The sequence below is a fragment of the Microbacterium sp. Root166 genome, from assembly GCF_001427145.1.
GTDB lineage: Bacteria > Actinomycetota > Actinomycetes > Actinomycetales > Microbacteriaceae > Microbacterium.
Window position 1 is genome coordinate 1,690,545 of record NZ_LMGL01000001.1, and the last position, 57,671, is coordinate 1,748,215.

Here is a 57,671-nt window from a genome sequence, read left to right on the forward strand (position 1 = left end):
GCGTCGAGACGGAGGCCGGCGCCGCTGAGGCCGGCACCGCGGCGGAGGAGGCGGCATCCGTCTCCATCTCGCTGTCCTCGTACGGGGGACTCGGCGCACCGGCTCCGCGACCGGCAGCGCCCCCCGTGGCGAAGCCGGCGATCCCCGCGCCCGTTCCGCGCACCTCGGTCGACGCCGCGACCCGCACGGCGCCGCCGCAGACGGAGACCGTGCCCGGACTGCGCGACAACGTGCTGGTGCGCGCTGCCCTGGCCAACGTCGGCGAGAGCGCCCCGCCTCAGGCACTCCTCGACGTCGCCCGGCAGATGCTGCAGGGTCACCTGTTCCTGCGCGTGAAGGGGGATGCGCGCACGCTGCTCGCCGAGGGCAAGGATCTTCCGCTCGGGATGGTGACGCTGGGGGAGCGGCGCTTCACCGTCGCGTACTCCAGCGGCGCTGCACTGCAGGCCGCGATCCGAGCGGACGGCGATGTCGAGACGTCGGCGATGGGCCAGCCCGTCCTGAGCGTCATCCGCCACGTGCTGGGCGGAGGCTTCGACGGGCTGATCATCGACCAGTCCTCGGCGCCCGCTCGTGCGGTGCTTCCCGCCGAGCTCCTCAAGCGCATGGTCGACAAGATCGACGAGCAGCTGACCATCAAGACGCTTCTGGCCGGCGAGCGCACGGCCGAGACGGCGCCCGCGGTGGTCAAGGCTCTGGCTACGGCGCCGCTGTGGATCGCGGTGGGCAAGCTCGCCGACGGGCGTCCCGGCATCGCCGAAGGCCGGTCGAAGGAGGGCGAGCGCTTCCTCGAGGTGTTCTCGCACCCGCTCGAGGTGGCCGTCCTTGGCCGTCCTGACCAGGCCGCGCCGTTGACCGCCGCCCAGCTCGCCGGCGCCATCGCCTCCGACGAGGGTCTGTCCGGCATCGTCATCGACCCGGCCGGGCCCTGGATCCGCCTCTCGCGCGAAGACCTCGCACCGCTGCTCTCCGCGACTTCCTGATCGGGGTCTTGACGGGAAGCGGCATCCGCTCTACCGTTGTTATCAACATAAAGGTTGATAAAGGAGAAGGTTGATGAGCGACGCCGATGCGGCACTGGACAGGGCCTTCGCAGCGCTCGCGGATCCGGTCAGGCGGGCGATCGTGGCGCGCCTGAGTCGGGGCTCCGCGACGCTGGGAGAGCTGGCCGAGCCGTTCTCGATCTCGCTCCAGGCCGTGTCGAAGCACATCACCGTCCTCGAGGAGGCCGGTCTCGTCTGGCGCACGCGCGAGGCGCAGCGCAAGCCCGTGCACCTCGACCCTGCCGCGCTCGAGCGACTGACCGCCTGGATAGACCGCTACCGGCTCGATGCCGAACGGTCGTTCCGCCGGCTCGACGCCGTCCTCGCCGCTGCACCCCCACAGACCCCTCGCAAGAACACCACCACACCCCGTTCGAAGGAGAAGGAATCATGAGCAACCCGCTGGTCATCGACGCCGTGCCCGGCACCTCGTACGCCGACATCACGCGCGAGTTCGAGGCGCCCGTCGAGGCGCTGTTCCGCGCCCACGCCGATCCGGAGCTATTCGCGCAGTGGATCGGACCCGACAAGGAGCGCAGCACCACCACCGAGTGGGACTTCCGCAGCGGCGGGGGCTACCGCTTCGTGCAGAAGGATGCCGAGGGCGAGTACGCCTTCCGCGGCGTCTTCCACACGATCCGCGAGAACGAGCTGATCATCCAGACCTTCGAGTTCGAGGGCTGGCCCGACGAGGTCAGCATGGACACGATCCGCTTCGAGTCCCTTCCCGGCGGCCGTTCGCGCCTGGTCGATCACAGCGTGTTCGGCAGCGCCGAGGTGCTCGAGAACATGATCGCCTCGGGCATGGAGCGCGGCATGCGCGAAGGCTACGAGAAGCTCGACCGGATGCTCGCCTCGGAGGTGTGACGTGGGCAAGGTCATCTGCTCCGCGTCCATGTCGCTCGACGGGTTCGTCGCTCACGACGACAACGATCCCGGTCGCCTGTTCGACTGGTACCAGGCGGGCGACGTCGAGATCGCCAATGCGGGCGACCTGCCTCCGTTCCACCTCGCTCCCGCCAGCGCCGAGTACTGGCGGGGATGGGTCGGCGACCTCGGCTGCCTCGTCGTCGGCCGCGTGCTCTTCGACATCACGGACGGCTGGAGCGGACAGCATCCGCTCGACGTACCGTTCGTCGTGCTCACCCATGAGGCGCCGACGAACTGGGCGCACGCCCACACCGGCAACGCCCACTTCGTGACGGGGGGCATCGAGCAAGCCGTCGCGCGGGCGCAGGAGATCGCCGGCGACCGGAACGTCGGCGTCGCCGCCGGCACCATCGCCGGTCAGGCGTTGGCCGCGGGCCTCGTGGACGAGGTCGCCGTCGACCTGGTCCCGGTCGTGCTCGGCTCGGGCCACCGGTACTTCGCCGACATCGACCCCGCGGCCGTGCGCCTGGGCGACCCGACCGTGGTCATCCCGAGCACGCGCGTCACGCACATGCTGTTCCCCGTCGAGCGCTGAGGCTCTGCGCCCGGCCCCGGCTCATCTGTGCGAGATCGACCTCCGGCGCCCCGTCGAAGGTCGATTCCGCGCAGATGGAGCGCGACACCGAGGGGATGCGCGATGTCGGGCCGCCGCCCTAGGGTCGAGGCATGGCGTCGGAGCGCATCACGTTGACCATTCCCGGACCGGACGGCGACCGCGAGGTCGGGCTCTCCAGCCCGAATCGCGTGCTGTGGCCCGAGCTCGGCATCACCAAGCACGAGCTCGCCGAGTACATGCTCGCCGTGGCCGAGCCCTTCATCGCCGCCAACGGCGACAGGCCCGTCTCGCTCGAGCGCTTCCCCGAGGGCGTCGGCGGCGAGAGGTTCTACTCGAAGAACCCGCCCAAGGGAGCGCCCGGCTTCGTCGAGGCCCAGACCGTGACCTACAACAGCGGGCGGCGGCATCCGCAGCTCATCCTCACCGAGATCGCGACGGCCGTGTGGGCCGTTCAGATGAACACGATCGTGTTCCACCCCTGGGCGTCGCTGACGGCGAACGTCGACAACCCCGTCGAGCTGCGCATCGACCTCGACCCGCAGCCCGGAACGGACTTCGCGGATGCCGCGGCCGTCGCGCCGGCGCTGCGCGAGGTGCTCGCCGAGGCGGGGCTGACGGCGTTCCTCAAGACCAGCGGCAATCGTGGCATCCACGTCTTCTGCCCCATCGAGCCGACGCACGAGTTCCTCGACGTGAGGCACGCGGTGATCGCCGCCGGGCGCGAGCTCGAGCGGCGCCTGCCCGACAAGGTGACGATGAACTGGTGGAAGGAGGAGCGCGGCGAGCGCATCTTCATCGACTTCAATCAGGCCAATCGCGACCGCACGATGGCCGGCGCCTACAGCCCCCGCGCCCTCCCCGGAGCAACGGTGTCCACTCCGCTGGAGTGGGAAGAGCTGGCGGATGCCGATCCCGCCGCATTCACGATCCGCACGGTGCCGCAGCGTCTGGCCGACACCGGCGACCCCTGGAGCGACCTGCTCGCGAAGCCGGGCCGCATCGACACGCTGCTCGAGTGGTGGCAGCGCGACCTCGACGCCGGCCTCGGCGAGCTGCCGTTCCCGCCCGACTTCCCGAAGATGCCGGGCGAGCCGCCGCGCGTGCAGCCCAGCCGCAAGAACGCCGAGAACTGGGACTGAGGACGGCGAGGCCCGATGACCGATCGTCCCGGTCTGCTCGACCGAGTGACCGCGCGACTGCTGCGGGTGCGGTGGCTGATGCGGATGCCGATCCCGCTGTATCGCGCGAGCCTGGGCTGGCTGTTCGGCAGCCGTCTGATCATGATCGAGCATCGCGGCCGCAAGACCGGAGAGCGCCGATTCGTCGTCGTCGAGGTCATCGGGTTCGAGCGCAACGCCGTGCGTGTGGCGAGCGGCTTCGGTCGCGGATCGCAGTGGTACCGCAACATCGAGGCCAACGGCGTCGCCTTCATCAGCGTGGGGCGTTTCCGCCGGGTGCGCGCGCGGGCACGCCTGCTCGATGCAGGGGAGTCCGCCGTGGCGCTCGCCGAGTACGCGCGGCGGCACCCGTCGGCATGGCGGCACCTGCACGCGGCGATGGATGTCGCCCAGGGCGGCGAGGCCGACATCCCGGTCATCGAGTTCGGCCCGCCGCACGTCCAGCCCAGCCTCATCGATTCCGAGGACTGGGGCTGAGCCGCGCGTCGGCGTTCGTCTCCATGCGATCGCTCAGAGGGATCAAGACCGTGAACCGGTCGTTGAGCGAGGGAGCGGAGCGACCGAGACGAAACGCCCCCCTGGACTGAGCCGCGCTCAGTCCAGGACGTCGCCGAGGTCGTAGGCCGAGACGGTCTCGAGCTGGTCGTACGTGCACGACCGGGGGTCGCGGTCGGGCCGCCAGCGCTCGAACTGCACAGTGTGGCGGAACCGCCAGCCCTCGAGCTGGTCGTAGCGCACCTCGAGCACCCGCTCCGGGCGGAGGTGCACGAAGGACGAGTCGCGGTCGGGAGCCGAAAAGCGCGACTTCTCGCCCTCGCTCTTCATCGCCGCGCCCGCGTCGTCGCGCTCGACCAGCGGAGCGACCTCGTCGATGAGCTCGAGCCTGCGGGCGTTGCTCCACGCGGCGACACCGCCGACCGGGTACAGCGTGCCGTCGTCGTTGTACAGGCCGACCAGGAGCGAACCGACGCCCTGGCCCGACTTGTGGATCCGGTAGCCCATCGCGACCACGTCGGCGGTGCGGGCGTGCTTGATCTTGAACATCGCGCGCTTGTTCGGCGCGTACGGCTGGGCGAGCGGCTTGGCGATGACGCCGTCGAGCCCTGCCCCCTCGAACTCGGCGAGCCAGCGCGTCGCGCGTTCGGGGTCGTCCGTGGTGCGGGTGACGTGCACCGGATGCGGCACGCCGCCCAGCAGGTCGACGAGCTCGGCCCGGCGGACCTCGAACGGCTCGGGCTGCAGATCGCGCTCGCCGCGGGCGAGCAGGTCGAAGGCGATGAGCATCGCCGGCGTCGTCTCGGAGAGCATCTTCACGCGCGAGGCCGCCGGATGGATGCGCTGCGAGAGTGACTCCCAGTCGAGCCGCTGCGCCCCGGGCTCGCCCTTGGGCACGACGATCTCGCCGTCGATGAGACACGGCTCGGGCAGGATCCGCGCGAACGCCTCGACCAGCTCGGGGAAGTATCGCGTCAGCGGCTTGGCGCCGCGGCTGCCGATCTCGACGTTCTCGCCGTCCCACGACACCAGCGCCCGGAAGCCGTCCCACTTCGGCTCGAAGCTCAGCCCGCCGGGCGTCTTCGCGGGGTCCGGCACCTGGGGGACGGACTTCGCGAGCATCGGTGCCGGGATCTCATAGGCCATGCGCACCATCCTGCCCTGGACCGCCGACGCCGGACAGCGGCATCCGCTCGCCTTTGGGGCGCCGAAGGTCCGAGACACGCCGGAACCGTCGGCGCGTCGTGTCGTGAAGACGCCCCGAACCCGTGAGGTCCGGCGGTCAGGCTTCGATGGGATGCTTCGGCCGGGCCCAGCGGGCGGGGAGGTCGGGCCCGTCCCACACCAGGATGACGCCCCAGGCGGCCGCGGCGATCGGCACGGCGAGCACCGCGCCGACGATGCCGCCGAGCACCGTGCCGACGGTCAGGGCGACGAGGATCACGAAGGCGTGCAGCTTCATCGACCGGCCCATCAGCACCGGCTGGAGGAAGTTGCCCTCGAGCTGGTTGACGAGCACGACCACGCCGACGACGAGCAGCGCGTTGAAGGGGCCGTTCGCGACGAGCGCGACGAGTGCCGCGATGATGCCGGCGACCGTCGCACCGACGATCGGGATGAAGGCGAGCAGGAACACGAGCACGGAGAGGGGCAGCGCGAGCGGCACCTGCAGGATGAGCAGACCGATGAGGATGCCGACGGCGTCCACGAATGCGACGGTTGCCGTTCCGCGCACGTACGACCCCAGCACGACGGTGGTCTTGTCGCCGATCCGGCGCGCGCGGAGGTAGCTCTCGCCGCGGAAAGGACGCAGCAGGAACTCCCACATCTGCGGCCCGTCCTTCAGGAAGAAGAACAGGATCGTGACCATCAGGATGAGGCCGGTGACGAAGTTCGCCACCGCTCCCACACCGGCCAGAGCGCCGGTGCCGAACTGGGAGCTCGTGACGAAGTCGGTGAGCGACGCGATCCACTCGTCGACCTGGTCCGGCTGGAGGAACTCGAACGGCAGCGTCTGCGACCACGCAACGAGGTCCTGGAAGCCGTCCTCGGCCTGCGCGTACAGGTCGTCCCACTGGTCGCGCACCGCCCACACGATGAGCCAGCTCAACAGGCCCAGGATCACGGTGATCGCGAGCAGCGTGATCAGCGTGGCGAGGATCGACGGAATGCCGCGCCGTCGCATCCAGCTCATGACCGGGTGGAACGCGCACGCCAGGATCAGCGCGATCACGAGGGGGATCGTGACGAGCGTGAGCTGCCGGATCGTGTAGATGATCCCGCCGACGACCGCGACGACGACGATGATCTGGATCGATCGGATGCCGAGCCGGCCGAACCCGTCGGCCCACAGGCTCCAGGGGGCCCGGGTCGCCTTCAGCTCGACATCCTGCGACTCGAGGCGCACGTTCTGCGGGTCGTTCCGGAACAGTCCCATGCGATGAGGCTAACGGCCGCCTTCCCGCATTCCGGGCGGCTTGCCGAGGTCGTCGGGCGACTGCTAGGCGAAGGCGCTCATCCCCGTGATGTCGCGCCCGATGAGAAGGGCCTGGACGCTCTCGGTGCCCTCGTAGGTGTGGATGGCCTCGATGTCGGCCATGTGCTGCATCACGCCGTTCTCGAGGAGGATGCCGTTGCCCCCCAGCAGGTCCCGCGCGATCGCGGCGATCCGGCGGGCGGCGCGGGTGTTGTGGTACTTCGCGAGTGATGCCTGGGTCGGGCGGAGTCCGCCGGACGCCTCGAGGTCGGCGAGGTGACGGCAGTACAGCTGCATCGCGGTGAGCTCCTCGAGCATCTGGGCGAGGCGCTCCTGCACCATCTGGAACTTCGCGAGCGGCTTGCCGAACTGGGTCCGCTGCCGCGCGTACGACAGGGCGGCTTCGTAACAGGCGGTCGCGTGGCCGAGTGCCGACCAGGCGACTCCGGAGCGGGTCGAGTACAGGACGGTGGAGGCATCCTTGAAGGTCTTCGTCCCCGGCAGGACGGCGTCCAGCGGCACGCGCACGCCGTCGAGGGTGATGAGCGCCTGATGGATGCCGCGCAGCGACGCCTTGCCGCCGATCACCGTGCCGGTGTACCCGGCGGTCTCCTGGGGAACGAGGAAGCAGCGCACCGCGCCGTGCTCGGGCGCATCGGCGTCGTCGACGCGGGCCCATACGAAGGTGATGCCTCCGGATGCGCCGTTGCCGATCCACTTCTTCGCGCCGTCGAGCACCCATTCGCCGCCGTCGCGGCGAGCCGTGGTCTCGAGCGACACCGAGTCCGAGCCGTGGTCGGGTTCGGTGAGAGCGAAGGCGGCGGGCACCGTGCCGCGGGCGACGGGCTTGAGCCACTGCGCCTGCTGCTCGGGGCTGCCGAAGAGAGCCAGGGTGCGAAGGGCGAGCCCGCCCTGGACTGCGATGACCGTGCCGAGGGACCCGTCGCCGCGCGAGACCTCCATGTTGACCAGCCCGGCGGCCAGCGGTGAGAACCGGGTGAGCTCGGGGTGGTCGATGCCATCGTTGAAGAGGTCGAGCTCGCCCATGCGCATGGCCAGTTCGAGAGGGTAGGCCGCGGCATCCCACGCGTCCTGCATCTGTGTGCCGACCTCGTCGACGTACGACTGCGCGCGCTCCCAGACGGCGCGGTCCTCCGCGGAGATGTCGGCGAACACCTGGTAGTAGTCGGTGCCGAGCCGGTCGGTGAGGTCGTAGCCCTCGGTGGCCTGACCGGGGCGGGGCTGGAAGTCCGGCATGATGCTCCTCTGACGCGCGGAGCCACCAGTCTATTGGAACTCGATGTCACGAACACTAAGACTCAGTGTCAGGTGAGCGGTATCATCCGAAAAAGACCGACTCACCGGGAGAAAAGTTGGTTGACGATTAGCGATAATGTTGGATTCCCGCGACTCTGACTGCAGAGCCAAGCTCCCCGGGATACCCCAGACCCGGGTCACAGGATGCCCCGGACAATCCCCAGCCGGGGCATCCTTCTTTGTCCGGCGTCTCAGCGACGCGGCGTCCACCCGAGCGGCGCCGGTCCATTGCCCGCAGCGCGTTCGGCGTCTGCGCGGGCCGACCACCCCTGAGCGGCCTTCTCGGTGTCGAAACCACCACGGGCGACGCGGAGGCCGACGTCCTCGTGGTGCATCCGTGGTGCGCCGCCGCGTCGCGTCGAGGCACGCACGCTCCACGCATCATCGGCGTAGCCTCCGCCGCGGAACACGCGATACGCGTCGTACCTGGCCGGGTCGAGCAGATCCCAGCACCACTCCCACACGTTGCCGAGGGTGTCGAAGAGACCGTGGAGATTCGGCAGCTTGCCGCCGACGTTCTGCGGCGCCGTCACCCCGTCGGCGCTGGTCCAGGCGACATCGGCGAGGAGACCGTAGTGCGGGCCGGTCGACCCGGCGCGGCAGGCGTACTCCCACTCGGCTTCAGTGGGCAGGCGGTATCCGTCCGAGTCGACGTGCCACGTGATCTCTTCGCCGTCGAAGGTGTAGGCGGGGTCGAGGCCCTCCCACTCCGACGCCGCATTGCAGAACCGGACCGCGCGAAGCCAGCTGACGTCGGTGGCCGGCCGGCGGGGGTGTCGCGCCGCGATGCCGAGGATCTCGGCGAGCTGCTCCTGCGTCACGGCGTACACGCCGATCCCGAACGCCTCGAGTTCGACGCTCCACCGCACCTTCCGGCGCGCGTCGTGCAGTGCGACGGCGCCCGCGGGAATGCGGGCGAGCTCGATGTCTGTCACGGGTCGCCTACGCGGGGACGCGCGCGATCTCCTGCATCAGCTCGGCCAGCCCCGCGAAGATCGTCACCGCGATGATCGTGGCCACGACGAGCGAGAGCGCGATGCTCGCGACCGCCGCCCACATCGGCGCCGAGCCGTGACCGGTGCGGCGCTTGACGACGACGGAGCGCCCGATCGGGTACACGGGGTTGAGGAAGGCCCAGGCCCAGTGGAACGTCTTCGGGATGGCGCGCGCCTTGAGCTCCTTCTGGTCGAGGTACGCGAAGAACACGCAGAGTCCGTAAACGGCGTAGCTGACGAGCTGGGACAGCCACAGCAGGGGAGAGGTGTACAGGCCCATCTGCGACCGCATGATCTCGGTCGGGTCGGTCTCGTACGGATCGAAGGCGAACATCGAGCCCCACGGGATGAACAAGGTCAGCAGGAGGGGAAGGAGCGGCAGCAGCACGACGAGCCAGATCCAGGGGGTGTTCCAGGCGGTCCCCGGCGGGGCTGTCAGCGGGGCCGCGAACGGCGATACCGCAGCCTGCTGATGCGAGGTCCAGGCGTAGCCGTCCCAATAGCGCAGGGTGGACGGTACGAGGGGATCGGGGTACCAGCCGGCGGGTGCTGAGGTCACGCCTTCGAGCCTAAGTCGTCGGCACGAGGCGAATCCAGGTCAGGAGTCGAGCCGCGCCTGCACGCGCCGGGCCACTTCGGCCGTCGGCATGGTGCGCGGGAAGACCGCCACCACCACGTCATCGGGCGCGGGAGAGTCGCCCTCGTCGAGGACGCCGAAGCGGCGCAGCGCATCGTCGAGCGCGCGGCGCAGCACCGAGGCGGGGACCTTCTTGGGTCCGCGCAGCAGCTGGCGCAGCACGTGGTTGTGGATCGCCGTCACCAGCGCCGAGAAGCCCACCGCGTCGAGCGGATCCAGGCCCGGCAGCGACGCGCGGAGGTACTCGTCGAACAGGCGCTCGTAGCGGAACACCGTCACGATCTCGCGCTCGCGCAGCGCGGGCACCTGGCGCACCACGGAATAGCGCCGGCGGGCGAGCTCGGGGTCGGCTGCGAAGTGCGAGTAGACCAGGAGAGAGGCGTCGCACACCGCGCGCCACGGGTCGGGGTGGGGCTGTGCGAGGAACTCGCGGAGACGGTCGAGGAGCAGCTCGTGGTCGGCGAAGACGACGTCGTCCTTGCCGCCGAACTGGCGGAAGAACGTGGATCTCGAGACGCCGGCCGCCTGGGCGATCTGCTCCACCGAGGTCTGGTCGAAGCCACGCTCGGCGAACAGCTCGAGGGCGGCCGCGACGACCATCGCCCGGGGTTCGGCGGAGGGTGCGGCGGCGGTGTCGATCATCTCGCTGGAAGCCTATCGGCTCGTGCATCTTGACAATCGCTGCGATCAGTGGAAACGTTTCCACCGCAGCAACGCGGCTGCCTGGATCTCGAGGAGCGAATGTGGCGCGGGTCACCATCATCGATGTCGCCAAGCGAGCCGGAGTGTCGGTCGCGTCGGCATCCCGCGCCCTCAACGGCCTGGTCGCAAGCGCCGAGACGGTCCAGAAGGTGCGTGCTGCGGCCGCGGAACTCGGGTACGCCGCCGACGCCACGGCGCGGTCGCTCAAGCTCGGGCGCACGCAGCAGCTGGCCTACGCCGTGGCCGATATCGGCAACCCGGTCTACGTCGAGATGATGGGGGCGATCGAGCGGGTGGTCGCGGCATCCGATTACCGTCTCGTCATCTCGAGCACCGGTGATGCCGACGCCACGGTCGAGCTGGTCCGCAGCCTCGGGCGCGGCTTCGTCGACGGAATGGTGCTCTCGCCGCTGCGCGTCACCGACGAGCTCGTCGCCGCGATCGCCGACTCACCGGTACCGGTCGTCGTGCTCGGCCGCATGCCCGACGACGCCGCCGCCGACACGGTGCGCGCGGACTCCGCACGCGGCATGGAGCTCGTCGTGGACCACCTGGTGCGCGAGGGCCGACGGCGTCTGGCGTTCATCAACGGTCCCGTCGACACCACCCCGGGCCGATTCCGGCGCGACGGGTTCCGCAAGGCCGTCTCCAGCGATCCGAGCGTCTCGAGTGTCGAGGTCGTCGTCGACGACTTCACCATCGCCGAGGGCTACCGCGCCGCCATCCGCCTGCTCGAAGGCTCCGCGGGCGACCTCGACGCGCTGGTCGCCGCGAACGACCTGATCGGCATCGGCGCGCTGCATGCCGCCGACGACCTCGGACTGCGCGTCCCCGAAGACATCGCCGTCACCGGCGTCGACGACACCGAGCTCGCGCAGGTCTCCCGTCCGGGCCTCACGAGCGTCGACCTGGGAGCCGCCGAGCGCGGCCGCGTCGCCGCCGAGCTCCTGCTCGCCCGGCTCGCCGAGCCGGACCGCCCCGCGCACACCGTGACCGTCGCCCCCGCGCTGCGGGTGCGCGGATCGTCGATTGCCCGCGCCGTCCCGCATCCGGCCACGTCCGCCGCGCCCGAGGAGGCTTCCGCATGAGCGCCACCGAACGCACCGTGCCCGAGCAGAGTGCCGAGAAGCGTCGTGGCACGCGCCCGGTGAAGCCCGTGCAGCGGCTGGGAGTGAGGGCGCGCGCCGAGCGCAAGGAGGCCATCGCGCTCGTGCTGCCGGCGCTGCTGCCGATCATCGTCTTCTCGGTCATCCCCCTCGTCAGCGGCGTCGCGCTCGGGTTCACCGACGCCACGCTCGCCCGCAACGACGAGATCAACTTCAACGGCATCGACAACTTCATCGAGCTCGCCGGCGACCGCCGGTTCTGGGACTCCTTCGGCATCGGCCTGATCTGGGCGGTCTCCGTGGCACTGCTCACGCTGATCTCGTCGATGGGCCTCGCCCTGCTGCTGAACGCGAATCTGCGGCTCAAGGGATTCACGATCGTCCTGGCGCTCATCCCGTGGGCGATGCCCCCGGTCGTCGTCGCCATCGTCTGGCGCATGATCTACAGCACGACCTCCGGCCCCATCAACGCGGTCATCGAGGCCATGGGCGGAACGCCCGTCAACTGGCTCGGCGATTTCCGCACGGCGCTGCCCGCCGTGATCGTCGTGGGTGTGTGGGCGGGGATGCCGCAGACCACCGTCCTGCTCCTCGCCGGAATGCAGTCGATCGCGCCGGAGCTGCACGAGGCGGCCGCCGTCGACGGCGCCGGAGCCCTCCGCCGCTTCTGGCACGTCACCCTGCCGGCCCTGCGCCCGGTGATCATCGCCATCACGACCCTCGACTTCATCTGGCAGTTCAACTCGTTCGGCCTCGTATACGTCCTCACCGAGGGCGGTCCGGGTGGCCGCACGATGATCCCGCCGCTGTTCACGTACCTCGAGGCGTTCCGCAACCGCGAGATCGGCTACGCGTCCGCCATGGGCGACGTGCTCGTGATCGCGATCATGCTGATCCTCTCCATCTACCTGGTACATCAGTTCCGCCAGCAGAAGGAGGCGAACCGATGAGCGGGCAGACGACCTCCAACATGCTCGTGGGCGGCGATGACACCCGCACCATCGTCACTGGCAGTCCGACGCCCGCGCGCCGTCGCCGCGGACCCTCGGTCGGACGGGTCTTCCAGTACCTGGCGCTGTCTGTCTATCTCTTCGTGCTCGGGTTCCCGCTCGTCTGGCTGATGTCGGCATCCTTCAAGTCCTCGCGCGAACTCAACTCTTTGGATGCGAACCTCATCCCGCGCGAGTGGGTCTGGGACAACTACGTCAACGCCCTCGAGCGTCAGAACCTCATCAACTCGATCGGCAACTCGCTGATCGTCGCCATCGCGACGGTGATCCTGACGATGCTGCTGTCGCTGCCGATGGCCTACGCCCTGGCGCGCCTGAAGGGGAAGCTGCGCGCGGCCGGAACGGTGTGGATCCTGGCGAGCCAGGTGTTCCCGGCGATCCTCATCATCATCCCGCTCTTCCTGGTGCTGCGGACGATCCAGCTCAACGACACCCTCTTCGGCCTCGTCCTGGTGTACGTCACCTTCACGATGCCCTTCACGCTGTGGATGCTGCAGGGGTACATCGCCGCGATCCCCCGAGAGCTGGAGGAGGCCGGCGAGATGGACGGCGCGGGCCGGTGGACCGTGCTGCGGCTGATCGTGTTCCCGCTGCTGCGGCCCGGTCTCGTGGCGACGGCGATGTTCACGTTCGTCTCGGCGTGGAACGAGTTCTTCCTCGCCCTCGTGCTCATCCAGAGCCCCGAGCTGTACACGCTGCCCATCACCCTGCGCTCGTTCCTCGGTGCCGAGGGTCAGACGCAGCTCGGCCCCCTCGCGGCGGGGGCGGTCATCGCGACCATCCCGTCGCTCATCATCTTCAGCATCCTTCAGAAGAAGCTCACCGGCGGCACGCTCGCCGGTGCCGTCAAGGGCTAGTCCCGCCCTCACAGGAGAAAGGTACGCATCATGTGGAAGACCAGAGGAGTCGCTGCGGTCGCCATCGCCGGCGTCGCGGCCCTCGCACTCAGCGGCTGCCAGCAGGGCAGCGCATCCAACGGCGGCGGTGAGGACGGCGACGCGGTCACGCTGCAGTTCCAGTCGCTCTCCGACCAGCCCGCGACCCAGGAGGCGGTCGCGGCGATCGTCGACGAGTGGAACGCGGAGAACCCCGACGTGCAGGTCGAGATCGTCCAGGCAGGCTGGGACGGCATCTACGACAAGCTCATCACGCAGTTCACCGGCGGCACCGCGCCCGACATCATCCATTTCGAGGCGGCGAGCATCGTCCCCTTCGCCGAGGACGGCTACCTCGCCGACATCTCCGATCTCGTCGACCCCGAGCTCCAGGGCGACATCTCCGAGGGCATCTGGGAGTCGGTCACCGTCGAGGACCAGGTCATCGGCTACCCGTCGACGATGCAGTCGTACATGGTGTTCGCCAACACCGACCTGCTCGAGGCCGCCGGCGTGGAGGTCCCCACCGGCGAGACGATGAGCTGGGACGAGCTGCAGCAGATCGCGCAGGCCACCACCACCGGCGGCACGTACGGGCTCGGCTGGGGTCTCGGCTCGCCGACGGCCGCCATGATGAGCCTCTCGCTCGGTTTCGGCGGGGGCTACTTCGAAGGCTCCGGAGAGGACGCGACCATCGAGGTCGGCGAGAACGAGCTGGCCGTGCCCGAGCGCATCCACGAGATGGCCTACACCGACATGTCGCTCGACCCGACGTCGCTCACCCAGTCCGGCTCGGACGTCCTGGCCTCCTTCTACGGCGGCACCATCGCCATGACGGTGCAGGGCTCGTTCCAGGCGACCAACATCGCGAACGACGCTCCCGAGGGCTTCAACTGGACCGTGCTGCCCCCGCTCGAGGGCTCCGAAGGCGCCATGCAGGCGGCGAACCCGCAGACGTACTCGATCAACATCGACTCGGAGTACGTCGAGGAGTCGGCCGACTTCATGAACTTCTTCATGAGCGCCGACAACCTCGCCTCGGTCGCGTTCGCCGACGCGCTGATCCCCTCGTCGGGTGCTGCTCAGGCCGAGGTCGAGACCCTCGCCGGCGACGCGACCGGCTGGGACCAGATCATCGCGTCCGCCGCCGGGCTGACGGCTCCGCCGTTCCTGAAGGTGTCGAAGTACGCCGAGTGGAAGGACACGGTCGCCACGCCGGCCTTCCAGCAGTACTTCGGCGACCAGATCAGCCTCGAGGACCTGCAGGCGCAGCTCAGCGACGGCTGGACCGAGGTCAACGGCTGATCGAGGCCACCAGCGGGCGGAGCGGCCTGGGTGCACGACTGGGCTGCGGCATCCGCTCTGCCGCCCACCCGTGCCGACGCGCCGAGCGTCTGGAACTAGCCCGGGCCTGGGCGGTGCGACCGAGGGATGGACGCCGGAGCAGATCGAGGAGCGCCACGGCGGACGGGTGACCGGCATCGTCGGCCCGTTCCTGCCGGACTGGCGCACGGCGCGGCCCATTGCGCCGTACCACAAGGGCGATGGGCACGTCACCGACGACACGTTGATGACCCACGCCCTGATCGAGGTGTACGCCGCGCGCCGGACGCACCTCGACGCGTTCCACATGGCCAGCGACCTGGTGCCGATCATGATCGGCGAGCCCCGCTGGATCCCGGAGCTCGAGCAGGAGGCGCTCATCCTGCAGCGCGTGTTCCTGGCCGAGAAGTGGATGGTGGCGCGCATGCACTACGGCCACGTCGATCCCCGCGAGGCGGGCGTCGGGAACGTCGTCAACTGCGGCGCCACCATGTACATGGCGCCGGTCGGCCTGGTGAACATGGGCGATCCCGAGGGTGCGTACGCCGAGGCGATCGACCTGGCCGGCGCGCACCAGTCGTCGTACGGGCGTGAGGCCGCGGGAGTCTTCGCGGCCGCCGTCGCGGCTGCTGCGGCACCGGGAGCCACCGTCGCGGACGTGATGGATGCCGCGCGCCGCATGGCCCACGACGGCACCGCCGCGGCCATCGACGCCGTCCTCGCCGCGGTCGCCGACTTCACCGCACGCGGCGGGTCGGAGGATCCCCGTGAGCTCGGCCGCGTCATCCGTGCAGCGGTGGCCCCGTACGACACGGTCGGCGACGCCTACCGCGCCATGGCGATGGACGCCCGGCTGCCCTCGCGCACGAAGTCCATCGAGGAGCTTCCGGTCGCGCTGGGGTTCGTGGCGGCGCATGCCGGCGATGCCCGGGCGTCGATCCTGGACGCCGTCAACTACGGGCGCGACTCCGACTCGATCGCCACCATGGCCGGCGCGATCTGCGGCGGTCTCGGCGGCCGCGACGCGGTGCCGGCGGAGTGGGTGCGCGATGTCGCCGAAGCCAGCCGGCTCGACCTCGACGCGGTCGCCGACACGATGGCAGGCGTCGTGCGCGACGTCGCCGCCGCCGACGCCGAACGAGCACGTGCGAAGGCGGCCATGCTCGACGAGCTGCTGGCGGGTGCGCTGCTGTGAGGCTGACCTGGGCTCAGCCCGAAGATCTGGTAGCTGCCGAGCTGACGGCTCTGCGCGAGCAGGGCGCGTCCGAGGACGTGCTCGCCGCGGTGGAGCAGCGTTGGATCTCCGCGGGAGGCGACCCCGTCCTGCAGCCGTCGGGCGCCAGCGCGGTTCCCGCCGAGCCCGCCATCCGCGACCTCGCGCGTCAGCTCCTCGACGAACTCGCCGCCGCCCAGCCCGCGTCTGCCGACGAGCCCGACGACTGGGAGGCGATCGAGCTGCTGCTTCCGGCGGAGCCCCGGCTGCCGTCGGCCGGAGCCGATGAGGATCGCGTGCGCGGGGCCTGGCTCGGACGATCGGTGGGATGCCTGCTGGGCAAGCCGGTCGAGAAGATCCCGCGTCAGGGCATCGAGGAGATCGCGCGCGCGACCGGCAACTGGCCGATCACCGGCTACTTCACCGCTCGGGGCCTGCCGGACGACGTCGCCGCGCGCTGGCCGTGGAACCGCCGGTCGGCGCCGACATCGCTGGTCGAGAACATCGACGGCATGCCCGAAGACGACGACCTGAACTTCGCGCTGCTCGCCCTCCAGCTGCTCGAGGACCACGGCGCCGGTCTCACGACCGAGGACGTGGCGACCGCGTGGCTCGCGAACCTCCCGGCAGGCCGGGTCTTCACCGCCGAGCGCGCGGCCTATCGCAATCTGCTCGATGCGCGTCCGGTCCCGGCGACGGCGACCCACCACAACCCGTTCCGGGAGTGGATCGGCGCCCTCATCCGGGCCGACGTCTACGGCTGGGCCCACCCCGGCCGCGTGCGCGAGGCAGCGAGGTTCGCCTGGACGGATGCCCGCCTCAGCCACACCCGCAACGGCCTGTACGGCGCGATGTGGGCGGCGGCGCTGTGCTCGGCGGCGCTCGCGGTCGACACTCCGACGCAGGCGCTCGACGCCGCGAGCGCGGTCGTCCCGCCTCGCTCCCGGCTTGCAGCCGCGATCGAGTTCGGCCGCCGGACCGGCGCCGACCTCGCGGCCGGCGGACGAGACGACGCTGCCGCGCTCGACCTGCTGCATGCCGAACTCGGCGGACTGCACTGGGTGCACACGCTCAACAACGCCGCGCTCATCGCGTGCGCGCTCGAGGCCTCCGGCGGAGACCTCGGCCGCGGGATCTCGCTGGCCGTCGCCGGCGGCTGGGACACCGACTCCGCCGGCGCCACCGTCGGCTCGGTGCTCGGCGCGCTGACCGGCGCCGAAGGCATCGCGGCGGCGTGGGCGGACCCGCTGCACGGCCGGATCTCCACCTCCCTTCCCGGTGCGCCCGAGCGGTCGATCGACGACCTCGTCGAGCGCACGCTGCGCGTGGCCGAGAGGATGTCGCGATGAAGGTCGCCGTCGTCGGCAGCGTGAACATGGATGTCGTCGCCCGGGTCTCGCACGTCCCGCGGCCGGGGGAGACGCTGCTCGCGCAGAGTTCGTCGCGCGGCGGCGGCGGCAAGGGGGCCAATCAAGCCGTCGCCGCCGCGCGCGCCGGCGGTGCCGAGGTCGCGTTCATCGGCGCCGTGGGCAGGGACTCCGACGGCGAGGTGCTGCGCGCCGCGCTCGAGGTCGAGGGCATCGACGTGACGGGCCTCGAGGTCGACCCCGCACCCACCGGGACCGCGCTCATCTCGGTCGCCGACGACGGTGAGAACGCCATCGTCGTGATCGCCGGAGCCAACGCATCGGACGCCGCTCTCACCGAGCGTCAGCGCGCGCTCGTCGCCGGCGCCGACGTCGTGGTCGCGCAGCTCGAGATCCCCGCGGAGCGCGTGCTGACGGCATCCGCTCTGCGCTCGACCGAGGCGGTCTTCGTGCTGAACGCGTCGCCGTCCGCGCCGTTCGCCGACGCCGCTCTCGCGGCCCGGCTGCTGGCGGCCACCGATGTGCTGGTGGTCAACGAGCACGAGCTGCGCGCGATCGCCGGCATCCGGTCGGGCGACATCGACGACGCCGTCGACGCGGCGGCGCCTCGCGTCAGCGCCCTCGTGGTCACCCTCGGGGCCGCCGGATCCATCATCGCCCAGGGCTCGGAGCGGCGACGCGTGGACGCGTTCCGGACCGACGCCGTCGACACGACCGGCGCCGGCGACACCTACTGCGGGGTGCTCGCGGCGCAGCTCACCGCAGGTCGGTCCGGCCTCACCGCGGACGCGCTCGCCGACGCGGCGCGGGTCGCCGGAGCCGCGGCGGCACTCGCCGTCGGCCGCCCCGGCGCGCAGGCGGCCGTGCCGACCGCCGCCGAGGTCCGCGAATTCCTGGAGGAGAGAGCATGAGCGGCGGTTTCGACCCCCTCGTCCCGCGCGAGCTCGACCGCCCGACGGTCGTCCCGCTGGACGAGGACGTGACCGGCGGAGAGACCGCTGCGCGCCTCGACGACGCAAAGATCTTCGCCGCACCGGCGGATCCTGCGGACCTCGATCGCTGGCGAGCGCAGCTGGCCGCCTGGCGCGCCGGCGCGATCGAGCGCCACGGCGCCCCGACCCGCTACGACCAGCCCGAGGCCGCGTGGTCGGCGGACTGCTTCACCGTCGCCCAGGTGTGGCTGTGGGACGAGCTGTTCTTCGACTTCACCGAGCAGCGCTTCACTCCCGAGCGGTTCCTCGCCGATGCGCAGCAGCGGTTCGGGGGACTCGACGGCGTCGTGCTGTGGCACGCGTACCCCGTCATCGGCATCGACGACCGCAACCAGTGGGACTTCTACGACGTGCCGGGGCTCCCCGACGCCGCAGCCGCCCTCCACGAGTCGGGCGTCCGGGTGTTCGTCGACTACAACCCGTGGGACACCGGCACCCGGCGCAGCGGCGAGGACGTCGACGAACTCGCCGAGGTGATCCGCCGGCTCGGCGCCGACGGCGTGTTCCTCGACACGCTCAAGAACGCCGACCCGGGCTTCGTCGCGGCGCTCGACCGCGCCAGGCCGGGCATCGGCCTCGAAGGCGAGTCGAAGCTCGCCACCGATCGCATCGCCGATCACAGCCTGTCGTGGGCGCAGTGGTTCGCCGACACGACGCCTCCCGGCGTGCTGCGGGCGCACCTCTTCGAGCGGCGGCACATGCAGCACCACATCCGGCGCTGGCACCGCGACCACTCGGACGAGCTCGTCTCGTCGTGGCTCAACGGGGTCGGCGTGATGGTCTGGGAGGTCGTCTTCGGTGCCTGGGTGGGGTGGAACGAGCGGGATGCCGCGACCCTGCGTCGCATGCTGCCCGTCCAGCGGCGGCTGCACCGCTGGCTGGTCGAGGGGGAGTGGACGCCGCTCGCGGTGTGCGACCCCTCGGGCCTCTCGGGGTCGTCGTTCGTCCTGGACGGCGTCACCCTGACGACGCTCGCCAACACGTCCGATGCCGACCTCGAGTTCCGCCCCTCCGGTTCCGGCCGGTGGATCGCGCTCCACGACGGATCGTCGTCCGCAGTGGTCGTGCCCGCGCGCGGGGTCGCCGCGGTGCTCGAGATCGCCGAGGGCGCCGCCGAGCCAGAAGGGCTCGAGGTTCTCCGAGCCGAGCTCGCCGCTGTGAGCCATGATCGCGATGCCTCGTTTCCTCACCTGCGGGCGCGGCGCCTCGCCCCGCCGGTGTGGTCGGGGCCGACGGCGGACGACGCCGTGCGCGACCACCTCAGCGCGGGCGCGGTGCGCCTCGAGCCCGGAAAGCGGGTCGTCACCGTGCGCTACCGGCAGCGGGAGACCGGCATGTACGACGGCGCCCCCTACGTCGACGAGTGGAAGCCGCTGCCTCCCCGCCTGCACGATCAGCGCACGCTGGAGCGAGTCGTCGAGCTGTCCGGCGCGCTCCTCGTGGGCGCGGCCGAGGTCTCGGCTGCCGAGTACGCCGAGTTCCTCTCCGCCATCGGAGAAGAGGCGGATGCCGCGTCGCCCGACGCCCCCGCCACCGGGGTGACCTTCGCACGGGCCCGCGAGTACGCCGCCTGGGCCGGCGGGCGCCTGCCGACCGAAGACGAGTGGCAGGTCGCCGCGGCGGACCCCGCGTTCATCCGCCGGTCTCCGGTGGTGTGGAACTGGACGGAGTCCGAGCACAGCGACGGGCGCAGCCGGTTCGTGATGCTCAAGGGCGGCTCCGACCACGTGTCCGAGGGGTCGGACTGGTACTTCGACGGCGGGGTGCGGCATCCGGAGTTCTCGGCGAAGTTCCTGCTGCCCGGACTCGGGGTCGACGCCTCACCGTCGATCGGCTTCCGGGTGTGCTGGGAGGCTTCGGCATGAGCGCACTGGAGGACCTCACCGTCATCGACCTGTCGACCCTGTTCGCCGGGCCCATGGCCGCCATGCACTTCGGCGACATGGGTGCCGCGGTGATCAAGGTCGAGCACACCACCAAGCCCGATCCGGCACGCGGACACGGACCGTCCAGGGACGGCCAGAACCTCTGGTGGAAGACCCTCGGGCGCAACAAGCGAACGATCCGCCTCGACCTGCACACCGAGGGCGGTCGCGAGGCGCTGCTGCGGCTCGTAGAGGCGGCGGACGTCGTCATCGAGAACTTCCGCCCGGGCACGCTCGAGCGGTGGGGCGTCGGCTACGACGCCATGTCCGCGCGGAATCCGCGCATCGTGCTGGCGCGGGTCACCGGGTTCGGTCAGAAGGGGCCGTACCGGTCCCGGCCGGGCTTCGGCACGCTCGCCGAAGCGATGAGCGGGTTCGCCGCCATGACGGGCGAGCCCGATGGGCCGCCGGTGCTTCCGCCGTTCGGACTGGCGGACGGCATCGCCTCGCTGGCCACCGCCTACGCGGTGATGGTCGCCCTGCACGCCCGTGAGCGCTCCGGCATCGGGCAGGAGGTCGACGTGGCGATCGTCGAGCCGATGCTCGCGATGCTCGGCCCGCAGATCACCCGGTGGGACCAGCTGGGCACGGTGCAGCAGCGCACCGGCAACCGCTCGGCCAACAACGCGCCGCGCAACACCTACCGCACCGCCGACGGCTCGTGGGTGGCGGTGTCCACCAGCGCGCAGTCGATCGCCGAGCGCGTGATGATCCTGGTCGGGCGTCCCGAGCTGATCGCCGAGCCGTGGTTCGCGACCGGAGCCGGGCGGGCTGAGCACGCCGATGAGCTCGACGACGCGGTCGGCGGATGGATCGCGCAGCGGTCCCGCGCCGAGGTGCTCGACGTGTTCGAGCGTGCCCAGGCGGCCATCGCGCCGATCTACGACGCTGCCGACATCGTCGAGGATCCGCAGTTCCTGGCCCTCGGCACGATCCACACGATCCACGACGACGACCTCGGCGAGATGCGGATGCAGGGGCCCATGTTCCGGCTCTCCGCAGGCGATGCGACGATCGCCTTCACCGGACGCGCTCCCGGCGCCGACACCGACGCACTGCTGGGCGAACTCGGGTACACCGCCGCCGAGATCGCGGGCCTGCGTGCGGAAGGATCTGTCGCATGACCCTTCCGCTGACCGCCCTCTACGCGCCCGGCGACCGACCGGACCGTGTCGCGAAAGCGCTGACCTCCGGTGCCGATGTCGTGATCGTCGATCTCGAGGACGCGGTCGCGCCGAGCAGCAAGGCGCGGGCGCGTGACGGGCTCGCAGCCTTTGCGGGCCATGACGCTCAGGTCGGCCCGGCGCTCCAGGTCCGGGTCAACGCGGTCGGATCGGACTGGTCCGACGACGACCTCGCCGCGCTCACCGACCTGCCCCTGCACATCGGGGTCCGAGTGCCAAAGGTCGAATCCGCCGCTGCGGTGCACGCGATCGCGGGATTGCTGCCAGGCCGGGGCATCCATGCCCTCGTCGAGTCGGCGCTCGGGGTGGAGCGCGCGTTCGAGATCGCCTCCGCGGGCGTCGAGTCCATCGCGCTGGGGGAGGCGGACCTGCGCTCGCAGCTCGGACTGCCGCGGGGCCGCGAGGGCGAGCAGGGTCTGCAGTGGGCGCGCTCGCGCCTCGTGTACGCCGCCGCGGCCGCAGGGATCGCAGCCCCGATGATGAGCGTCTACGCGGACATCGCCGACACCGCCGGGCTCGCCGCGAGCTGCCAGGCCGGAAGAGCGCTCGGCTTCGTCGGCCGGACGGCGATCCATCCCGCGCAGCTGCCGGTCATCGAGTCGGCCTTCACCCCGTCGCAGGACGATGTCGAGCGTGCCCGCGAGGTCATCGCCCGCGTCGGAGCGGCCGCGGCGGACGGCGTCGGCACCGTCGTGCTGGCGGACGGCGCCTTCCTCGACGTCGCGATGGTGCAGTCCGCCCGGCGCACGCTGGCGCTCGCCGATCGGACCCGCTGAGTTACCGCGAACCACGGCCGAAGGCACGCTTCCGCGCGTCGCTGCGGTCCGGAGCGCTCAGCAAGCGGTAGTAGGCTGTGGGACTGGTCGATATCTCGACGTCGAGACGCTTTCAGGCGTCATCCCACCCCCCATTCGCCACCTGCGAAGGAATTCCACTGTGGATCTGTACGAGTACCAGGCACGTGACCTTTTCGAGAAGTACGAGGTGCCGGTGCTCGCCGGCATCGTCGCGGACACGCCGGAGGAGGTGCGGGCCGCGGCCGAGAAGATCGGCGGAGTCGTCGTCGTCAAGGCGCAGGTGAAGACCGGCGGCCGCGGCAAGGCCGGCGGCGTCAAGGTCGCCAAGACCCCCGATGAGGCGTTCGAGGCGGCCCAGGCCATCCTCGGCCTCGACATCAAGGGCCACGTCGTCAAGCGCGTCATGGTCGCCCAGGGCGCCCGCATCGACAAGGAGTACTACTTCTCGGTGCTGCTCGACCGCGCCAACCGCTCCTACCTGTCGCTGTGCAGCGTCGAGGGCGGCATGGAGATCGAAGAGCTCGCCGTCGAGCGTCCCGAGGCTCTCGCCCGCATCGCGGTCGACCCGCTCGAGGGCATCGACAAGAAGAAGGCCGTCGAGATCGCGGAGGCCGCCGGCTTCGCCCCCGAGCTCGTCGACAAGGTCAGCGACGTCTTCGTCAAGCTCTACGCCGTGTACAAGGGCGAGGACGCCACGCTCGTCGAGGTCAACCCGCTCATCCTCTCGGCCGACGGCGACATCATCGCCCTCGACGGCAAGGTCTCGCTCGACGAGAACGCCGACTTCCGTCACGCCGGGCACGCGCTGCTCGAAGACAAGGCGGCCGCCGACCCGCTCGAGGCCAAGGCCAAGGAGAACGACCTCAACTACGTCAAGCTCGACGGCGAGGTGGGCGTGATCGGCAACGGCGCGGGCCTCGTGATGTCGACCCTCGACGTCGTCGCCTACGCCGGTGAGAACCACGGCGGCGTCAAGCCCGCCAACTTCCTCGACATCGGCGGCGGCGCCTCGGCCGAGGTCATGGCCGCGGGCCTGGACGTCATCCTGGGCGACCCGCAGGTCAAGAGCGTGTTCGTCAACGTGTTCGGCGGCATCACCGCGTGCGACGCGGTCGCCAAGGGCATCGTCGGCGCGCTGGCCGAGCTCGGCTCGAGCGCCTCCAAGCCGCTCGTCGTGCGCCTGGACGGCAACAAGGTCGAGGAGGGCCGTGCGATCCTGCGCGACGCCAACCACCCGCTCGTGACGCTTGCCGAGACCATGGACGAGGGCGCCGACAAGGCCGCCGAGCTCGCCAACGCCTGAGACAGCCGAGAACAAGGAACCTAGAGAAATGTCGATCTTCCTCAACAAGGACTCCAAGGTCATCGTCCAGGGCATCACCGGCGGCGAGGGCACCAAGCACACGGCGCTCATGCTCAAGGCCGGCACCCAGGTCGTCGGCGGCGTCAACGCCCGCAAGGCCGGCACGACCGTCCTGCACCACGACGCCGAGGGCAACCCGGTCGAACTCCCCGTCTTCGCCTCGGTCGCCGAGGCCATCGAGAAGACCGGTGCCGACGTGTCGATCGCGTTCGTGCCCCCGGCCTTCACGAAGAGCGCGATGGTCGAGGCCATCGACGCCGAGATCCCGCTACTCGTGGTGATCACCGAGGGCGTGCCGGTCGGCGACACCGCCGAGGCCTGGGCCTACGCGCAGTCCAAGGGCAACACGACCCGCATCATCGGACCGAACTGCCCCGGCATCATCACCCCGGGCGAGTCGCTCGTGGGCATCACGCCGGCGAACATCACCGGCAAGGGCCCGATCGGCCTCGTGTCGAAGTCGGGCACCCTGACCTACCAGATGATGTACGAGCTGCGCGAGATCGGCTTCTCGACCGCCATCGGCATCGGCGGCGACCCGGTCATCGGCACCACGCACATCGATGCGCTCGCGGCTTTCGAGGCCGACCCCGAGACCAAGGCGATCGTCATGATCGGCGAGATCGGCGGCGACGCCGAAGAGCGCGCGGCGGACTTCATCAAGGCCAACGTCACGAAGCCGGTCGTCGGCTATGTGGCCGGCTTCACCGCTCCCGAGGGCAAGACCATGGGCCACGCCGGCGCCATCGTCTCCGGCTCCGCGGGCACGGCTCAGGCGAAGAAGGAGGCCCTCGAGGCCGCCGGAGTCAAGGTCGGCAAGACGCCCTCCGAGACCGCCGAGCTGATGCGCGCGATCATCGCAGGCCTGTAAGCCACACACACGAAGGCGGATGCCGCGGCCCAGTGCCGCGGCATCCGCCTTCGTCGTTCCTGCGAACGAAATCATCGCCGAAGAACGTCGTCCGTGATGTATTCCCGAGGCGGAATCCGACTCTTCCCTTGTGAAGCCTGTCTCCGGGGGTCTACATTCCCCCCAGGGGAGAGGCATCTCGTTGGACGATTGGGCAGAAGGAGCCCCATGAGTCGGAGATACCTCGCATTTGAGGCATCGCGCACGCGCAGCGGTTCGACCGCTGCGCCGTCGGCGCGCGCCCAACGCACCGTCGCCGTGGTGCTCGCCGCAGTCCTCGCAGCAGGCCAGCTGATGTGGGGCGGAGCCGCCGGAGCCCCGAGCGCCGGAGCCCAGGAGCGGACCGGCGAGGGCATGCCGTGGGCCGTCGGGCCCGGGGCGGGCACCGCCGCCGAGGACCTTCTGGGCGAAGACACCGAGGGCGATGACGAAGCGCCCGACGGAGGCGTGCCCGAGCTGCTGGTGCCGCCCGTGACCGACCCGCGCGACTACTCCCGCATGATCGTCTCGCCGGCCGGCCCGCGCCGTATCGCCCCGGCTGCACCCGCGAATCCCTACGGCCCCAATTGCCGCGAAGTGACGACGAACGACGGATCGGGCTCCACGAGCACGACCCTCGTCTGCGGGCCGAGCAGTGGCCCGGGCAACGGCAACGGTCCGCAGGCGCCGGCCATCCCCGCGATGCCCGGCCTGCCCACGCCGCCGCAGCCTCCCGCTGCGCCCACCGCTCCCGCACCGCCGGCGGGGCTGCCGGGCGTTCCGACGCCCGGTGTCCCCGGCCCGCCCGCCCCCGAGGTGCCCGCACCGCCGGCCCCCGAGCCGGCCCCGCAGACGCCCGCGAACCCTCCGGCTCCCGTGCCTCCGGAGGTGCCCGAGCAGCCTCCCGTCCCCGGCGTTCCCGAGCAGCCGGCGGCGCCCGGCGCGCCGGAGACCCCCGGCACGCCCGACGGGGTCACCGGGTCGGCGGCATTCCTCGACGTCCGCCCGTTCGAGGTGGACGAGCCGGCGGCGGGCGACCCCGCGCCGGTCGACGTCCCCGAGTCTCCGGAGCCCACCGAGCCCCCGACCGTCCCCGCCCCCGAGGCGCCGGAGCCCACCGAGCCGCCGGCCGCGCCGGAGCCGCCCGCGGAGGGCAGCGAGCCCGAGGGCGAAGCCCCCGAGGTGCCGGCCGAGCCGGGCGAGCCGGGAGCCCCCGACGAGGACCCCGCCGCTCCCGAGCCGGCCGACCCGTCCGAGGCGGAGCCCGAGACGCCGGAGGCACCGGCCGCGGACGTCGAGATCGACCGCGATGTCGACGACGAGATCATCTCGATCTCGCAGAACGCGGGCGGCGACCTCGTCATCACCACGAACGACGGCGACACGACGGTCGTCCCGGCCGCGTCGGTGCGGATCCACACGAACGGAGCCCGCGCGATCATCCGGATCATCGGAGCGCTGCTCTTCGCCGGGATCGACTTCGACCTCCGCGCTGCGCGCATCCTCCTGAACGGGGCGACGCTGACCGGCGGCAACATCCTGCTCACCGCGATCGCCGAGCTGCTCGAGGCCGATGAGCCCGAGCCGTGCGACGTCGAGCCGTGCGAGCCGGCGCCCGCGCCGACGACGCCGGCGCCGGTCGAGGCCGAGATCATCATCGACGGGGGCTCGACCGTGACGGGCGAGAACGTCGTCCTGATCGCCCAGGCGAACAACGAGACGGACGAGTCGGCCGGCGCGAGCATCGCGGTGACGGACTCCTCGATCGTCTCGACCGGCTACGTCGGCATTCACGCCTCTGCCATGACCGCCGGCGAGGACGCGACCGTGGAGGTCCTGCTCACCGACGCGACGGTGAACGGCGAGAACGTCGTCGTGCGAGCACACGCCAAGGTCACCCACACCGAGACCGAGGAGTCCGACGAGGCGGTCACGAGCGCGCTCGGCGAGGCGAACGCGACGGCCCGGGTCATCGTGCGCGACGGCTCGATCGCGGCCACCGGCGCCGGCGCGAGCGGCGACGTCCACCTCTCGGCGCTGGCCGAGGTCGACCTCGACGTCACCGCGACCGGCACGGGCACCGACGACGTGGACGCGGCCGGGGCGTACTCCGACGCATCGGCGACCGCGGTCGTCCAGGTGGAGGGCCAGGCCGCGATCACCGCGACCGGTGACCTCACCCTCCTCGCGCAGACGGACACCGACGTCGACACGACGGCGACCGCACAGCAGGCCGGCGGTGCGATCGCCGTGAGCCGCATCGCGATCGACACGCGGGCGGCCGTCACGTCGTCCGGCGCGGTCGGGGCCGGCGGCGTGCTCCACGTCGAGGCAGCCAGCGTCTACGCCGTCAGCACCGTTGCGACGGCGAGCGCCGGCGGCGCGACTCAGAACGGCACGGCCCCCACCGCGACGACCGACGGCAACGCGACGACCCCCGACGGGTCCGTCGACCTCGCCGCGGCGCTCGCCTACACCGACCTCGACGTCACGACGCTCGCGACGGCCGGCGCGACCCCGACCGCCCTCTACACCGCGGACGGCGGGGTCATCCTGGTCTCGCGTGCTCACGGGTCGGCGACGGCCGAGGCCGACGCCTCCGCCGTGGCGGAGGACGCCACCGGCGTCGGCGTGGCCGTCGCGGTCAACTCGGTCGACATCGACACGCGCACCGCAGTGGGCGACGCCGCATTCGCCGCGCCGTCGCTCTCCGCCTACGCCATCGCGGCGTCGCCCGAGGGCGCGCCCGCGAGCGCGTTCCGCGCCATCGCCACCTCGGGCGCCGGTGCGGCCGACAGCTTCGGCGTTGCCGGTGCACTCGCCATCGCGCTCGTCAGCCGCACGACGCAGGCGCTGCTCGGCGGCGGCCCCGTCGCCTTCCAGGGGGGCGAGCCCACCGACGCGCGATTCGAGGCGTTCTCGTCGGCTGCGACCTTCGCGACGGCGGCACCCGCCACGGCAGCCGGAGTCGCAACCGGTCTCGGAGCCCATGTCGCCCTCGGCATCGTGAACGACGCCACCACCGCCGAGCTCACGGCGCCGGCGGTGACCGGCTCCGGCGATCTCTCGCTCCTCGCCACGACGGTCTCGCCGCAGACGGTCACGGCGAACGGAGGAGCGGCATCCGGCGCAGTGTCGACGGTGCTCGCACTCTCCGTCTCGAACGCATCCGCGACCTCGCGCGTGGCCGACGCCCCCGAGTCGCTGGCGGTGGCCGGCGCCCTCACGATGCGCGCGGCGCTCGTGGCCCCGGTCACGACGACGGCGCGAGGCGACATCACGGCAGGTGACGGCGCCGCCATCGGTGCCGTGATCGCCTTGACGTTCGCCGACCACTCCGCGTCGGCCGACCTGGATCGCGACGTGGTCGCGACGGGAGACGTCGCCCTCTCCGCCGAGGCGCGCGGATCCTCCGACACCGACGCGGCCTCGTCCGCCACCGGAGCGGAGGGCGCCGCGCCCGGATTCGGCCTCCTCGCCGCGGCGGACCCGTCGGCGCAGATCGCCGGCGCCCGCAGCTGGGCCGACGGCGCCGCCCCGGCAGGCGGGGGCGCCGGCTCGACGCCCGCCGCTCCCACCCCCGCGACCCCGCAGGGCACCGTCCTGGCCGCGGCGGCCGTCGCCCTCAGCATCCACGACCTCACCAGCGACGTCGTCGTCGACGGGGTCTCGATCCAGGCGGCGAACGCATCGTTCACGGCGTTCGGCAATCTGCAGGCCGACGCGACAGCAAGCGGCGGTCCCTGGGACCGCGGGCCTCCGGCCGAGGGCGGAGAACCGGCAGCCACCACGATCGCGGCAGCCGTCGCCCTCACCCTCGCGGACGCCCGAGTCCGCACCGCGCTCGCCGCAGACGCCTCCGTCGTCGCCTCGAGCCTCAGCCTCACCGCCGGAGTCGCCCCGCTCACCGCGAGCGGCGTGAACGACCCGGCCCACCGCATCGCCGCCACCGCCACCGGAGGCGCGGGATCCGGCGGCGATCTCTCGGTCGCCGGCTCTGTCGCCCTCGCCCTCTCGAGCGTCGAGACCTCCTCCGCTCTGCAGGGCTCGTTCGACGGCGCGACCCTCGCGATCGCCGCGACCGGGGTCGCCGAGACCTCCGCCCGCGCGACGCTGGCGACCGACGGTGGCACCGGCGCGACCACCGGCGTCGGTGCGTCGTTCGCCCTCGCGACGAGCAGCACCCACACCACCGCGACGCTCAGCGGATCGGCGACCGGAATGGCGGATGCCGCAGTCACGGCGAGCGGCACCGACATCGTCCGAGCAGAGGCGAGCGGGTCCGCGGCCGGCGCGGACCTCGCCATCGCGCCGTTCGCCGCCGTCGCGATGGGGAACACACGCACCGTTGCTCTCGTCGACGGCGCCGGCGGCCTCGCGGTGCAGGACCTCGTCGTCACCGCGGTGCAGCGCGCCGAGACGCACGCCGCGGCGAAGGCCGCCGTCGCCTCGGGCGGTGACGCCGCGATCGGCGTCGGCCTCGCACTGGCGCTCGCGGATCACTCGGTCGAGGCGCGACTCGCGCGGGATGTCACAGCTGCCGCTGCGGCGGACGGATCGGCGGACGTCACCGTCGGCGCGACCGGCGTATCGAAGACGACATCGGATGCCGAGGCCTCGGCCTCCGGGGCTCCTGAGAACTCCGCGGGCGGCAGCGCGGGCGGCGGAGTGGACGGCCAGGTCGCGGCGACGCAGAGCACCGCGAACGCCATCGCCGCCGAATCGGGACGCCCGGGGAACGCCGGCACGCCGGCGAGCGCGGAGACCAGCGACGGCGGCGTGAACGTCGCCGCAGCGGTCGCGGTCACCGTCGCCGAATCGGTCGTGTCGGCGATCATCGCCGGCGCGGTCACCGCCGAGACCGTGACGGTCGTCGCCGGCGAGCACACCGACGCCACCTCGCGGGCCGACGGCCGGGCGTCGCAGGGCGCCGACGCGACCGTAGGCGCCGCCGTCGCGATCACCGACTCGAGCCTCGCGGCCAGTGCCCTTGCGACCGAGGGCGCGTCGATCACCTCGCCCGCCACGACCATCCACGTCCGCATGGTGGCGGACGGCGCCGACACCGTCTCGGCGTCGGGCGCCGAGTCCATCGCCGGCGCCGGAGGCGGCGACGTGTCGGTCGCCGGCTCGGTCGCCATCGCGCTCGTCGACCGCGCACTGCGGGCTGCCCTCGACGGCTCCGCCGGCGGCGCTTCGCTCACCGTCGCGGCGAACGGCACCAGCAGCACGACGGTGAAGGCCCTGCCCGCGGGTGCGGGCGTCACAGACGCCGGAGACCTCGGCGTCGGCGCCTCGTTCGCCCTCGCGATCGTCCGCGCAGAGACTCTCGCCGAGCTGGGCGACGGCGCGACGCTCGCGGGAGTCGCCGCGCTCACCGTCGACGCCCGATCGACCGTCACGACGACGACCGAGGCCCGGATGGGGGCCGCCGGCGGTGGCGTCTCGGTCACGCCCGCCGTCGCGACGACCGTGTCCACGATCCGCACCATCGCGCGACTCGGTGCGGGAGATGCCGCCGCGCTGACCGGCGCGCTCCGCCTCACCGCGCAGCAGCACGCCACCGCGGGGGCCACCGCGGGCGCGATCGCCCTCTCCACCGGCACCGCCGCCATCGGCGCCTCCCTCGCACTGACCATGGCCGAGCACACGGCCGAAGCGCAGCTCGCACGCGACGTCACGGCGGAGAGCGCCGCGCTCACCGCCCACGCCGTCAGCGAGGTCACCTCGAACGCGACGGCCTCCGCGGCGGGCTCGCCCGAGAACGCAGACGACTCCGACGACCCGGCGAACCCCGGTGGCGCGGCGGGTGACGGCGTGGACCAGGCCGTGCAGCGTCAGCGCGACCACGCCGACTCGACCGCGGGCTCGCCCGCCCTCGCCGGCACCGGCACTCCGTCGGCGGCGACCTCGCAGGGTGGGGTCGCGGTCGCTGCGGCCGTCGCCGTCACGCTCGCCGAGCTCGCGGCCGGTGTCGTGCTGGCGGGCGACCTGACGACCATGGGCTCAGCGATCATCGACGCCGCGACCCACTCCGATGTGCGCTCCCTCGCCGACGGGTCGGCGTCGGAGGCGACCGACGCCGCCATCGGCGCAGCGGTCGCTCTCACTCGCGCCGACATCTCGACCAACGCCGTCGTTCCGACCGGCGTCGTCGTCGCGGCGGGCGGCCTGCAGCTGTTCGCCCGCGCGCTCGACGACGGCGGGGACGCGACATCCGCCCTCGCCGCGGAGGCGCTCGCGGGCGCGGGAGGCGGCAAGCTCTCCGTCGCGGGGTCGGTGGCGATCGCGCTCGTGAACCACTCGACTCGCGCGGCCGTCGACGGTTCGGTGGCGATCGCGGGCGGGGGAGCGGTCACCGCTTCCGCGACGAGCGACCTCGCGACCACGGCCAAGGCCTACCCGCACGAGGGCGGCGTCGAGGGTGCCGAGTCGCTCGGCATCGGCGCGTCGTTCGCACTCGCGGTCGTGACGGGCACGACGCTCGCGGAGCTCTCGTCGGCCGGCGCGATCACCGGTGCATCGGGCATCACGCTCTACTCCAACGGCGCAAGCGCCACGACGGCCGACGCCAAGATGGGCGCCCGGGGCGGATCCGTCGCGCTCACCCCCGTCGTCGCGACGACGCTCACGACCGAGACCGCCGAGGCGCGGGTCGTCGGCGACGGAGCACTCCAGCTCACCGGCACGCTGCGCCTCGACGCGATTCTCGACGCGTCGGCCACCGCGAACGCCACGGCGGATGTGACGAACGCGACGACCGCGGGCGTCGGCATCTCGCTCGCCCTCGCGATGCCGAACCACCGCGCGCTGGCCACCGTCGAGCGGGATGTCGTGGCGGGCGGCGACGTGCTCGTCCACTCGTTCCTGACCTCGAAGGCCACGACGACCGCCGTCGCCTCCGCCGCCGGCGCGCCGGAGAACTCGGGCGAAGGCGGCGAAGGCGGCGCCGGCGTCGATCAGCAGCTCGGGCAGGAGCGGGCCCACGCCGACGGTGTGGCCACGACCGCCGGGGGAGCCGGCTCGCAGGGCACCGTCCCCAGCGCGGCGACGAGCGACGGCACGGTGAACGCGGCCGCGGCGGTCGCCCTCACGCTCGCGACGGCGCTGAGCCGTGCGACCGTCGAGTCCGCCGTCGTCACCGCCGGCGGACAGGTCCGCCTCGCCGCACTCGAGAACGCCGACCAATCCTCCGACGCCGACGGGTCGGCGGCCGACGGCGCCACCGCAACGATCGGAGCCGGTGTCGCTCTGACCCGCGCCGACATCTCGACCGAGGCGATCGTCTCCGCGGGTGCATCGGTCACCGCGGCATCCCTCCAGCTGTCGACCGTGACCCTCGCGAACGGCGACGACACCGCATCCGTCACCACTGCCGAGTCGGCAGCGGGCGCGGGCGACGGCAAGGTCTCGGTGGCCGGGTCGGTCGCCATCGCGCTCGTGAACCACTCGTCGCTCGCCTCGCTGCGCGGCACGGCGACGGTCGCCGGAGCCGTCCTGATCTCGGCCGCGAACAGCACCGGCGTCGTCGCGAAGGCGCTGCCGCACGGCGACGGCGTGACGGGTGCATCCACCCTCGGCATCGGAGCCTCCGTGGCCCTCGCCATCGCCACCGGCGAGATGGCGGCGGAGATCGCCGACGGCGCCGCGCTCGCGGATGCCGGATCGCTCACGCTCTTCGCGAGCGGCCGCAGCACGATGACGGTCGAGGCGCGGATGGGGGCGACCGGCGGCGGAGTGGCGCTCACGCCGGTCCTCGCGACGGCCCTGTCGACCGAGGCCGCGCTCGCCCGGATCGGCACCGGCGCACAGCTGAGCGTCGGCGGGGCGATCCGGATGGATGCCGTGCTCAACGCCACCGCGAACGCCACGGCGACCGCGGAGGTGGAGGGAGCGGGCGACGCGGGGGTCGGGGTCGCGCTGGCGCTCGCGATGCCGCAGCACCGCGCGATCACCGAGATCGCCCGCGACGCGACGGCGGAGGGGGATGTCGCGCTCGCGTCGTTCCTCACCTCCTCCTCGCTCACGAACGCGATCGCCTCTGCCGCGGGCGCACCCGAGAACGGAGCGGACTCGGGCGATGCGGCCAACCCCGGCGGCGCGGCAGGCGGCGGGGTCGACCAGCAGCTGCAGGCGCAGCGCGAGCACGCCGACGGCGTCGCGACTGCGGGCGGCGGAGCACCGTCGGCGTCCGGTGCGAGCGCCCCGAGCGCCGAGACGAGCGAGGGTGGCGTCAACGCCGCGGCGGCCATCGCCCTCACCCTCGCGACCGCGGTCAGCGAGGCTCGGGTGCTCGCCGGAGCCACCGTGACCTCGAGCGGCGCGATGTCGCTCGCGGCACTCGATGACATCGACCGGCAGGCGAAGGCCGACGGATCGGCAGCCGACGGCGGAACGGCCACGATCGGCGCCGCGGTCGCGCTCGCGAAGGGCGAGGGCTGGACGCGTGCATCCGTCTCGGCCGGTGCGACGGTCCGGGCCGCGAGCCTGCAGGTGCTGACGACCGCCCTCGCCGGCGGTTCGTCGGTCCTGTCCGCCGAGTCGATGGCGGGCGCCGGGGACGGCAAGATCTCCGTCGCCGGATCCGTCGCCATCGCCCTGACCACCCACGAGTCCACGGCCGTGATCGCGGGTGCCGTTCAGCTCACGGGTGACGCGGTCGTATCGGCGTCGAGGACCCTCGAGACCGCGGCCAAGGCGCTGCCGCACGGAGTCGGCGTCGGCGGAGCGGGCACGCTGGGCATCGGCGCGTCGTTCGCGCTCGCGATCGTCACAGGACGCACCACGGCGGCGCTCGCGGACGGCGCAACGCTCACGGGCGCCGCGAACCTCACCCTCACGGCGAACGGGCGCAGCACTGTTGCGGTCGAGGCGAAGATGGGAGCGACCGGCGGCGGGGTCGCGCTCACGCCGGTCGTCGCGATCGCGCTCTCGACCGAGACCGCCCACGTGCTCCTCGCCCCCGGTGCCGCGCTCGCCCTCACCGGCACGCTCCGCCTGGACGCCGTGCTGAACGCCACCGCGAACGCGACGGCGACAGCCGAAGTCGAGGGGGCGGGAGATGCGGGCATCGGCATCGCGCTCGCCCTCGCGATGCCCAGCCACTCGGCCCTCGCCCGCGTCGGACGCGTCGTCACGGCGTCGGAAGTCCACCTCGCCACGTTCCTCACGAGCGGCTCCGCGACGACCGCCGTCGCCTCGGCATCGGGGGCGCCCGAGAACGAGACGCCGGCAGACGCCGATCCGAGCGCCCCCGGCGGTGTCGACCAGCAGCTCGCCGCTCAGCGCGACCACGCCGACGGCGTCGCAGAAGACAACGGCGGCGCGACGTCGGGCGCGGCCGCCGCCCCGAGTGCCGAGACGAGCGAGGGCAAGGTCAACGCGGCCGCCGCGATCGCGCTCACCCTGGCCACGATGCTGAGCGAATCGGTGATCGCGCCGGGCGTCACCGTGACGGCCGGGACGGTACGCCTCGCCGCCCTCGAGAACGCCGACCAGGCGGCGACCGCCGACGGCTCGGCATCGCAGGGTTCGAGCGCGACGATCGGCGCGGCCGTCGCGATCACCGACGCCGACGTCACGACTCGGGCGCTGCTGTCAGCAGGAGCCACGGTCGTCGCCACGGAGCTCGTGCTCGCGACCGCGACGCTCGCGAACGGCGGGGATGCGGCATCCGCTGCCGACGCCACCGCGATGGCGGGCGCGGGCGGCGGCTCGCTGTCGGTCGCAGGCTCGCTCGCCCTCCTCGTCGCGGATCGCGAGAGCACCGCCCGCCTCGCCGGCACCGCGACGCTCACGGGCGCGGCCACGCTCGCCGCCCGCAGTGCAGCCACCACGACCGCGAAGGCCCTCCCGCACGGTGTCGGGGCCGAGGCGGCGGAAGGCGGCGTCGGCTCCGGCGCCTCCGTCGGCATCGCGATCATCCGGCACGACACGCTCGCGGAGCTCGCCGACGGCGCGATCCTCACGGGCGCGACCGACGTCACGCTGCTCGCGACCACGGCCGACACCTCGACGGTCGAGGCGAAGATGGGCGCGCAGGGCGGCGACGTCGCCCTGGCCCCGGCCGTCGCGATCGACCTCTCGAACGTCACGACGACCACCCGCCTCGGCACCGGGCCTGCCGCGCTCATCCTGACCGGCGACCTCGCCATGCACGCGACGCAGGAGGCGGAGGCGTCGGCATCGGGCACGTCGTCCGTCGCCGGTGCGGCGGACGCGGGGATCGGCATCAGTCTCGGCCTCCCGATCGCCAACCACACCGTCACGACGCGCATGGAGCGGGAGGTCGTCGCAGGAGGGGCCGTCACTCTCCGCACCGCGAGCGTCTCCCGCACCACGGCATCCGCGAATGCCTCGGCGGCCGGGGCACCGGGATCGGACGAGGAGCCCGCCCCGGGCGAGCCGAGCGGCGTCGACCGGCAGATCGGCGACCAGGTCGCTTTCGCCGACCAGGTCGGAGCCGCGCAGACGGGCAGCGGCACCGGCGGTGCCGAGGCGCCCGCCGCCGAGACCAGCGGCGGCGGCGTCCAGGCCGCTGCGGCGATCGCCGTCGCGCTGTCGACAGTGGTCTCGGAGGTCATCGTCACCGTCGGCGACCTGAGGGCAGGCGGCATCGCCACCCTGCAGACCGAGGCGAACACCGATGCATCCGCGACGGCAGACGGGTCGGCGACGCAGCCCGCGGGCGGCACGGCGTCGATCGGAGCGGCAGTCGCGATCACGCTCTCGGATGTCCGCAACGCCGCAGTCGTCCCGGGCACCCTCACGATCACCGCCGGCGACCTCGTCGTCCGCGCGCAGACGGCCGTCGACGGCGACGATCACACGGCGACGATCGCGGCGAACGCGACGTCGGGAGCCGGCGGAGGCGACGTGTCGATCGCGGGATCGTTCGCGCTCGCCGTCGTCGACCATCAGACGCGCGCGGCCATCGAGGGCGACGTCGTCCTCACGAGCAGCGACGTCTGGGTATCCGCCGCGAGCGATCTCGCGAGCACGGTGAAGGCGCTGCCGGCGGGGGCGGGCGTCACAGAGGCGGACGATCTCGGCTTCGGGGCCTCCGTGGCCCTCAACCTCGTCACCCACCGCACGGTCGCCGAGATCGCCGACGGCGTCGTGATCACCGGCGCCGACGACGTCGTGCTGCAGGCCACCGTCGCGGACGTCGCGGTCACGGAGGCGCGGATGGGAGCCGCCGGTGGCGGCGTGTCGATCGCACCGGCCGTCGCGACGACGCTCTCGAACGTCACCGCCGCCACGCGCGTGGGCACCGGATCCCTGGCGCTGGACGGCTCGCTCCAGCTCGCCTCCGCCCTGAACTCGTCGGTCACGAGCACCGCATCTGCGGCCGCCGTGTCCGGTGGCGACGCCGCGATCGGAGTCTCGCTCGGCCTCTCGATCGCGAACCACGCCTCCACGAGCGACCTCGCCCGCGTCGTCGACGCCGGCGGAGACATCGTGCTGCGGGCATCCGCGATCTCCGACTCCGCCGCTTCGGCGACCGCTTCCGCGGCCGGCGCACCTGAGGAGGACACCGGCGCGCCCGACGAGGACCCCGACAACTCCGGCGTCAACGAGCTCATCAACCGCGAGCAGGATCACGCCGACGGTCAGGCCGCGCAGAACGGCCTCGAGACCTCGGGCGGCGACGACCAGCGCGCCCCGCAGGCGGAGACGAGCGAGGGCGGCGTGAACGCGGCTGCCGCGGTCGGCGTGAGCCTCTCCAGCCCGGTCGTCCGCGCGGGGGTCACGAGCGAGGTCGGAGACCTGACCGCTGCCGGCACGGTCGCCTTCATGACCGCCGCGAACACCGACTCCTCGTCCGCCGGCGACGGTTCGGCGGTCGGAGGCGGAACGGCCAACATCGGCGTCGGCGTCGGCATCACCCTCATGGACGTCGTGAACACAGCGACCGTGCCCGCCCACCTCACGGTGCGCGCGCACGATCTGATCGTGCAGGCGGATGTCGCGGCCGACGGCGCCGACACCACCTCGACGATCTCCGCCATCGGCACCTCGGGCGCGGGAGGGGGCGAGTTCGCCGGAGCGGGATCGCTCGGGCTCGCGGTCGTGAAGCACCTCACGCGGGCCGCGATCGACGGCACGGTCGAGCTCACCGGAGGCGATGCGGCCGTCACCGCGAAGAGCGACGTCGCCACGACCGCGAAGGCGCTCCCGCACGGCGAGGACCAGGATCCGGCCACCTCGCTCGGCCTGGGGATCTCGGTGGGACTCGCGATCGTCACGCACGACACCGTTGCGGAGGTCGCCGACGGCGTGCTGGCCACCGGCATCCGCAATCTCGTGCTCACGGCCGACGCGAAGCACGTCACGACCGTCGAGGCGAAGATGGGCGCGCGGGGCGCGATCGCGATCACGCCGTCGATCGGCATCGCGCTGTCGAACGTGTCGACGCTGGCACGTCTCGGCGCCGGTGCGACGCAGCAGCTGACCGGCACCCTCGCCCTCACCGCGACGCAGAAGGCCCTGGCCGACACCGTCGCCTCGGCCGCCGCGCTGGACGCGACCGATGCCGCCGTCGGATTCGGGCTCGCGCTCACCTATGCCGATCACTCGTCGATGGCGGTGCTCGGCCGTGACGTCGACGCCGCCCAGCACGTGCTGCTGCGCGCCTCGAACATCTCCGAGTCGAGCGCGCTGGCCGAGGCATCCGCCGCGGGCGCGCCTGAGAATGAGGAGTCGGGCGACCCCGAGAACCCGGGCGGCGGAGCCGGCACCGGCGTCGACCAGCTCGCGGGCGAGCAGCGCGGGTACGCCGACGCTCAGGCCGCCCAGAACGGCGCCCCCGACTCGGGTGACACCGAGAACCCGCCTGCCGAGACCAGCGAGGGCGGCGTCGCCGTAGCGGCGGCCATCGGCATCCTCGTCGCCGAGGTGCACGCCGAGTCGCTGATCCTGCCCGAGGTCGCCACGATCATCGCGGGCGGTCAGCTGCGCGTCGAGTCGTCGACGAACACGGACGCGCGCTCGGGCGGCGATGGATCGTCGGTGTCCTCCGGCGGCGACGCGAATATCGGCGTGGGCGTCGCGCTCACCCTTGCGACGACGGTCAACCGGTCGATCATCCCGGTGACGCTGTCGGCCACCGCGGGTGACGTCGTCGTCTCGGCGACGGTCGCCGCGGACGGGGACGACGTCACCGCCACCTACGGAGCGGCGGCGGCATCCGGCGCGGGCGGCGGCAACATCTCGGTGGCGGGCTCGGTCGCGATCGCGATCATCACCACCGACACGCTCGCGAGCGTGCTCGGCACGCTGGCGCTCACCTCGGGTGATGTGGCCGTCGCGGCCCGCAGCGCGGTCGACGGCACCGTCACGGCGCTGCCGCACAAGGCGGGCGACGAGGACGGGGACGGTGAGGTCGAAGGCGCCGGCGGCGAGGACTTCATCGGGGGCGTCTCGACGGAGGGCGACTTCGGCCTCGGTGCCGCGTTCGTGATCGTGCTCGACACGCACCGCACGAGCGCCCTCATCGGCGACGACGTGGTGATCTCGGGCGCCCAGGACGTCGTCGTGTCCGCCGAGGCGACGGATGAGGTCACGGCCGAGGCGAAGATGGGCGCGAAGGGCGGCGGCGTCGCCATCGCACCCGCGGTCTCGATCGTGCTGTCGAACGTCACGACCACGGCGCGCATCGGCACGGGATCGCTCGAGGCGAGCGGGGACGTGTGGATTCGGGCCACGCAGACGGCATCCGCACTCAACTCGACGACGGCGGCCGCGATCGCCGGGGCGGATGCCGCAGTCGGGATCTCGTTCGCCCTCACGATCCCGAACCATGACGTCCTCGCCGAGCTCGCACGCACCGTCGACGCGGGCGGATCGCTCACGCTGCAGGCGTACAGCCGCTCGGCGTCGAGCGCGAAGGCGACGGCGTCCGCGGCGGGCGCGCCCGAGAACGAGGCGGACAGCGGATCGCCCGACCCCGAGAACCAGGGCGGCACGGCCGGAGACGGCGTCGACCAGTTCGCGACGCAGCAGCGCGGCTACGCCGACCAGCGCTCCTCGGAGTCCGGCGGATCGGGTTCGGGAGACGCCGAGACCCCCAGTGCCGAGACGAGCGAGGGCCCGGTGGCGGTGGCCGCGGCGGTCGGCATCGTCGTCGCCACCATCCAGCCGATCGCGCGCATCACCGAGGACGTCACGGAGCTGACGGCGGTCGGCACCGTGCGCATCCTCTCGTCTCACAACACCGATGTGGCGACCGGCGGCGACGGCTCGTCGGCGTCGGAGGGCGCGTCGGCGACGATCGGCGTCGGAATCGCGATCAGCTGGGTCGACGTCGTCAACCACGCGATCGTCCCCGACTGGCTCACGATCACCGCGGGCGGGCTCGTGGTCGGTGCGACGACGACCCCCGACGACGCGGGCGACCGCACCTCGACCGTGTCGGCCGAGGCGGCCTCGGGCGCCGGCGGCGGCAAGATCTCGGTCGCCGGCTCGGTCGCGATCGCGCAGGTGAACGCCGACACGCTGGCCGCCGTCTACGGGGACGTCTTGCTCACGGGCGACGACGCGGATGCCGTGATCATGGCGAGCGATGCGCTCAGCACGACGGCGAAGGCGCTCCCGAAGGGCGACGGAGTCGTCTCGACAGGCAACGTCGGCGTGGGCGCGTCGTTCGCCCTCGCCCTCGTCTTCAGCGAGACGCACGCGTTGATCGACGACGGCGTGCAGGTGACCGGAGCCGACGACCTGACTGTCGCCGCGGCATCCGAGAGTCACACCGCGAACGAGGCGAAGATGGGTGCGAAGGGCGGCGGGGTCACCGTCACCCCGGCGATCGGCATCACCGTCTCCGAGATCTCCACCACCGCGGTGATCGGCACGCTCCCCGACGCACTCGAGGCGACGGGCGACGTGTTCGCGATCGTCGAGCACGCCACCAGTGCGAAGACGACGACGGACGCCGAGGCCGGCGAGGCCGCCACGGCCGTCGGCGTCTCGCTCGCGCTGAACTTCGCGTTCGACGTCGCGTTCGCCGAGACCCGACGCGATGTGGTCGCGGGCGGTTCCGCGGTCTTCACGGTGACGGGATCTGCGCTGGCGGGCGCGACCGCGAAGGCGTCGTCGAGTGGCGCGCCGGCACAGAACGACGAAGGCGGCTCCGGCGCCGGCGGCGTGGACGGCCAAGTCGCGCAGCAGCGTTCGTACGCCGACCAGCAGACGGCGGCCAACCGCGGCTCCGGCATGCAGTCGACGTCGTCGCCCTCCGCGTCGACCAGCGGGGGCAGCGTCTCGGTCGCCGCCGCGATCGCGCTGTCCATCGCCGACGCGAGCTTCACGGCGCACCTCCCGGACGGGCTGTCGATCACCGCGGGCGGTCACGTCTGGTTCCTCTCGCGGGCGCAGGTCGACTCGAAGACCGAGGCGGATGCGTCGGCGACGGTCGTCGCGTCCGGCGGCGGTGGTGGCGGCGGAGGTGGCGGCGGTGGCTCCTCCAGCACCGCGATCGGCGCCGCGGTCGCGCTCAACCTCGTGTGGGTCGAGAACCGCGCATGGCTCGGCGAGGACACCGAGGTCGAGGCGAACGGATTCGCCGTCTCGGCCACCATGACCCCGCTCCCGAACGACGGCCGCCACGACTTCGCCGCCGTCGCGAAGTCGGGTGCGGGCTCGCCCTCCGGCACGGGCGTCGCGGGCGCACTGGGCCTCAACATCGTGACCGACCACACCGAGGCGTGGATCCCCTCGAGCGCGGTGGTCACGTTCGGCACGGGCGACGTCACGGTCGCCGCCGAGAACCTCCGCACCGACACCGCCCGCGCCGTGAGCGACGCGAAGGCGGGCGGCGGCAGCGTGGGCGTCGGAGTCTCGATCGCGCTCAACGTGCTCGCCACCGACGTCACGCGCGCCGAGATCCACGACGGCGCGGATGTCACGGGCGGCTCGAACGTCACGGTGCGCGCGGACCACTCCGACGCGGTGGTCAACGAGGTCAAGGCCGGATCGGCCACCACCGGCGGCGGTGCCGCCGTGGCACCGGCGGTCGGCATCGACGTCGTGCTGCCGGTCGTCCTGGCGCGCATCGGCACCGCGGGCCCGCGCCCGTTCACGGCGACCGGTCAGGTGCTCGTCCGTGCGACGTCGACCACGACCGTCCAGGCGAACGGCGACGCCGAGGCATCCGGCAGCGGCACGGCGGTGGGCGCGATCATCGTGATCAACGTGGTCGACGTCGCCGTGAACGCGCAGGTCATCCAGGACGTCACCGCCGGCTCGCTCTGGCTCGTGTCGAGCGCCACGGTGAGCTCGTCCGCGGTGACCGCCGCGAGTGCATCCGGTGCGAAGAAGGCCGAGGCCGGCGAGGCGCAGGATGCCGACCAGCAGGCCCAGCAGGAACTGGACGGCAACCAGGCGACCTCGGGCCTCGGGATCGGCCTGCCGAGCTCGCAGAGCACCGTCGCCCAGGGCAACGGGACGGCGAACAGCCAGTCGGGCCAGTCGAGCGACGGTGTGGGCGTCGGCGCGGCCGTCTCGGTCAACTGGGTCACCGTCGAGAGCCGCTCGATCGTGCCGGACGATCGCACGGTCCGCGTCGGGGGCATGTTCGCCCTGCTCTCGTCTGCGCACGTCGACGCCAAGGCGCACGCGACGGGCAAGGCATTCCCGAGCGGCACGACGGCGGTCGGCGCGGGTATCTCGCTCAACGTCGCGACCGTCGACGATCTCGCCTCGCTCGGTGCGGGTGCGGACGTCGTCGCCGGCGACATGGCCCTCACCGCGCGCACGCCCGAGGGCGCGCAGAACGACTTCGAGGCGCGCTCCGTCGCAGTGGCGGCTCCCGACCCGACGAGCGGAGGGGGCGGCGGATCGGGCGGCGCGGCGGTCGCCGGCTCTGTCGCGGTGCAGGTGCTGCAGCTGCACAACGAGGCGGTGATCGGCCAAGGCTCGACGCTGCGGATCGCGGGCGATCTCACCCTGCACGCGACGAACCCCATGGGCATGCAGGCGATGGCGGTCTCGGCGGCGGCGTCGATGTCGGGCAGCGGCGTCGGCGCGGGCATCGTCGTGCAGTTCGTCGATGCCGACACGCTCGCGCACATCGACTCGTCGTTCGAGCGTCCGACGATCATCGAGGCAGGCGGCGCGATCATCGGCCGCGCCGCCGCGCACCTTCAGGCGCTCGCAGCCCCCGACATCGGCATCGACTTCATCGACATCCCCGACTTCACCGGCGTCGCGCTGGGCGCGGCGCTCGGCGGCGGCGACGCGGGCGTCGGCGGTTCCGTCATCGTCAACGTCACGAACCGGAACACCGGCGCGTGGCTCGGCGAGGCCGCGCAGGTGAACCAGACGATCGGTACGACCGACGCCGACCAGCACTTCGCGTTCACGGCGAGCGACCAGACCGAGTTCGTCGATCTCGCCGGCGCACTGGGTCTGACGACGGGCAGCGCGGGCGTCGGGTTCGCGCTGATCGTGGGCGTGCACAACAAGGACGTGCGCGCGACGATCGGCGAGGGCGTCGCCGCGCGGCTCGGCGGATCGGTGTGGCTGGACGCGCAGGCCGGTGAGAGCTGGACCCAGGTCGTCGCGGGCGGCGCCGCCGCGAGCAGCGCTGCGATCGCCGGATCGTTCCTCGTGCTGATCGTGAACAAGGGCGACGGTGCGCCGGGCACGCGGGCGTTGATCGAGAGCTCGGCGCAGAACCCGACCGAGGTGCTCGCCCAGGGCGGCATGACGATCACGGCCGCTGACCCGGTGGGCGGCTCGACGCTCTTCGCGGGCGCGGTCGGCGTCTCGACCGGGACAGCGGGCATCGGGGTCGCCACGGTCGTCTTCGTTCGCGACGCGATCGTCGAGGCGCAGGTCGGGGATGCCGCGTGGCTGCGCGCCGCGGGCGGGCTCGGCCTCGTGCTCACCGCCGATCAGAGCCAGGACGTGTGGATGGTCGCGGTCGCGGGCGGCGGCGCAGGCACTGCGGGCGTCGCCGGCGCGATCACGACCGGCGTCTACGATCACGAGACCCGCGCACACCTCGGCCGGGGCGTGACCCTCGACGGCACCTCGCCGGACGGCGAGGCGGGCGCGCGACTGCGGGCGACCGACCACACCGTGCTCCGCGGCATCGCGGGCCAGGCGGCGGCCGGCGGCACCGCGGGCGTCGGCCTCGGTGCGGACGTGCAGGTGATGCACAAGCACACCGAGGCCTCGATCGCACCGCAGGTGCTCGCGACGGTCCCCGGCGACGTCACGATCGACGCCGACTCGAGCGAGGACGTCACCAGCGTCTCGGCGGGCGCTGCGGTCGGCGGCACGGCCGGCGTCTCGGTGAACGCCGCCGTGCCGGTGTACGACGTCACGACCCTGGCCTTCATCGGCGAGGAGTGCGCGGCGGCCGTCGCGAGCGAGGCGAACTGCGCCCCGTCGCGCAGCATCGTCCTGGCCGGCGGCAGCGTGCGCATCACCGCGAACGAAGTGCTCACGATGGATCTCATCGCCGGCTCGATCGCGATCGGCGGGACCGCGGGTGTCGGCATCGGTGCGGCGGTGCCGGTCCTGACCAAGACGACGCGCGCCTTCATCGGCGACCTCTCGGTCGTGACGGCGCTGGCGCTCACCGACGGTGTGCTGGGCACTCTCGGCGGGTTCGACATCTCGTACATCGACACGCGCTTCGATCCGCAGTTCGCGCTCGACCCCGACGGCTACACGATCGACCTCGGCTATGCGCACGGCATCGACGACGGCGAGGTCGTCACGTACTTCTCGGGCGGCGGGCAGGCGCTGCTCGGCCTGGGCGACGGTCTCGAGTTCTACGCCCTCGTCGATCCGACCGCGCCGACGAAGATCCGCCTCTCGCTCACGCAGGGCGGCGATCCGCTCGCGATCTCGGCCCCGGCACGCCCCGGCCGCTCGCACCGGATCGTCCCGCTCGACGAGGCGAGCGTCCCGGCTGCGCTGCAGCCCTACTTCATCCCGGGCGACGTGAGCGGCAGCACCATCACCCTGCCGTACGACCTCGTGGCGTCCAACGGCGAGGTCGTCATCTACACGGCGAACGGCGGTACGGCGATCGGCGGGCTCGTCGACGGCGAGTCGTACTACGTCGTCGGCCGGGCGGGCAACAGCCTGCAGCTCGCCCGCACCGAGGGCGGCCCGGCCATCGCGCTGGACGCGAGCGCGGCCACCGGTCGCGCGCACAGCCTGGTGCGCCAGGACACCCAGCCTCCGGGAGACCCCGCACTGGCCACCGGCATCCGTGTGCTTTCGCCGCGCATGGGCGCGATCCGCGGCGTCGCCGTGATCGCGAACAACAGCGACGAGATCCTCGCGATCGGCGGCGCGGGCGCGGTCGGCGGCTCGGCCGGCGTCGGTGTCGCCGGCAATGTCAACGTCGTCAACGTCGACACCGACGCCTTCATCGGACGTCTCGCGCGGGTGAACGACGTCGCGAACGAGGAGGCTTCGCCGTTCCAGTCGGTCGCCGTCCAGGCGGGCGGATCGTTCCGTCAGCTGATGGTGTCGGCAGCGCTCGGCGCCGGCACGGTGGGTGTGGGCGTGAGTGCCGCCGTCGATGTCGTGGATCTCGACCAGGATGCGCAGATCCGCGCCGGGGCCATCGTGCGCGCACGCAGCGACGTGGTCGTCGCCGCGATGGGCAACGAGGACGTCACGGCGGCCTCGGCAGCGCTCGGCGGCGGCTTCGTGGGTGTGGCCGTGGCGGTGACCGTCGCGATCGTGAATGCTCACACGCACGCGCTCGTCGCCGGGGGAGCGACGGTCGATGCGGGGAACAACGTGATCGTCTCGGCGATCGACGACAGCAGCTACACGACCGTGACCGGCGGCATCGGCGTGGGCTTCGTGGGCGTGGGTGTCGGCGTCGCCGTCGTCACGACGACCAAGAGCACGGATGCCCGGATCGGCGCCGGTGCGACGGTCGACGCGCGGGCGCTCCGCGGGGCGTTCGGATCGATCTCGGACGACGCCTACCTCGGCGCGGGCGTGCTCGGCCTCGCGGTGACGGCGCAGTCCTCGCAGCGCCTCTTCGGCCTCGTCATCGGCGCCGGCGGCGGGTTCGTCGGCGCAGCGGGCGGCGTCGGCGTCACACTCCTCGACATCACGACGAACGCATCGATCGACAGCACCTCGGCGGCGCGCACGCGGATCAACGCGGACCCGGCCGGTGCGGGCGCCTGGCAGAGCGTGCTCGTCGCGGCACACGACACGACCGACACGCTCACGATCGCCGCCGCCCTCGCCGTCGGCGCCGTCGCGGTGTCGGGCGCGGTCGACATCGGCATCGCGGACATCGCCGTGACGACGTCGATCGGCGACTTCGCCGAGGTGCGCGCCGCACACTCGCTCACGATGGAAGCGACATCCGTCCGCGAGATCCAGACCTTCGCCGCGAACATCGCCGGCGGAGCGGTCGGCGTCGGCGCGTCCGTGTCGGTGTGGACGGTCGGCGGCACGCCCAGCGGCTCCTACGACGACGGCGGCGACGGCGGCCCTCGCGACGCGCTCGGCTCGGCGGGCGGCAGCCCGCAGCAGCAGGCCGACACGGTCGTCGCCGGAGAGGGCGACAGCGGCAACGGCCTCGGCGGCTTCCGCGACATCCTGAGCGGCGCCGAGGACGAGGAGGGTGCATCGCAGAACGTGGCGGCGATGCACCGGCAGAACGGCATCGCGGCCGCGAACGGCGCGGTGCAGTCGGCCCAGACCGGCGACTCGATCGTCGCCGACTCGTTCGCCACCGCGCCGATGCGCGGCACCTCGAGCCGGATCGGTGCGAATGCCCTGATCGAGACCGGGCGCGGCATCGCGGTGCTCGCCGACGCGGACGACACCTACTTCGGCCTCGCCGGCTCGGCGTCCGCCGGAATCGCGGGAATCGGCGCGGCGGTGCTCGTCGCGACACTCCGCCCCACCATCGAAGCCGGTGTCTCGAGCGGCACGGTGCTGCGCTCGGGCGGCGATATCACGGTCCGCTCCCGCCACGCCGAGGACACGTTCGGCCTCGCGTTCGCCGGCCAGGTCGGCGTCGTCGGCGTCGGCGGCCAGATCGTCGTCATCTCGAGCGTCGTCGACCAGGAGGCGCACATCGATGACGGGGTCTCCATCCCCGCCGCGTACGGCACGGTCGCCGTGGAGGCGATCGCCGACCGCACTCTCGAGGCGAACACGATCGGGCTGCAGATCGCCGGCGTCGCCGTCGGCGGCTCGGTGGTGATCGTCGATCTCTCGGGCGACGGCGAGACGAGCGACACGATCGCCCGGATCGGCAACGTGCTGATCGGCTCCGAGAGCCCGGTCGGCGGCGTGCGGGTCCTCGCCGACTCCGACATCCGGATCGATGCTTCGGCGCTCGCCCTCTCGGTCGGCGTCGCCTTCTCGGCCACCGGTGCCGGCGCCGACATCGAGATCCCCGGCCGTACCGAGGCCACCTTCGCCGGTTCGGTCGTCTCGTTCGGATCGGTCAGCGTACGGGCCGTCGGCAGGAACGCCGTGAGCACGTTGATCGCCGCGGTTCAGGGAAGCGGTGTGGCGACGATCGGCGCCTTCGTCACCGAAGCCGTCATCAGCCGCGACACTCTGGCTTCGACCGCCGTCGGCACCGTCATCCGTGCGGCGGGAGCCGTCACGGTCGCGGCCGACTCGCGCAACCACGCCGACGCCTCGATCGCGTCGGGCTCGTTCGCCGGCTTCCTGGGCGCGGCAGCGCAGATGCAGAGCGCCACCGTCTCCGGGCTGACCGAGGCGCTGCTGCGCTCCACGGTCGATCAGTCCGGATCGGTCGCGGTGACGGCGGTCGGCGAGAACCGCGCGATCGCGAACGGTGTGCTCCTCGCTCTGGGGCTCGCGACGATCTCCGGGGCGCTCATCACGGCGACCGTGACCGAAGATGCCGCGATCCGGGCCGCGGCATCCGGTCCGTTCATCCACAGTCTCGGCGTCGTCGCAGTGACGGCGACGGTGGCCACCGACGGCGGCAGCGGCGGCCTCGCCGGCGGCAACCTCGCGAAGGCGTTCCTCACTGCCGTCAGCGGTGCGCTGTTCAGCGGGTCGGCCTACGGCGCCCGGGCAGAGCTGCGCGGTGCGACCACGGCGACGCTCGACAGCCCGGTGTACTCCTCGAACGGCGTCCAGGTCGTCGCCACCGCGACGAACACCGCCGACGTCGACACGTTCTCCGCTGCGCTCGGCCTCTTCACCGTCGAGCTGCTCGTGGCCGAGGCCACGGTCTTCGGGAGTGCTGCGACCCGCGCGCGCGTGCTGCAGAACGTCTACGCGAACGGCATGAGCACGGTGCGCGCGACCGCGGCGAACACCACCACCGTCGACACCGATACCGCTGCCATCTCGCTCGCCGGGGGCGCGGCGACCCTGCCGGGTGCCCGCATCGCGGCCGCCACCGAGGCGCTGTTCGCCGCCGGACTCGAAGGCCGCGGTCTCACGGTCGACGCGTCGGCGACCAATCGCGCGACCGTCGCGCTCAACATGCTCATGGTCGGCATCCTGGGCAGCGTCAGCCTCACGGGCGAGTCGTTCGCCGAGGTGACCGCAGCTGCCGAGACGCGCGCCGAGATCGCCTCCGGCGGTCGTCCGGTACACGCGCGCACCGGGGCTCTCGCGGTGACCGCATGGTCGCTGAACGCCGCGAAGCTGGACGTGTCGCGCGGCGGCGGCGGAGGTCTCGACCTCTCGGTCGTCGCGCCGCGCAGCAGCGTCGCGGCGGCCACCATCGCACGGGTCGGCGCCGCCGATCACACCTCCTCGTCATTCGCGGTCTCGGCGTCGTCGCAGAACTCGGCGTCGACCACCCTCGCGCTCACCTCGATCTCGGCGATCGGCGGGAACGGCGTCTCGGCGACGGCCGTCGTCGTCGAGGGCGCGACGACGAGCGCCACGGTCGCTGCGGGCGCGCGCCTCGTCGCAACCGGCGCGGTCTCCGTCGACGCGACGCAGCGCGAGGGCACCGCTGTCTCGGCGTCCATGAACGGCACGGCCATCGGCCTCGTCGCGAGCATCTCGCTGTTCGGCGTCTTCGCGACGCAGTCCGCCGGTGCGCTGGCGGCGTTCGACGGGTCGATCTACGGCTCGGCGAGCCTGCGCGTGCAGTCGACGGCATCGGGGGCGGTGACGGCGACGATGCGCGCTGCGTCCGGCGGCACCATCGACGTCACCACGGCCTCGGCCACGGCCGCCATCGGCTCCACCGCCTCGACGGTCGCGCGCTACGGCTCGGGTGTGCTCGTCGTGAACGGCGCGGTGGGCGTCGGCGCGGCTCAGACGACGACCGCGAACGCCACGACCGACAGCAACGGCGGCGGTGCGGTGAGCTTCCGGGACAGCACCGCGACGGCGACCATCGACGCGGCGGCGCACGCCTCGACCGCGGCGCGGCAGACGTTCGGCACCGGAACGTCGGTGCGGGCGACGGCGAACCGCACCGTCGACGCGTTCGGCGGCCAGGTGGGCGTCTCGCTCGGAGGCGGATCCTCGCTCGTCGCGACCGCCCGCATCGGGTCGGCCGCGCGCACCGACGCGCTCATCCTTCCCGGCGCGGTCATCCACGCCCCCGACGCCGCAGTCGTCGTGGAGGCGGTCTCCACCAACCGCGCCGACGCGGGCGCCGGCGCCGTCGGCATCGGCGTGATCGTCAACGTCGGCAACTCCGACCCGCGAGCCGAGATCCTCGGCGCGACGCGCGCGCAGATGGCCGCCGGCATCCCGTTCGCGGCCAGCCTGCGGGTGGAGGCGCGCAGCGCCGACCTCGCGCTGGCCTCGCTCGAGAGCCGCAGCGGCGGTCTCATCGAAGTCGGCGACGGCGTCGCGGTGGCCAACGTCGACACCGACGTGACGACGGATGTCGGCGGGGGAGCGAACGCACCGATCATCGTGCGGGGCGACGCCGACCTCGTCGTCGACTCGCAGCCGCGCGCGGTGAGCGACACCCAGTCGAGCTCCGGCGGCGGTGTGCGCGTCGCACACAACGCGGCCGTCGCGACGAACCGCACGTCCGTCGTCCTGGACATCGCCGACGGCACTCCGCTCGCCGCGGGCGGCTCCATCACCCTCACCGCCCGTCAGAACACCGTGGAGCAGCCCGGACCCGTCGGCCTCTCGTTCGACGCGGTCGAGGGCGTCGACACCGGCACGGAGCAGATCGTCCTCTCGGGCCACGGCCTCGCCGACCTGGCGCTCGTCACCTACGACGCACAGGGCCAGACGCCGGTCGGCGGCCTCAACCCGGGCGATCCGTACCGCGTCATCGTCATCGACCCGAACCGCATCGAGCTCGGCGCGCTGCTCGCGGGCGGCCGCGCGACCGGCGCGGACGACACGCTGTGGTTCGGCTGGTACCTGAGCATCGGCGGGTTCTTCGAACTCTCGCAGCCGCGCGAGCACGGGCTGCGCGAGGGCCAGCGCGTCATCTACAAGGCGCCGGCGGGCTCGGTGCCCGGACTCGTCTCCGGCAAGGCGTACACGGTGAAGATCGTCGACGAGTTCCGCGTGCAGCTCATCGACGCGGAGACGCCGGCGGCGCCCGTGAGCTTCGCGAGCTCGTCGATCAGCGGCGACGGGCTGCGCATCCTCGCCTCGAACGGCTACGCCGTCGGTGCGGCACTCGAATACGTGGCACCGGCGTCGCTCGCGCAGTTCGCCGGCGCCTTCGTCGAAGCGCGCCAGTGGACCGCCGACGACCCCGCGAACGACCGCGAGGCCGGGCAGCTCATGGTCATCGACGGCAACATCCAGTACTTCGGCACCGGCGACGACTCGATCGCGATCCGCGACCACGGCCTCACCACCGGCCGCGAGGTCTGGTATCAGGCGACCTCTTCGGTCATCGGAGGCCTGTCGAACGAGCGCTCCTACTGGGTCATCGCGGTCGACGGCGACCGGATCCGCCTCGCCGACTCTTACTGCGAGGCCGTCGGATTCGCCGGCGACAGCACCTGCTTCGAAACGGTCCAGACGGGTGTCGACGAGGACGACAACCCGATCTTCGAAGACATCCCGATCGAGATCGCCGCGCTCGTCCTCGCCGCGCAGTACGGCGCCGACACGGTCCACACGCTCTACGACCCGGCGGCCAAGCCCGTGCTCGGACTGCGCAACGGCCAGCGGTACTACGTCGTCGCGCGCGACGACGCCGGCTTCAGCGTCTCGGCGTCTGCGGGCGGCGCGGCGATCGTCCTCGGCGCGGGCGGCGGCACGAGCTCGTTCCGTCCGGCCGTCGTGGATCTCGGCGACGCGTCGATCGCGCTCGGCGACAAGCAGCGCCTCACCATCGACCTCACCGCGGACGGCACCGGCACGCAGCAGTTCGTGCCGGGCACCGTGGAGCTCGCTCTCGCCGGCGGCGGCGAGTTCACCGAGTCGTTCGTCGACGGCGGCGGCGGCGGGTTCATCTCCACCGGAGAGACGGAGCCGAGCACGACGGTCTCGGCCGACGTCGACTTCATCATCGGCGACGGTGCGAAGCTCAGCGCCGGCGGGGATGTCGACGTGCTCGTCTCGTCGCACGTCGCGGGCAACGCCGAGGCGCGGTCCCGTTCGGGCGGCGCCATCGACATCAGCTCGTCGCGCTCGCGCGTGAGCGCCGAGGCCACGACCGACATCGTCTTCGGAACGGGCAGCGAGGTCGACGCGGGCGGCTCGGTGAACGTCCTCTCGCTGACCCGGGCGAGCGGCAAGGGCAAGGCCGACACCAAGGCAGGCGGCTTCGGCACGGGCGTGAGCGCCTGGGTCCGGCTCTCGCTCATCGCCCTCTCGACGGTGACGCTGAACGGCAGGATCACCACGGGCGACGACATCCGCGTGAACAACCAGTCCGCGTTCTTCGCAGACGCGTGGATGAATGCGAACAGCGCATCCGTCGGCGGCGCCGCATCGGGCGGCGAGTGCGACATCCAGGTGAACGACGGCCGCAACACCGGCTGCCACACCTATGGCCGCAGCGCGAACGTCATCAACGTCGGCGGGACCGCCTGGCTCGAGGGCGACGACGTCTCGCTGCGCGCGGCCCTGGCCGGCAGCAGCATGCGCGACGAGGGCTACTCCCGCGGCGAGGGCGTCGGTCAGGACGCCGACGCGCGGGCCCAGGTGCGGGTCGACTCGGCGAGCGTGATCGAGATCTTCAGCGGCGCCAAGATCATCGGCCGGCAGAGCGTCACGCTGACGGCCGACCAGGGCGGCGAGGGCACCGTGGATCTGCGGGCGCACGCACGCGCCAGCTGCGGCTGCCTGGGCGGAGACACCGACGCCGACTCCCGCGTGACGTTCAACGGGGAGTCCCGGATCACCGCGCACCGTTTCGCGATGGTGAAGACGGCCTCGCTGCTGGTGCAGGCGCTGCAGAGCGCCGTGGCCGTCAACGCGACGACCTCGCGCTCGGGTGCGGCGTTCGACGGCGGCAGCCAGAGTTCGCCGGAGAGCGCGTCGACGACCCGCAGGATCCAGTGGAGCGCCGACGTCATCCTGCACTCGCCGACGCCGCTGCTCGTGATCGATGAGGACGGCCGCGTCGTCGAGCTCCACGGGCTGACGGCCTCGGCCAACGGCTCGACCCTCGCCGTCGGATCCCTCGTCGCGTCGGGCGCGGTCATCGAGGTCGCGCCCATCGAGAACGACGGCGGCGGCGAGGCTCGCTTCGTCGCCAACCACGGCTCGCACCCGGCGGTCGTGCAGCGCGTCGTCTACGACGGCGTCGCGCACGACGGCACCTGGCGCATCCAGAGCACCTTCGACTCCGTCACGATCCATAACCACTCGGATCGCGAGCTGCACATCGACCGGATCTCGGTGGTCAACCTCGACGCGAACCCGGCCGCGGAGGTCGAGATCGTCTCGCCCGACAGCGAGGGCTTCCGCTTCCGGATCGCGAAGCCGCTGTTCCCGGCGACCCTCGTCGACATCGCGAACCTCGGCACGCCGGGAGACCGCGACCTCGTGCTCGAGGGCCTGATCGACAACCCCATCGGCACGACGCTGATCGTCAACGACGAAGGCGACATCCTCGCGGCCGACACGGGAGCGATCCGCACCAACATCGCGCGCCTCGACGCGCCGCGCGGAACGATCGGCCGCTGGACCGGCGGCGGTGAGTTCCTCGCCCGCGAGCAGATCGACATCACGCTCGTGCAGTCGGACTACCTCGTCGACGAGGTCGACCCCACGCGCCCCGTCTCGCTCATCGCCGACGCGGCCGAGGACGTCGTCCTCGACATCACGTACATCGCGCGGATGACAGCCGACTCCCCGTACATCGCCACCGCGTTCGCACCCCAGCTGGGTCCGATCCACGCCGGCCGCGACATCGACATCGTCGTGCACGATTCGCTCACCGGCGACGACCGGGCGTCGTTCACGGCGTTCAGCATCCACGTCGAGGCGCAGGATCCGGGGGCGGCCGACGGAGACTTCGAGGTCTACTACTACCCGGATCAGGCCTGGCCCGGCTTCGACGATCCCGTGCTCATCGCCTGGGGCACGGCGAACGAGCTCGCCGACTCGACCTACCTGTTCAGCCTCGCCGCAGGCGACGACATCCAGGTGCTCCATACCGAGACCGGGACCACCATCCCGATCCTCGCCTTCACCGACGTCGACGCGACGCTGGTCGCCATGCGCGACTGGACCGTGGCCTACTCGTCGACGAACGGCGACGGCGAGATCACGATGCTCACGAACGGCTTGCTGCAGGTCGTCGAGACGGTGGGGGATCTGCGGGTCGGCACGATCACCTCGACCGAGGACGACGTGAACCTCTGGGCTCTCGACACGTGGGCATCGATCCTGGATGCCGGCACCGTCGACGACGGCTCGGCACGCGTCGCCGGCGGCATCGTCCAGCTCGTTGCGGGCGCCGCGTCGGGCCGCATCGGCGGAGGCGAGGTGCTCGCTCCGGCGGTGCGGGACCACCTTGAGATCGACGCGCGAGAGCATGTCACCTCGTTCGCAGGCGGTGACACGCTGCTCGACCAGGTGGCCGGCACCCTGTCCGTCGACTACGTGCAGTCCACCGCCGGGGACGTCGCCATCCGGACCAGGAGCGGATCCATCCTCGCCGCACCCGTGGACGGACGGGTCATCGCCGACGGCGGCATCGGCGACGGATCGATCGACCTGATCGCCCTGGGCGGGCGGATCGGCACCGACAGCGCCGACCGATCCGGCGACCTCGTCATCGACACCGGCCGATTCGGGCGCCTGTACGCCGTGAGCGACACCGTGCCCGACCCGGAGCCCGAGCCCGAGCCGCTGCCGGGAGAAGAGCCCGAGCCGCCGGTCGAGCCCGAGCCGCTGCCCGGTCTCGGGGGCATCTTCCTCACCGAGGCGATCGGCACGCTCGTGGTGCTGCGGGCCGAGACCGACGACGGCGACGTGCGGCTCACCGCTCCGTTCGTCGCGAGCCAGGAGCCCGCGAGCCTGTACGTGACGACCTCCGGCGAGACGATCGACGGATCCGAGACGCTCACCGAGGGCCGCGTCGTCGCGACCGGCGAGGTGACGCTCCTCGTCGGACAGGACGTCGTGGCGCCCGCGGGCACGCTCATCCAGGGCGACACGGTCACGATCCGGGCGTCGTTCGGAAAGCCGACGGCTGCCGACGGCGGATCGTCGCTCTACTTCGGCGGCACCATCGCCGCCCTCCCGATCGCGATCTACGGCGGCCTCGCCGACGATCTGTTCGTCTTCGACGGCACCCTGCTCGTCGGCCACACGCTGGTCTACGGCGGCGTGGAGGAGACGGGCGAGCTGCCGACGGGCGACGACACGTTCGAGGTCATCCGGCTTCAGACGATGACGGGCGCGCACCTCATGCCCGGTGTGCCGGTGATCCCCCTGGTCCCGCTCGAGCCCGCCACCCCGATCGGCGAGGAGCCCTTGCCGCCGCTGCCGCCGATGGTCGCGCCGGAACCGGTGGAATGGTTCGCCGGACGCGCGGTGCGCCACTCGCTGGTCATCTACGGCTTCGACGGTGACGACGACGTCACGGTGCAGACGTGGGGCGGCGCCGACACCGATCCGCTCGGTCACGAGTACGAGATCATCGTGCGCGGCGGGGGAGTGCCCGGGTTCGACACCCTCACGGTCGAGGGCACCGACGAAGCGGACGTGTTCCTGTTCCGCGCGCTCGCCGGGGTCCCGGGTCACCCGGATGCCTCCCGCCCCGCATTCGTCGCCGCGGTCAACGAGACGGCCGGCACGGCCGAGCGCATCGTCTACGACCGTGGCACCGCGCGACTCACCGTCATCGGTAACGACGGGGACGACACCTTCGCGTTCGACGACAACAGCACCGCCACGACAGTGCAGGGCGGCGCAGGTGCCGACACCTTCATCGTGGGCCAGTTCCACCCCGCACCCGCCGTCGAGCCGGCGGTCCAGCCGGGCGACGCGTTCCAGACGGTCGAGACGGAGTTCGGCTGGCTGAGCCGCGGCGCCACGTTCGCGCTCGTGCTCTACGGTCACGACGGCGATGACGTCTTCCGGGTCAACCGGCACGCGGCCGAGCTGCGGATCGAGGGCACCGTCGGGAACGACCTGTACGACGTGCGGGCCGTGCGCGACCCCGACGGCGCCTACCTGCAGAACGGTGTGCTCTGGCTCGAGGGCACCGCGGACACCTCGGGGGCGCCTGGCGAGGAGACGCTCCTCATCCGCACCGCCGGCGCCGCGGGCGACATCGACGTCCGCTACCTCGCGCAGGAGGTCCTCATCCTCGGCGCGGGCCTGCACATCATGACGCGTCTCATGGACGGCGCCACGGTGCTCGCTGTGCCGTTCGCCGTGCCGGCGCCGGTCGTCCTGCCCGCCGATCTGCTGCCGTCGCCCTGGGATCTGCTCACGGTCCCGATCCCGGTCGAGATCTCCCGTCTCCCCGGACTCGTCATCATCACCGAGTCCGGCGGCAGCACCCGGCTCATCACCGGCATCCAGGAGGTCGACAGCTACAAGATCCGGCTCACCGTGCCCGCCACGGAGCGCGTCTACATCGCCATCTCGGGCGCCTACGCGGGCGGCCTGCTCTACGCCGTGGTGTCGGTCGACGGCGGCGTGACGTACGGCGAGGACGCGGTCCTCGTCATCGAGCCTGGCCAGGTCGGGCCGTTCGAGATCTTCGTTCGGCTCGTGCCGACCATCGCGCCGCACGGCATCGGGCTCTTCGCCTTCGTGCCGTCCGCCGAACCCGGCCCCGGCATGATCGTCCAGACCATGAGTCACGTCGTCTCGAGCGCCGACCCGCGCTTCGACTCGGCGCGCGCCGCGAACGTCTACATCAACCTCCCGCCGCCGCTCGTTCCGTCCAGCGAGGATCCGGACGACCCGACGGATCCGACCGACCCGACGGATCCGACCGATCCCGGCGGAGACGGCGGAGGCTCGGGTACGTCCGACGGCGGCGACGCCGACGGTTCGGAGGACGGTCTTGCGGTGACGGGCGAGGAACCCGACATCCGTCTCCTCGGCTTCGCGCTCCTCGCGCTCATGCTCGGTCTCGCGCTCGTCCTGTCTCGGCGCCGCCGGGCCTGACCGCCTTTCGCCGAGACCGCAAAACCGCACCTAGATCGGCTCGCGCACGGTGCATTCGTGCGGTCTCGGCGTCAGCGGTCTCGAGGCTCCGGGATCGGCTTAGGGTGAAACCATGCCGCTGACCGGAGAGTACGAGCCGTCCACGTCCGAATGGGCCCGCAAGCAGGCCGAGACCTTCGAGGCCTCGAACGGCCAGAAGGCGAACCTGCTGCGCGGAGTGCCGATCATCGTCCTGACCACCGTCGGGGCCAAGAGCGGCAAGCTCCGCAAGACCGCCCTCATGCGGGTCGAGCACGGCGGCCGCTACCTCGTCGTCGCCTCGAAGGGCGGTGCCCCGGACGAGCCCAAGTGGGCCGCGAACATGCGGCGCCAGCCGCACGTCGAGCTGCAGGACGGCGCCGACAAGCGCGACTACCTCGCCCGCGAGCTCAGCGGCGCCGAGCGCGACGAGTGGTGGCCGCGCGGCACCGCGGTGTGGCCGGACTACGACAACTACCAGGCGAAGACCGACCGCCTGATCGCGATCTTCCTGCTCGAGCCGATGGGCGAATGAGAACAGGGGATGCCGCGGGCCGCGGCATCCCCTCTCTCGTCGTTCGTCAGCCGGCGAGCAGCGCCTCGACCGGTCCGCGTGCGAAGTAGACGAGGAAGCCTGCGGCGACGATCCACAGCAGGGGGCTGATCTGCTTGGCCTTGCCCGAGAGCGACCGCACGATCACCCACGAGATGAAGCCGGCGCCGATGCCGTTGGCGATCGAGTAGGTCAGCGGCATCACGGTGACGGCGAGGAACACCGGCAGCAGGACCGAGAAGTCCGAGAAGTCGATGTACCTGATCTGCGCCATCATCAGCGCGCCGACGATGACCAGAGCGGATGCCGCGACCTCGCTGGGCACGATCGACACCAGTGGCGTGAAGAACATCGCCACGAGGAACAGCACGCCGGTCACGATGTTCGCGAGCCCCGTGCGCGCCCCTTCGCCGATGCCGGCGCCGGACTCGATGAACACCGTGTTGGACGAGGCGGACGCGTAGCCACCGGCGACGGCGCCGACGCCCTCGACGATCAGCGCCGACTTGATGCGCGGGAAGTCGCCCTTCGCGTCGGCGAGACCGGCCTCCTTCGACAGGCCCGTCATGGTGCCCATGGCGTCGAAGAAGTTCGTGAAGACCAGGGTGAAGACGAGCATGAGCGCGGCGAGCACGCCGATGCGTTCGAACGAGCCGATGAGGTCGACGTCGCCGATCAGCGAGAGGTCGGGCACGCTCACGAGCGACGCCGGAAGCTCGGGCACCGAGAGGCCCCAGCCGCCCGCGTTGACTTCGTCGCCGTCGAACTTGGGTCCGATGTTCCAGATCGCCTCGACGACGACGGCGACGACCGTGCCGGTGACGAGACCGATCAGGATGCCGCCCTTGACCTTGCGGGCGACCAGGATGCCCGTGAGCAGCAGCGTGAACACGAAGATCAGCGTCGGCACGGTGGCGACCGAGCCGTTGATGCCGAGGCCGACCGGGGGAGAGGATGCGCCCGTGGCGGTGACGAACCCGGCGTCGACGAAGCCGATGAAGGCGATGAACAGGCCGATGCCGACCGTGATCGCGAGCTTCAGCTGGATCGGGACGGCGTCGAAGATCATGCGCCGCAGCCCGGTGGCGGCCAGCAGCACGATGATGAGGCCGTTGATGACCACGAGACCCATGGCCTCCGGCCACGTGACCTGGCCGACGACCGACACGGCGAGGAACGAGTTGATGCCGAGACCGGCGGCGAACGCGAACGGCAGTCGCGTGACCAGGCCGAACAGCACCGTCATCACACCGGCGGTCAGCGCGGTGACGGCGGCGACCTGCGGGAAGGCGAGGCTGTTGCCGTCGACGTCCACACCGCTCGACAGGATGATCGGGTTCAGGATGACGATGTAGGCCATCGTCACGAAGGTCACCAGGCCGCCGCGCACCTCGGCGCCGACCGTGGAGCCTCTGCGGGTGATCTCGAAGAACCGGTCCAGCGCATTGCGCGGCTCGGGAGTCGCGCCCGGCTCGTCGGGCTCGTCGGTGCGGGTATCGGGCGTGGGGACTGTGCTCATGAATGACCTCCGCAGACGACGTTAGCGCCCGTCCGCCCGCTCCGATGCGCTGATTCCGGATGCCGCGCCGGGCCGGGCCGTCGGCGTCCGGGTGAGCCGTGCCTGGGTAGGGTCGATGGCGCAATGCATCGCCTCATCGTCGCCGTTCTCGCCGCAGTCGACGCCGCTATCGCCGCGGCCGTCGGCGTCGCGGCGATCCTCGCGCCGTTCACGCTGCTCTGGGTGTTCGGGCTGGGCGCGGCGGCCGACTGGGCGACGCTCTGGCCTTCGGCGGTGACGGTGTGGCAGTTCGGCCATCTGGTGCCCGTCGCCGTCACGCTGCCGGCCGAGTACATCGTGGCCGCGGGCATCGATCCGGCCGCGGCATCCTTCGTCCTCTCCCTGGCGCCGCTCGCGTTCGCCGCGTTCACGGGCATCTTCGCCGCACGGTCGGGCGTGCGCGCGTCGCAGGCGGACGCCTGGCTTACCGGTGTGCTCACGGGGACGATCGTGTTCGGCGGCCTCACCGCGCTCGCCGCCCTGACCGCCCAGAACCTCATCGCCGACACCGAGCTGTGGCAGGCGATGCTTCTGCCCACCCTGATCTTCGCGCTGCCCGCCCTGGGTGGCGCCGTCGTCACCGAATGGCGCGAGGCCGGGGCGGGCCTGATCGCCCGGCTTCGCGAGCGCGTCGAGGCCGCGCGGCACGGCTG

Annotated in this window: 28 protein-coding genes (2 of these 28 cut by a window edge); 21 read left to right on the top strand and 7 right to left on the bottom strand. The window is 72.1% G+C overall.

Annotated elements, in window-relative coordinates; genetic code table 11:
• The 6 genes from ASD56_RS07610 to ASD56_RS07635 all read left to right on the top strand — a co-directional run.
• On the top strand, positions 1-983 hold the 3' portion of the coding sequence (locus ASD56_RS07610; protein ID WP_055963241.1) for an SseB family protein. It extends 121 nt beyond the left edge of the window; 983 of the gene's 1,104 nt are visible here — the last part of the coding sequence; its start codon lies beyond the left edge, outside the window; the stop codon is at positions 981-983.
• Positions 984-1,056: 73 nt separating this feature from the next.
• Positions 1,057-1,437, top strand: coding sequence for an ArsR/SmtB family transcription factor (locus ASD56_RS07615; RefSeq protein ID WP_055963244.1), 381 nt, complete (start codon positions 1,057-1,059; stop codon positions 1,435-1,437).
• Entirely contained in the window at positions 1,434-1,910 is a 477-nt protein-coding gene (locus ASD56_RS07620) for an SRPBCC family protein (RefSeq protein WP_055963248.1), read from the top strand. The genes ASD56_RS07615 and ASD56_RS07620 overlap by 4 nt, the downstream gene beginning before the upstream one ends.
• Position 1,911: 1 nt before the next feature.
• Positions 1,912-2,508: a dihydrofolate reductase family protein gene (locus ASD56_RS07625; RefSeq protein WP_055963251.1), complete on the top strand. Its 597-nt coding sequence runs from the start codon at positions 1,912-1,914 to the stop codon at positions 2,506-2,508.
• Positions 2,509-2,639: 131 nt separating this feature from the next.
• Positions 2,640-3,668 carry a non-homologous end-joining DNA ligase gene (gene ligD, locus ASD56_RS07630; RefSeq protein ID WP_055963254.1) on the top strand — a complete coding sequence of 343 codons (1,029 nt, stop codon included), beginning with the start codon at positions 2,640-2,642 and terminating at the stop codon, positions 3,666-3,668.
• 15 nt (positions 3,669-3,683) lie between these two features.
• The gene (locus tag ASD56_RS07635) at positions 3,684-4,184 is read left to right on the top strand and encodes a nitroreductase family deazaflavin-dependent oxidoreductase (protein ID WP_055963257.1); all 501 of its coding nucleotides are present in this window, start codon (positions 3,684-3,686) and stop codon (positions 4,182-4,184) included.
• Positions 4,185-4,301: 117 nt separating this feature from the next.
• On the opposite strand, the gene ASD56_RS07640 is transcribed toward ASD56_RS07635, so the two are convergent.
• The 6 genes from ASD56_RS07640 to ASD56_RS07665 all read right to left on the bottom strand — a co-directional run bounded on the left by ASD56_RS07640 (position 4,302) and on the right by ASD56_RS07665 (position 10,269).
• On the bottom strand, positions 4,302-5,348 hold the full coding sequence (locus tag ASD56_RS07640) for an ATP-dependent DNA ligase (protein WP_055963261.1): 1,047 nt from the start codon (positions 5,346-5,348) through the stop codon (positions 4,302-4,304).
• A gap of 136 nt (positions 5,349-5,484) precedes the next feature.
• Positions 5,485-6,639, bottom strand: a complete 1,155-nt coding sequence (locus ASD56_RS07645) for an AI-2E family transporter (RefSeq protein ID WP_055963264.1) — start codon at positions 6,637-6,639, stop codon at positions 5,485-5,487.
• Between the two features lie 63 nt (positions 6,640-6,702).
• Positions 6,703-7,935: an acyl-CoA dehydrogenase family protein gene (locus ASD56_RS07650; RefSeq protein ID WP_055963267.1), complete on the bottom strand. Its 1,233-nt coding sequence runs from the start codon at positions 7,933-7,935 to the stop codon at positions 6,703-6,705.
• A 251-nt stretch (positions 7,936-8,186) separates the two neighbouring features.
• Positions 8,187-8,930 carry a formylglycine-generating enzyme family protein gene (locus ASD56_RS07655; protein WP_055963270.1) on the bottom strand — a complete coding sequence of 248 codons (744 nt, stop codon included), beginning with the start codon at positions 8,928-8,930 and terminating at the stop codon, positions 8,187-8,189.
• Between the two features lie 7 nt (positions 8,931-8,937).
• Positions 8,938-9,549, bottom strand: coding sequence for a DUF2510 domain-containing protein (locus ASD56_RS07660; RefSeq protein ID WP_055963273.1), 612 nt, complete (start codon positions 9,547-9,549; stop codon positions 8,938-8,940).
• Between the two features lie 39 nt (positions 9,550-9,588).
• Entirely contained in the window at positions 9,589-10,269 is a 681-nt protein-coding gene (locus ASD56_RS07665; protein WP_055963275.1) for a TetR family transcriptional regulator, read from the bottom strand.
• A 101-nt stretch (positions 10,270-10,370) separates the two neighbouring features.
• Here ASD56_RS07665 and ASD56_RS07670 point away from each other — a divergent pair, with 101 nt between their 5' ends.
• The 14 genes from ASD56_RS07670 (at position 10,371) to ASD56_RS07735 (ending at position 55,442) form a co-directional block, all read left to right on the top strand.
• On the top strand, positions 10,371-11,417 hold the full coding sequence (locus ASD56_RS07670) for a LacI family DNA-binding transcriptional regulator (RefSeq protein WP_055963278.1): 1,047 nt from the start codon (positions 10,371-10,373) through the stop codon (positions 11,415-11,417).
• Positions 11,414-12,385 (top strand): carbohydrate ABC transporter permease, encoded by a 972-nt coding sequence (locus ASD56_RS07675; RefSeq protein WP_082541313.1) that lies wholly within the window; start codon positions 11,414-11,416, stop codon positions 12,383-12,385. The genes ASD56_RS07670 and ASD56_RS07675 overlap by 4 nt, the downstream gene beginning before the upstream one ends.
• Positions 12,382-13,302: a carbohydrate ABC transporter permease gene (locus ASD56_RS07680; protein WP_082541314.1), complete on the top strand. Its 921-nt coding sequence runs from the start codon at positions 12,382-12,384 to the stop codon at positions 13,300-13,302. The genes ASD56_RS07675 and ASD56_RS07680 overlap by 4 nt, the downstream gene beginning before the upstream one ends.
• A 30-nt stretch (positions 13,303-13,332) precedes the next feature.
• Complete coding sequence (locus tag ASD56_RS07685) at positions 13,333-14,625, top strand: ABC transporter substrate-binding protein (RefSeq protein ID WP_055963282.1); 1,293 nt, start codon at positions 13,333-13,335, stop codon at positions 14,623-14,625.
• A 70-nt stretch (positions 14,626-14,695) separates the two neighbouring features.
• On the top strand, positions 14,696-15,838 hold the full coding sequence (locus ASD56_RS07690; protein ID WP_055963285.1) for an ADP-ribosylglycohydrolase family protein: 1,143 nt from the start codon (positions 14,696-14,698) through the stop codon (positions 15,836-15,838).
• A complete protein-coding gene (locus ASD56_RS07695) occupies positions 15,835-17,205 on the top strand; it encodes an ADP-ribosylglycohydrolase family protein (protein WP_055963288.1) in 1,371 nt (456 codons plus the stop codon). The genes ASD56_RS07690 and ASD56_RS07695 overlap by 4 nt, the downstream gene beginning before the upstream one ends.
• Positions 17,202-18,134 (top strand): PfkB family carbohydrate kinase, encoded by a 933-nt coding sequence (locus tag ASD56_RS07700; RefSeq protein WP_055963291.1) that lies wholly within the window; start codon positions 17,202-17,204, stop codon positions 18,132-18,134. The genes ASD56_RS07695 and ASD56_RS07700 overlap by 4 nt, the downstream gene beginning before the upstream one ends.
• A complete protein-coding gene (locus tag ASD56_RS07705) occupies positions 18,131-20,080 on the top strand; it encodes an SUMF1/EgtB/PvdO family nonheme iron enzyme (RefSeq protein WP_055963294.1) in 1,950 nt (649 codons plus the stop codon). The genes ASD56_RS07700 and ASD56_RS07705 overlap by 4 nt, the downstream gene beginning before the upstream one ends.
• Positions 20,077-21,264, top strand: coding sequence for a CaiB/BaiF CoA transferase family protein (locus tag ASD56_RS07710; protein ID WP_055963846.1), 1,188 nt, complete (start codon positions 20,077-20,079; stop codon positions 21,262-21,264). Before ASD56_RS07705 ends, ASD56_RS07710 begins: the two co-directional genes overlap by 4 nt.
• On the top strand, positions 21,261-22,100 hold the full coding sequence (locus ASD56_RS07715) for an HpcH/HpaI aldolase/citrate lyase family protein (RefSeq protein ID WP_055963296.1): 840 nt from the start codon (positions 21,261-21,263) through the stop codon (positions 22,098-22,100). Before ASD56_RS07710 ends, ASD56_RS07715 begins: the two co-directional genes overlap by 4 nt.
• Before the next feature lie 160 nt (positions 22,101-22,260).
• Positions 22,261-23,424 carry an ADP-forming succinate--CoA ligase subunit beta gene (gene sucC, locus ASD56_RS07720; RefSeq protein ID WP_055963299.1) on the top strand — a complete coding sequence of 388 codons (1,164 nt, stop codon included), beginning with the start codon at positions 22,261-22,263 and terminating at the stop codon, positions 23,422-23,424.
• A gap of 28 nt (positions 23,425-23,452) precedes the next feature.
• Complete coding sequence (gene sucD, locus ASD56_RS07725) at positions 23,453-24,355, top strand: succinate--CoA ligase subunit alpha (protein ID WP_055963302.1); 903 nt, start codon at positions 23,453-23,455, stop codon at positions 24,353-24,355.
• 207 nt (positions 24,356-24,562) lie between these two features.
• Complete coding sequence (locus ASD56_RS07730) at positions 24,563-54,889, top strand: hypothetical protein (protein ID WP_055963305.1); 30,327 nt, start codon at positions 24,563-24,565, stop codon at positions 54,887-54,889.
• Between the two features lie 112 nt (positions 54,890-55,001).
• Positions 55,002-55,442, top strand: coding sequence for a nitroreductase family deazaflavin-dependent oxidoreductase (locus ASD56_RS07735; protein WP_055963308.1), 441 nt, complete (start codon positions 55,002-55,004; stop codon positions 55,440-55,442).
• Positions 55,443-55,488: 46 nt separating this feature from the next.
• On the opposite strand, the gene ASD56_RS07740 is transcribed toward ASD56_RS07735, so the two are convergent.
• The gene (locus ASD56_RS07740; protein WP_082541316.1) at positions 55,489-56,979 is read right to left on the bottom strand and encodes an NCS2 family permease; all 1,491 of its coding nucleotides are present in this window, start codon (positions 56,977-56,979) and stop codon (positions 55,489-55,491) included.
• 123 nt (positions 56,980-57,102) lie between these two features.
• Between ASD56_RS07740 and ASD56_RS07745 the strand changes: the two genes are divergently transcribed.
• Positions 57,103-57,671, top strand: the 5' end (the start) of a protein-coding gene (locus tag ASD56_RS07745) for a cell division protein PerM (protein ID WP_055963311.1). It continues 907 nt past the right edge of the window; 569 of the gene's 1,476 nt are visible here — the first part of the coding sequence; the start codon lies at positions 57,103-57,105; its stop codon lies off the right edge, out of view.

Excerpts from the sequence above, each read along its gene's own strand:
- ASD56_RS07685 (WP_055963282.1), top strand. The coding sequence starts at position 13,333 with ATGTGGAAGACCAGAGGAGTCGCTGCGGTCGCCATCGCCGGCGTCGCG.
- ASD56_RS07645 (WP_055963264.1), bottom strand. The coding sequence starts at position 6,639 with ATGGGACTGTTCCGGAACGACCCGCAGAACGTGCGCCTCGAGTCGCAG.
- ASD56_RS07620 (WP_055963248.1), top strand. The coding sequence starts at position 1,434 with ATGAGCAACCCGCTGGTCATCGACGCCGTGCCCGGCACCTCGTACGCC.
- ASD56_RS07680 (WP_082541314.1), top strand. The coding sequence starts at position 12,382 with ATGAGCGGGCAGACGACCTCCAACATGCTCGTGGGCGGCGATGACACC.
- ASD56_RS07640 (WP_055963261.1), bottom strand. The coding sequence starts at position 5,348 with ATGGCCTATGAGATCCCGGCACCGATGCTCGCGAAGTCCGTCCCCCAG.
- ASD56_RS07675 (WP_082541313.1), top strand. The coding sequence starts at position 11,414 with ATGAGCGCCACCGAACGCACCGTGCCCGAGCAGAGTGCCGAGAAGCGT.
- ASD56_RS07615 (WP_055963244.1), top strand. The coding sequence starts at position 1,057 with ATGAGCGACGCCGATGCGGCACTGGACAGGGCCTTCGCAGCGCTCGCG.
- ASD56_RS07735 (WP_055963308.1), top strand. The coding sequence starts at position 55,002 with ATGCCGCTGACCGGAGAGTACGAGCCGTCCACGTCCGAATGGGCCCGC.
- ASD56_RS07650 (WP_055963267.1), bottom strand. The coding sequence starts at position 7,935 with ATGCCGGACTTCCAGCCCCGCCCCGGTCAGGCCACCGAGGGCTACGAC.
- ASD56_RS07665 (WP_055963275.1), bottom strand. The coding sequence starts at position 10,269 with ATGATCGACACCGCCGCCGCACCCTCCGCCGAACCCCGGGCGATGGTC.
- ASD56_RS07635 (WP_055963257.1), top strand. The coding sequence starts at position 3,684 with ATGACCGATCGTCCCGGTCTGCTCGACCGAGTGACCGCGCGACTGCTG.
- ASD56_RS07730 (WP_055963305.1), top strand. The coding sequence starts at position 24,563 with ATGAGTCGGAGATACCTCGCATTTGAGGCATCGCGCACGCGCAGCGGT.
- ASD56_RS07740 (WP_082541316.1), bottom strand. The coding sequence starts at position 56,979 with ATGAGCACAGTCCCCACGCCCGATACCCGCACCGACGAGCCCGACGAG.
- sucD (WP_055963302.1), top strand. The coding sequence starts at position 23,453 with ATGTCGATCTTCCTCAACAAGGACTCCAAGGTCATCGTCCAGGGCATC.
- ASD56_RS07705 (WP_055963294.1), top strand. The coding sequence starts at position 18,131 with ATGAGCGGCGGTTTCGACCCCCTCGTCCCGCGCGAGCTCGACCGCCCG.
- ASD56_RS07700 (WP_055963291.1), top strand. The coding sequence starts at position 17,202 with ATGAAGGTCGCCGTCGTCGGCAGCGTGAACATGGATGTCGTCGCCCGG.
- ASD56_RS07715 (WP_055963296.1), top strand. The coding sequence starts at position 21,261 with ATGACCCTTCCGCTGACCGCCCTCTACGCGCCCGGCGACCGACCGGAC.
- ASD56_RS07710 (WP_055963846.1), top strand. The coding sequence starts at position 20,077 with ATGAGCGCACTGGAGGACCTCACCGTCATCGACCTGTCGACCCTGTTC.
- ligD (WP_055963254.1), top strand. The coding sequence starts at position 2,640 with ATGGCGTCGGAGCGCATCACGTTGACCATTCCCGGACCGGACGGCGAC.